The organism is Micromonospora sp. NPDC005291 (genome assembly GCF_040607415.1).
Lineage (GTDB): Bacteria > Actinomycetota > Actinomycetes > Mycobacteriales > Micromonosporaceae > Micromonospora.
In genome coordinates, this window is record NZ_JBEXGR010000001.1 from 344,983 (window position 1) to 401,082 (window position 56,100).

At 71.6% G+C, this 56,100-nt stretch carries 57 protein-coding genes (1 of these 57 only partly in view); 29 read left to right on the forward strand and 28 right to left on the reverse strand.

Translation table 11 applies throughout. The features are described 5' to 3' along the window. Positions 1–2: 2 nt before the first annotated feature. The gene (locus tag ABZT18_RS01510) at positions 3–665 is read right to left on the reverse strand and encodes a DUF3710 domain-containing protein (protein WP_354993320.1); all 663 of its coding nucleotides are present in this window, start codon (positions 663–665) and stop codon (positions 3–5) included. Between the two features lie 25 nt (positions 666–690). Then, the gene (gene dut / locus ABZT18_RS01515) at positions 691–1,227 is read right to left on the reverse strand and encodes a dUTP diphosphatase (protein WP_354993319.1); all 537 of its coding nucleotides are present in this window, start codon (positions 1,225–1,227) and stop codon (positions 691–693) included. A gap of 90 nt (positions 1,228–1,317) precedes the next feature. On the opposite strand from dut, the gene ABZT18_RS01520 reads away from it, so the two are divergent. Continuing rightward, entirely contained in the window at positions 1,318–1,848 is a 531-nt protein-coding gene (locus tag ABZT18_RS01520) for a DUF3093 domain-containing protein (RefSeq protein WP_354993597.1), read from the forward strand. 22 nt (positions 1,849–1,870) lie between these two features. Here ABZT18_RS01520 and ABZT18_RS01525 read toward each other — a convergent pair whose 3' ends face one another. Further along, positions 1,871–2,668: a hypothetical protein gene (locus tag ABZT18_RS01525; RefSeq protein ID WP_354993318.1), complete on the reverse strand. Its 798-nt coding sequence runs from the start codon at positions 2,666–2,668 to the stop codon at positions 1,871–1,873. A gap of 120 nt (positions 2,669–2,788) precedes the next feature. After that, on the reverse strand, positions 2,789–3,085 hold the full coding sequence (locus ABZT18_RS01530; protein ID WP_007075406.1) for a DUF4193 domain-containing protein: 297 nt from the start codon (positions 3,083–3,085) through the stop codon (positions 2,789–2,791). Between the two features lie 433 nt (positions 3,086–3,518). Here ABZT18_RS01530 and ABZT18_RS01535 point away from each other — a divergent pair, with 433 nt between their 5' ends. Continuing rightward, on the forward strand, positions 3,519–4,037 hold the full coding sequence (locus tag ABZT18_RS01535) for a LytR C-terminal domain-containing protein (protein ID WP_354993596.1): 519 nt from the start codon (positions 3,519–3,521) through the stop codon (positions 4,035–4,037). A 37-nt stretch (positions 4,038–4,074) separates the two neighbouring features. On the opposite strand, the gene ABZT18_RS01540 is transcribed toward ABZT18_RS01535, so the two are convergent. After that, positions 4,075–4,896 (reverse strand): inositol monophosphatase family protein, encoded by an 822-nt coding sequence (locus tag ABZT18_RS01540; protein ID WP_354993317.1) that lies wholly within the window; start codon positions 4,894–4,896, stop codon positions 4,075–4,077. 288 nt (positions 4,897–5,184) lie between these two features. On the opposite strand from ABZT18_RS01540, the gene ABZT18_RS01545 reads away from it, so the two are divergent. Beyond that, on the forward strand, positions 5,185–6,768 hold the full coding sequence (locus ABZT18_RS01545; RefSeq protein ID WP_354993316.1) for an RNA polymerase sigma factor: 1,584 nt from the start codon (positions 5,185–5,187) through the stop codon (positions 6,766–6,768). A 245-nt stretch (positions 6,769–7,013) separates the two neighbouring features. After that, complete coding sequence (locus ABZT18_RS01550; RefSeq protein ID WP_354993315.1) at positions 7,014–7,247, forward strand: hypothetical protein; 234 nt, start codon at positions 7,014–7,016, stop codon at positions 7,245–7,247. Positions 7,248–7,450: 203 nt separating this feature from the next. Here ABZT18_RS01550 and ABZT18_RS01555 read toward each other — a convergent pair whose 3' ends face one another. From ABZT18_RS01555 to ABZT18_RS01565, 3 genes are all read right to left on the reverse strand, one after another. Beyond that, a complete protein-coding gene (locus tag ABZT18_RS01555) occupies positions 7,451–9,184 on the reverse strand; it encodes a DEAD/DEAH box helicase (RefSeq protein WP_354993314.1) in 1,734 nt (577 codons plus the stop codon). Between the two features lie 178 nt (positions 9,185–9,362). Continuing rightward, entirely contained in the window at positions 9,363–10,025 is a 663-nt protein-coding gene (locus ABZT18_RS01560; protein ID WP_354993313.1) for a trimeric intracellular cation channel family protein, read from the reverse strand. A 40-nt stretch (positions 10,026–10,065) separates the two neighbouring features. Beyond that, the gene (locus ABZT18_RS01565) at positions 10,066–10,284 is read right to left on the reverse strand and encodes a DUF3039 domain-containing protein (protein ID WP_088946800.1); all 219 of its coding nucleotides are present in this window, start codon (positions 10,282–10,284) and stop codon (positions 10,066–10,068) included. Positions 10,285–10,374: 90 nt separating this feature from the next. On the opposite strand from ABZT18_RS01565, the gene ABZT18_RS01570 reads away from it, so the two are divergent. Both ABZT18_RS01570 and ABZT18_RS01575 read left to right on the forward strand, forming a co-directional pair. After that, entirely contained in the window at positions 10,375–11,310 is a 936-nt protein-coding gene (locus ABZT18_RS01570) for a pseudouridine-5'-phosphate glycosidase (RefSeq protein ID WP_354993312.1), read from the forward strand. Then, positions 11,307–12,206 (forward strand): PfkB family carbohydrate kinase, encoded by a 900-nt coding sequence (locus ABZT18_RS01575; protein ID WP_354993311.1) that lies wholly within the window; start codon positions 11,307–11,309, stop codon positions 12,204–12,206. The genes ABZT18_RS01570 and ABZT18_RS01575 overlap by 4 nt, the downstream gene beginning before the upstream one ends. A gap of 27 nt (positions 12,207–12,233) precedes the next feature. Here ABZT18_RS01575 and ABZT18_RS01580 read toward each other — a convergent pair whose 3' ends face one another. Further along, the gene (locus tag ABZT18_RS01580) at positions 12,234–12,593 is read right to left on the reverse strand and encodes a DUF3099 domain-containing protein (protein ID WP_354993310.1); all 360 of its coding nucleotides are present in this window, start codon (positions 12,591–12,593) and stop codon (positions 12,234–12,236) included. A 103-nt stretch (positions 12,594–12,696) separates the two neighbouring features. Between ABZT18_RS01580 and ABZT18_RS01585 the strand changes: the two genes are divergently transcribed. Both ABZT18_RS01585 and ABZT18_RS01590 read left to right on the forward strand, forming a co-directional pair. Beyond that, positions 12,697–12,984: a hypothetical protein gene (locus tag ABZT18_RS01585; protein WP_088946797.1), complete on the forward strand. Its 288-nt coding sequence runs from the start codon at positions 12,697–12,699 to the stop codon at positions 12,982–12,984. 13 nt (positions 12,985–12,997) lie between these two features. Further along, positions 12,998–13,309: a hypothetical protein gene (locus tag ABZT18_RS01590; protein WP_074318058.1), complete on the forward strand. Its 312-nt coding sequence runs from the start codon at positions 12,998–13,000 to the stop codon at positions 13,307–13,309. A 9-nt stretch (positions 13,310–13,318) separates the two neighbouring features. On the opposite strand, the gene ABZT18_RS01595 is transcribed toward ABZT18_RS01590, so the two are convergent. Further along, the gene (locus tag ABZT18_RS01595) at positions 13,319–13,909 is read right to left on the reverse strand and encodes an HhH-GPD-type base excision DNA repair protein (RefSeq protein WP_354993595.1); all 591 of its coding nucleotides are present in this window, start codon (positions 13,907–13,909) and stop codon (positions 13,319–13,321) included. Between the two features lie 95 nt (positions 13,910–14,004). Between ABZT18_RS01595 and ABZT18_RS01600 the strand changes: the two genes are divergently transcribed. Beyond that, positions 14,005–15,489: a methyltransferase gene (locus tag ABZT18_RS01600; RefSeq protein ID WP_354993309.1), complete on the forward strand. Its 1,485-nt coding sequence runs from the start codon at positions 14,005–14,007 to the stop codon at positions 15,487–15,489. Positions 15,490–15,570: 81 nt separating this feature from the next. Further along, on the forward strand, positions 15,571–15,993 hold the full coding sequence (gene dtd, locus ABZT18_RS01605; RefSeq protein WP_354993308.1) for a D-aminoacyl-tRNA deacylase: 423 nt from the start codon (positions 15,571–15,573) through the stop codon (positions 15,991–15,993). Positions 15,994–16,199: 206 nt separating this feature from the next. Here the strand turns inward: dtd and ABZT18_RS01610 are convergent, their stop codons facing one another. Further along, the gene (locus tag ABZT18_RS01610; protein ID WP_354993594.1) at positions 16,200–16,988 is read right to left on the reverse strand and encodes a sporulation protein; all 789 of its coding nucleotides are present in this window, start codon (positions 16,986–16,988) and stop codon (positions 16,200–16,202) included. A 243-nt stretch (positions 16,989–17,231) separates the two neighbouring features. Between ABZT18_RS01610 and sigB the strand changes: the two genes are divergently transcribed. From sigB to ABZT18_RS01630, 4 genes are all read left to right on the forward strand, one after another. Next, positions 17,232–18,236, forward strand: a complete 1,005-nt coding sequence (gene sigB, locus ABZT18_RS01615) for an RNA polymerase sigma factor SigB (RefSeq protein WP_354993307.1) — start codon at positions 17,232–17,234, stop codon at positions 18,234–18,236. Positions 18,237–18,358: 122 nt separating this feature from the next. Continuing rightward, on the forward strand, positions 18,359–18,736 hold the full coding sequence (locus ABZT18_RS01620) for a metalloregulator ArsR/SmtB family transcription factor (protein ID WP_354993306.1): 378 nt from the start codon (positions 18,359–18,361) through the stop codon (positions 18,734–18,736). Positions 18,737–18,741: 5 nt separating this feature from the next. Next, positions 18,742–19,239, forward strand: coding sequence for an SRPBCC family protein (locus ABZT18_RS01625; protein ID WP_354993593.1), 498 nt, complete (start codon positions 18,742–18,744; stop codon positions 19,237–19,239). Next, complete coding sequence (locus tag ABZT18_RS01630; RefSeq protein WP_354993305.1) at positions 19,236–19,643, forward strand: VOC family protein; 408 nt, start codon at positions 19,236–19,238, stop codon at positions 19,641–19,643. Before ABZT18_RS01625 ends, ABZT18_RS01630 begins: the two co-directional genes overlap by 4 nt. A 24-nt stretch (positions 19,644–19,667) precedes the next feature. On the opposite strand, the gene ABZT18_RS01635 is transcribed toward ABZT18_RS01630, so the two are convergent. Genes ABZT18_RS01635 through ABZT18_RS01645 form a run of 3 tightly spaced genes read right to left on the reverse strand, consistent with a single transcriptional unit; the run spans position 19,668 to position 24,338 of the window. Continuing rightward, positions 19,668–22,223 (reverse strand): GNAT family N-acetyltransferase, encoded by a 2,556-nt coding sequence (locus ABZT18_RS01635; RefSeq protein WP_354993304.1) that lies wholly within the window; start codon positions 22,221–22,223, stop codon positions 19,668–19,670. 24 nt (positions 22,224–22,247) lie between these two features. After that, the gene (locus tag ABZT18_RS01640) at positions 22,248–23,429 is read right to left on the reverse strand and encodes an acetoin utilization protein AcuC (RefSeq protein WP_354993303.1); all 1,182 of its coding nucleotides are present in this window, start codon (positions 23,427–23,429) and stop codon (positions 22,248–22,250) included. A gap of 48 nt (positions 23,430–23,477) precedes the next feature. Then, on the reverse strand, positions 23,478–24,338 hold the full coding sequence (locus ABZT18_RS01645; protein WP_354993302.1) for a sulfurtransferase: 861 nt from the start codon (positions 24,336–24,338) through the stop codon (positions 23,478–23,480). A gap of 101 nt (positions 24,339–24,439) precedes the next feature. Between ABZT18_RS01645 and ABZT18_RS01650 the strand changes: the two genes are divergently transcribed. Continuing rightward, complete coding sequence (locus ABZT18_RS01650; RefSeq protein WP_354993301.1) at positions 24,440–25,129, forward strand: metal-dependent transcriptional regulator; 690 nt, start codon at positions 24,440–24,442, stop codon at positions 25,127–25,129. 34 nt (positions 25,130–25,163) lie between these two features. On the opposite strand, the gene ABZT18_RS01655 is transcribed toward ABZT18_RS01650, so the two are convergent. From ABZT18_RS01655 to ABZT18_RS01665, 3 genes are all read right to left on the reverse strand, one after another. Further along, positions 25,164–25,712 (reverse strand): hypothetical protein, encoded by a 549-nt coding sequence (locus ABZT18_RS01655; protein WP_354993300.1) that lies wholly within the window; start codon positions 25,710–25,712, stop codon positions 25,164–25,166. A gap of 122 nt (positions 25,713–25,834) precedes the next feature. Then, on the reverse strand, positions 25,835–26,089 hold the full coding sequence (locus tag ABZT18_RS01660) for a DUF5522 domain-containing protein (protein WP_354993299.1): 255 nt from the start codon (positions 26,087–26,089) through the stop codon (positions 25,835–25,837). Between the two features lie 41 nt (positions 26,090–26,130). Then, positions 26,131–27,120, reverse strand: a complete 990-nt coding sequence (locus tag ABZT18_RS01665) for an asparaginase (protein WP_354993298.1) — start codon at positions 27,118–27,120, stop codon at positions 26,131–26,133. A 184-nt stretch (positions 27,121–27,304) separates the two neighbouring features. Between ABZT18_RS01665 and ABZT18_RS01670 the strand changes: the two genes are divergently transcribed. After that, entirely contained in the window at positions 27,305–28,237 is a 933-nt protein-coding gene (locus tag ABZT18_RS01670) for a MerR family transcriptional regulator (RefSeq protein ID WP_354993297.1), read from the forward strand. A 58-nt stretch (positions 28,238–28,295) separates the two neighbouring features. Here the strand turns inward: ABZT18_RS01670 and ABZT18_RS01675 are convergent, their stop codons facing one another. Then, positions 28,296–28,967: a DsbA family protein gene (locus ABZT18_RS01675; RefSeq protein ID WP_354993296.1), complete on the reverse strand. Its 672-nt coding sequence runs from the start codon at positions 28,965–28,967 to the stop codon at positions 28,296–28,298. Positions 28,968–29,194: 227 nt separating this feature from the next. Between ABZT18_RS01675 and ABZT18_RS01680 the strand changes: the two genes are divergently transcribed. Next, positions 29,195–29,437, forward strand: a complete 243-nt coding sequence (locus tag ABZT18_RS01680; RefSeq protein ID WP_354993295.1) for a helix-turn-helix domain-containing protein — start codon at positions 29,195–29,197, stop codon at positions 29,435–29,437. A gap of 34 nt (positions 29,438–29,471) precedes the next feature. Here ABZT18_RS01680 and ABZT18_RS01685 read toward each other — a convergent pair whose 3' ends face one another. Further along, on the reverse strand, positions 29,472–30,407 hold the full coding sequence (locus ABZT18_RS01685) for a DUF2332 domain-containing protein (RefSeq protein WP_354993294.1): 936 nt from the start codon (positions 30,405–30,407) through the stop codon (positions 29,472–29,474). A 191-nt stretch (positions 30,408–30,598) separates the two neighbouring features. On the opposite strand from ABZT18_RS01685, the gene ABZT18_RS01690 reads away from it, so the two are divergent. The 7 genes from ABZT18_RS01690 (at position 30,599) to ABZT18_RS01720 (ending at position 34,375) form a co-directional block, all read left to right on the forward strand. Further along, positions 30,599–31,141 carry a sigma-70 family RNA polymerase sigma factor gene (locus ABZT18_RS01690; protein WP_354993592.1) on the forward strand — a complete coding sequence of 181 codons (543 nt, stop codon included), beginning with the start codon at positions 30,599–30,601 and terminating at the stop codon, positions 31,139–31,141. After that, the gene (locus ABZT18_RS01695; RefSeq protein WP_354993293.1) at positions 31,138–32,139 is read left to right on the forward strand and encodes a hypothetical protein; all 1,002 of its coding nucleotides are present in this window, start codon (positions 31,138–31,140) and stop codon (positions 32,137–32,139) included. Before ABZT18_RS01690 ends, ABZT18_RS01695 begins: the two co-directional genes overlap by 4 nt. Positions 32,140–32,318: 179 nt before the next feature. After that, the gene (locus ABZT18_RS01700) at positions 32,319–32,660 is read left to right on the forward strand and encodes a helix-turn-helix domain-containing protein (protein WP_354993292.1); all 342 of its coding nucleotides are present in this window, start codon (positions 32,319–32,321) and stop codon (positions 32,658–32,660) included. Further along, the gene (locus ABZT18_RS01705) at positions 32,661–32,885 is read left to right on the forward strand and encodes a hypothetical protein (protein ID WP_354993291.1); all 225 of its coding nucleotides are present in this window, start codon (positions 32,661–32,663) and stop codon (positions 32,883–32,885) included. Continuing rightward, on the forward strand, positions 32,882–33,472 hold the full coding sequence (locus ABZT18_RS01710; RefSeq protein WP_354993290.1) for a CDP-alcohol phosphatidyltransferase family protein: 591 nt from the start codon (positions 32,882–32,884) through the stop codon (positions 33,470–33,472). Before ABZT18_RS01705 ends, ABZT18_RS01710 begins: the two co-directional genes overlap by 4 nt. Then, the gene (locus tag ABZT18_RS01715) at positions 33,469–33,969 is read left to right on the forward strand and encodes a hypothetical protein (RefSeq protein WP_354993289.1); all 501 of its coding nucleotides are present in this window, start codon (positions 33,469–33,471) and stop codon (positions 33,967–33,969) included. The genes ABZT18_RS01710 and ABZT18_RS01715 overlap by 4 nt, the downstream gene beginning before the upstream one ends. A gap of 82 nt (positions 33,970–34,051) precedes the next feature. Beyond that, entirely contained in the window at positions 34,052–34,375 is a 324-nt protein-coding gene (locus ABZT18_RS01720) for an NIPSNAP family protein (RefSeq protein WP_354993288.1), read from the forward strand. 240 nt (positions 34,376–34,615) lie between these two features. On the opposite strand, the gene ABZT18_RS01725 is transcribed toward ABZT18_RS01720, so the two are convergent. Together ABZT18_RS01725 and nrdR are read right to left on the reverse strand one after the other, a co-directional pair. Next, positions 34,616–37,510 carry a vitamin B12-dependent ribonucleotide reductase gene (locus tag ABZT18_RS01725; RefSeq protein WP_354993287.1) on the reverse strand — a complete coding sequence of 965 codons (2,895 nt, stop codon included), beginning with the start codon at positions 37,508–37,510 and terminating at the stop codon, positions 34,616–34,618. Between the two features lie 27 nt (positions 37,511–37,537). Further along, positions 37,538–38,041, reverse strand: coding sequence for a transcriptional regulator NrdR (gene nrdR, locus ABZT18_RS01730; RefSeq protein WP_354993286.1), 504 nt, complete (start codon positions 38,039–38,041; stop codon positions 37,538–37,540). 691 nt (positions 38,042–38,732) lie between these two features. Here nrdR and lexA point away from each other — a divergent pair. Next, on the forward strand, positions 38,733–39,518 hold the full coding sequence (lexA, locus tag ABZT18_RS01735; RefSeq protein WP_354993285.1) for a transcriptional repressor LexA: 786 nt from the start codon (positions 38,733–38,735) through the stop codon (positions 39,516–39,518). A gap of 88 nt (positions 39,519–39,606) precedes the next feature. Here the strand turns inward: lexA and ABZT18_RS01740 are convergent, their stop codons facing one another. Next, a complete protein-coding gene (locus ABZT18_RS01740; RefSeq protein WP_354993284.1) occupies positions 39,607–41,370 on the reverse strand; it encodes a hypothetical protein in 1,764 nt (587 codons plus the stop codon). Positions 41,371–41,420: 50 nt separating this feature from the next. Next, complete coding sequence (gene hflX / locus ABZT18_RS01745; RefSeq protein WP_354993283.1) at positions 41,421–42,872, reverse strand: GTPase HflX; 1,452 nt, start codon at positions 42,870–42,872, stop codon at positions 41,421–41,423. A 182-nt stretch (positions 42,873–43,054) separates the two neighbouring features. On the opposite strand from hflX, the gene ABZT18_RS01750 reads away from it, so the two are divergent. Further along, the gene (locus ABZT18_RS01750) at positions 43,055–44,521 is read left to right on the forward strand and encodes an NAD-dependent malic enzyme (protein WP_354993282.1); all 1,467 of its coding nucleotides are present in this window, start codon (positions 43,055–43,057) and stop codon (positions 44,519–44,521) included. A 101-nt stretch (positions 44,522–44,622) separates the two neighbouring features. Here ABZT18_RS01750 and dapF read toward each other — a convergent pair whose 3' ends face one another. The 3 genes from dapF to ABZT18_RS01765 are packed head-to-tail and all read right to left on the reverse strand — an operon-like array spanning position 44,623 to position 47,169. Continuing rightward, positions 44,623–45,474 carry a diaminopimelate epimerase gene (dapF, locus tag ABZT18_RS01755; RefSeq protein ID WP_354993281.1) on the reverse strand — a complete coding sequence of 284 codons (852 nt, stop codon included), beginning with the start codon at positions 45,472–45,474 and terminating at the stop codon, positions 44,623–44,625. A gap of 7 nt (positions 45,475–45,481) precedes the next feature. After that, positions 45,482–46,405, reverse strand: coding sequence for a tRNA (adenosine(37)-N6)-dimethylallyltransferase MiaA (miaA, locus tag ABZT18_RS01760; protein WP_354993280.1), 924 nt, complete (start codon positions 46,403–46,405; stop codon positions 45,482–45,484). Continuing rightward, entirely contained in the window at positions 46,402–47,169 is a 768-nt protein-coding gene (locus ABZT18_RS01765) for a class III extradiol dioxygenase subunit B-like domain-containing protein (RefSeq protein ID WP_354993279.1), read from the reverse strand. Before ABZT18_RS01765 ends, miaA begins: the two co-directional genes overlap by 4 nt. 150 nt (positions 47,170–47,319) lie before the next feature. Here ABZT18_RS01765 and ABZT18_RS01770 point away from each other — a divergent pair, with 150 nt between their 5' ends. Both ABZT18_RS01770 and ABZT18_RS01775 read left to right on the forward strand, forming a co-directional pair. After that, entirely contained in the window at positions 47,320–48,528 is a 1,209-nt protein-coding gene (locus ABZT18_RS01770) for a DUF349 domain-containing protein (RefSeq protein ID WP_354993278.1), read from the forward strand. Between the two features lie 599 nt (positions 48,529–49,127). Next, entirely contained in the window at positions 49,128–50,729 is a 1,602-nt protein-coding gene (locus ABZT18_RS01775; protein WP_354993277.1) for a cellulase family glycosylhydrolase, read from the forward strand. Positions 50,730–50,990: 261 nt separating this feature from the next. Here the strand turns inward: ABZT18_RS01775 and miaB are convergent, their stop codons facing one another. Beyond that, entirely contained in the window at positions 50,991–52,484 is a 1,494-nt protein-coding gene (miaB, locus tag ABZT18_RS01780; RefSeq protein WP_354993276.1) for a tRNA (N6-isopentenyl adenosine(37)-C2)-methylthiotransferase MiaB, read from the reverse strand. A 221-nt stretch (positions 52,485–52,705) separates the two neighbouring features. Here miaB and ABZT18_RS01785 point away from each other — a divergent pair, with 221 nt between their 5' ends. Next, positions 52,706–53,614: an alpha/beta hydrolase gene (locus ABZT18_RS01785; RefSeq protein ID WP_354993275.1), complete on the forward strand. Its 909-nt coding sequence runs from the start codon at positions 52,706–52,708 to the stop codon at positions 53,612–53,614. A gap of 70 nt (positions 53,615–53,684) precedes the next feature. Here the strand turns inward: ABZT18_RS01785 and fxsT are convergent, their stop codons facing one another. Next, positions 53,685–56,100: the 3' portion of an FxSxx-COOH system tetratricopeptide repeat protein gene (gene fxsT, locus ABZT18_RS01790; protein WP_354993274.1), read on the reverse strand. Its footprint extends 1,454 nt past the window's final position; only the last 2,416 of its 3,870 coding nucleotides appear in the window; its start codon lies off the right edge, out of view; its stop codon occupies positions 53,685–53,687.

Below are 56,100 nucleotides of genomic sequence, written 5' to 3' on the forward strand. Positions count from 1 at the left end.
GGTCAGACCTGGCGCGGCTCGGCGGCGGCGTCGCCCGCCTCGGCGTCGGTCTGGTCCGCGATTTCCCGGGGCAGCTGCAGCGGCAGCGGCTCGCGGACCGGCTTGGCCTCCTGGCCACGATCGACCACCAGGCCGTCCAGGCACTCCGCCAGCGGGCCGGCCGCGGCCGAGTCGATGGCGACCGGGCCCTGGAACACGCCGCGAACCATCCAGCGCGGCCCGTCGATGCCGACGAACCGCAGGTTCGTCGGGCCGTCCGGCGTGCGCACCTGGGCGTGCAGCTCCGGGCCGTACTCGCCCTCGACCTCCTGCGCGCTCGCGCCATCGCGAAGCAGCGACTCGCGGATCTCCTCGCGCACCTCGCCCCAGATCCCCTCGGACCGGGGGGCGGCGAAGACACCAAGCTGGAGCGCGTTGTCCCCGTGCACCAGCACCACCTGCTGGATCACGCCCTGCGGGTCAGCCTGCACCCGCACCTCCACGTCGGCGATCGCCGGGATGTGCAGGCTGCCCAGGTCGAGTCGCTGCACGTCGTCGTAGCTCTCGGAGATGTCGTACGGGCCGCGCACCAGCGCCGGCGCCGCATCGCCCTGGTCGGGGACCTCGGTGGCCCGCTCGTCACGGGTGTGCCGCTCGGCATCGGCCCGCTTTCGGGAGAAGATCACTGCGCCCACCCTCCGCTGTTCACACTCACCCTGCCACCTCTTCCGTCTGCCCGCGGCCCGGCTCATCTGGCCGCTGCTCGACCCGGTCCTGGCCCGCCGGCGACGGCACCAGCCCGGCGTGCCCACCGGTGGACCCGTGCCCACCGGTCCCGCGCCGGGACGCGGGCAGCTCGACCACCGGCTCGAACCGCGCCCGTGCGACCTGCTGGACCACGAGCTGCGCGATCCGGTCGCCGCGGGAGATCTTCGCCGGCACATCCCGATCATGGTTGATCAGGTTGACCAGGATCTCACCCCGGTAGCCGGCGTCGACCGTACCGGGCGCGTTGAGCACCGTCACGCCGAGCCTGGCCGCCAGACCGGAGCGGGGGTGGACCAGGCCCACGTACCCCTCCGGCAGGGCGATGGCCACGCCGGTGGGCACCAGGGCGCGGCCACCTGGTGGCAGCTCCACGTCCGCGGCCGCCACCAGGTCGGCCCCGGCGTCGCCGGGATGCGCGTACGTGGGCAGCGGCAGCTCGGAGTCGAGCAGTTGTACGGGCACGGGTACGTCGTCGGTCACGGGTCCCCTCTTCTGTCCGGTTCTCGGGGTGACCCTGCCATCCTGCCGGTTCGCCGAGCCGCCGTGCGCCGTACCCTCGCAGGAGTGAGCATGTCGCCCTCCCCGTCGGCCGATGAGCCGCCGGTTGCCGCCCGCACGACGTACGCCGAACGGCTGGATCTGCCCTGGTGGCTGTGGCTGGTCGGGCTGCTGGCCGCGGGGCTGCTGGCCGTCGAGATCTGGATGGGCGCCTCCGGCGTCCGCACCTGGCTGCCGTTCGCCGTGCTGCTGCCGCTCACCGCGGCCGGCATGTGGTGGCTGGGCCGGATCCGGGTCGGGGTCGCCGACTCCGAGCTGCGGGTGGACGACGCCCGCCTGCCGGTGCGCTTCGTGGCCGACGTGGTGCCGCTGGACGTGGCCGGTCGCCGTGAGGTGCTCGGGGTTGGCGCGGACCCGCTCGCCTTCGTGGTACAGCGACCGTGGATCAGCGGCGCCGTGCAGGTGGTGCTCGACGATCCGGCGGATCCGACCCCGTTCTGGGTGGTGAGCACGCGGCACCCGGTCGAGCTGGCCGACGCGGTGCTGACCGCGCGGGACGCCATCCGCCCGCGTGTCGACCGGCCGGCCGGCGAGACGGCCTGACAACCACGCCGTACGCGGCCCGTCAGGTGCCGGTCGGCGGGCCCGGCAGGGCCTGCGGCGGCGCGGGCCGGGCGATGCCATGCCTGCGCAGGTCCACCTGAAGCTGGTCGGCCATCTGCTGGGTGGCCCGGCGGTTGAGGAAGCCGGCCACCGCCGCGCCGGTCAGGAACGGGCCGAGCGTGGTGAGGTTGCGACCGAAACGCCGCAGCAGCATGTCCCGCAGCTCCTTGCGGGCGGCGGTGCCGAGCACCGCGCCCACTCCCACGCCGGGCACCATCGGGTTGACCCCGCGCTGGGTGGCCCAGGAGTGCACCAGGGCGACCGCCCGTTGGCTGCCCGCGCCCGGCAGCGCCACACCGTGGACCTCGTGCAGCTCACCGACCAGTTTCAGCTCCACGGCCACCACGGCGACGGTCTCGGCGGCGAGCAGCACCGGCGCGGAGAGCAGGGCCGGGGCAACCGCCCACTCGACGGCGGCGACTCCTCCGCCGGCCGCGCCGATCGCGGCGGTGGTCCGGGACGCGTTGCGGATGAGCCTGTCGGCCAGGGCGGCGTCGTCCAGGCCGGGAAAGTGCTGGCGCAGAGTGTCCAGGTCCCGCACAGGTACGTGCGGAGCGACGTCGGCGACCGCGTCGACCATCCAGCGCACGGCGGAACGGGGCTTGAACAGGTCGGAGATGCCCCGGGCACGGGCCTGCCCGACCATGCGGGTCAGCAGTTGACGGCGTCGGGCCGGCTCGATGTCGTCCGCGGTCAACGCCGCGACGGTGGCGCCGAGGTCGTCCGCGTCGCCATCGGTGGTGCCGCCTCGATCGCTCATGGGTCGGACCTCCCGGTGCTGTGGCTACCCGCTACGAGTCAAGCAGGTACCCACCACGGCCGCATGCCTACACCGGCGGCGGCGGCCCCGTTCAGGAGGCCGCCGCCGGTGTCGTGGATGTCAGACGCACTCGCGACAGATCAGCTCGCCATTACGCTCGACCGCCAGCTGGCTACGGTGGTGGACCAGGAAGCAGCGGGCGCATCGGAACTCGTCCTGCTGCATCGGAAGCACCTTGACCGTGAGCTCCTCGTCGGCCAGATCGGCACCGGGCAGCTCAAAGCTCTCGGCCACCTCGGCCTCGTCGACGTCCACCGCGCCCGACTGTGAGTCGACGCGCCGGGCCTTGAGCTCTTCCAGGCTGTCCTCGCCGAGGTCGACCTCGTCGCGACGCGGGGCGTCGTAGTCGGTGGCCATCGGTTTTCACTCTCCCATATCGATGTTGTCGCTTCCGGTTGTAACGCCGGACGACGCTGTTTCGGTTCCGTTGGCCGGCCACCACTTGTGTCGGGCACCCGACCCGAGGACCGAACGGGTCGAGCTCGCTGGGGCGACTCCCCTGCGAGCGCGGAACCTTACCCCCCCTTGGGCGAGGCATGTATACCGCCCTTGCGGCTGAGATGTACGCCCCCGCACGCGAAGTTGTTCCCAATGTGATTCAGGCGACACGAAGATAGGGGTAGTAGTACCCGGTTCGCGGTCGGCGCGCCGGCATGTCGGGCTGTTTCCACGCGACGGCCGGACAACCGTTAACCTCAGCGGCGTATTCGACGGCCGACGGCCAGTCCGATCGTTGTCGGCCGCCACCATCCACCTGAGGTCCCGGGAGTGCCAGATGAGTTTTGCGCGAGTGCGAGCACTCGTCGTCGTCGGCCTGCTGGGGGTGCTGGCCCTGGCATTCGTGGTCACCGCGATCGTTCGGGACAGTCAGGGGAAGGCAGGCACGGCCGCGGGCTGCCCGGACGGCTGGCCGCTGGCCGACCTCAACCTGCGCGAGCGCAAGGACGTGAAGATCAACGTGCTCAACGGCACGGACGACCAGCCGGGCCTCGCCCGCACCGTCGCCGACGAGTTCAGCAACCGGCAGTTCCAGGTCAAGAAAATTGCGAACGAGAAAAAGCAGGTCGACGGCGTCGCGGTGCTGCGGTACGGCCCGAAGGGCGTCGGTTCCGCTCACCTGCTGCAGGCGTACTTCCTCAACAACGCCGTGCCGGGCTATGACGAGAAACGCACCGACGACACCGTGGACGTGGTGCTGGGCAACGGCTTCCAGCAGCTCGCCACCACGACCGAGGTCAACCAGTCCCTCGGTGACTCGGGCGCGCCACAGGCGCCCAAGGGCTCCTGCCCGTCCCCTGCCGCCAGGTGACGGCGTAACCAACCTGCCTCGCCGCCGGATCGGCCGCTCAGGGACCGCCGGCGGCGTCCAGCTCGGCAAGCCGGTCGTGCAGCGGCGCGAACAGCGCGGGCGGGGCCGCGACCACCAGGTCCGGCCCCGGCGGCCGACCGGCCAGGCCGGCGACTCGGACACCCGCCTCGGCGGCCACCAGTCCGCCGGCCGCCAGGTCCCAGGCCGCGAGGCCCTTCTCGAAGTACGCGTCGAGCCGCCCCTCCGCGACGAGGCAGAGGTCCAGCGCGGCGGCGCCGAGCCGGCGGATGTCCCGGACGTGTGCGATCAGCCCGGCCACCACCTGGGCCTGGTGCGCGCGGCGGCCGGCGTCGTAGCCGAAACCGGTGCCGACCAGCGCCTGCCCCAGGTCGGCCTCGCCGGAGCAGCGCAGCCGGACACCGTCGCGCCAGGCCCCGCCGCCGGCCGTCGCCGTCCACTCCTCGCCGGTGCTCACATTGCGCACCACACCGGCGACCACCACCCCGTCCACCTCGGCGGCCAGCGACACCGCGCTGTACGGCAGCCCGTAGAGGTAGTTGACGGTGCCGTCGATCGGGTCGACGATCCAGCGCACGCGGCCCGGCGTGACCGGCCCGGCGTCCCTCGTGCCGTACTCCTCGCCGAGCACCGCGTCGTCCGGCCGCAACCGCTGCAGCGCGTCGAGCACCTGCCGCTCGACCGCCCGGTCCGCCGCGGTGACCACGTCGGTAACCGTGCTCTTGGTCGCCGCCACGGAGACACCCTCGACCCGCATCCGGTACGCGGTGGCGGCCGCATCCCGCGTAATGTCGAGACCGATCGCCAAAAGTTCCCGTGGTGACGGCGCTGAACGGTCCATCCCAACGTCCCCTTCCCGCACGACCGGGGTGTTCCGGGTCACGCGCGAGTATCATCCTTACAAAGTCCACATCAGCGCCGAATCGGCGGTCCCACCGCCGTTACCCAGTGCGGCGCAGGATGATCGCCACCGACGGCGTTACAATTCACCCCTACCCACGCGCCACGGACCGCCGACCACCGGCCGGTCCGCGACACGGGGGCCCTCAACCACATCGCCCGGCCCGGTTGACCCACACTGTGCCGGACGACCCGGCCGTGCCCGCTCTTCGCCTCCGGAAGGTCATTCGTGACAGAACCCCGCCAGATCGGCGCCGACGTTCGCTCGCTCACCGACACCCTGATCGCCCACGCGCAGAGCGCCGGTGGCCAGCTCACGTCGGCCCAGCTCGCGCGCACCGTCGAGTCCGCCGAGGTGACTCCGGCCCAGGCCAAGAAGATTCTGCGGGCGCTCTCCGAGGCGGGAGTGACCGTCGTGGTGGACGGCTCGGCGAGCACCCGCCGCCCCCGCGTCGCCGCGGCCCGCTCGACCACGCCGGCGTCCCGGGCCACCACCGCCAAGACCACCAAGAAGGCCGCCGCGCCGGCCCCGAAGCAGGCGCCCGCCGGTGACGATGCGCCGACGCCGGCCCCGCGCAAGGTGGCCGCACGCAAGGCCACGGGCACCTCCGCCGAGGCCAAGCCGACCCGGGCCACCAAGGCGACGGTGGCCGCGGCCGCCGGCGCCAAGCCGACCAAGGCCGGCGGCAAGGCGAAGGGCGAGGGCGCCGAGGGCGAGATCGACCCGGAGGAGCTTGCGGCCACGATCGAGGACGTGGTGGTCGAGGAGCCGGCCGAGCTGGCCCAGGCCGCCGAGACCGACGCCGCAGCCTCGGCCACCGACAACGACTTCGAGTGGGACGACGAGGAGTCCGAGGCCCTCAAGCAGGCCCGGCGGGACGCCGAGCTGACCGCCTCCGCCGACTCGGTCCGTGCGTACCTGAAGCAGATCGGCAAGGTTCCGCTGCTCAACGCCGAGCAGGAGGTGGAGCTGGCCAAGCGGATCGAGGCCGGGCTCTACGCCGCCGAGCAGCTGCGCGCGGCCGACGAGGGCGAGGAGAAGCTCGTCCGGGAGATGGTCCGTGACCTGGGCTGGATCTCCCGCGACGGCGAGCGGGCCAAGAACCACCTCCTGGAGGCGAACCTCCGACTGGTGGTGTCGCTGGCCAAGAGGTACACGGGGCGCGGCATGGCCTTCCTCGACCTGATCCAGGAGGGCAACCTCGGCCTGATCCGCGCGGTGGAGAAGTTCGACTACACCAAGGGCTACAAGTTCTCCACGTACGCCACCTGGTGGATCCGGCAGGCGATCACCCGCGCGATGGCCGACCAGGCCCGCACCATCCGCATCCCGGTGCACATGGTCGAGGTCATCAACAAGCTCGGCCGCATACAGCGCGAGCTGCTCCAGGACCTGGGCCGCGAGCCCACGCCGGAGGAGCTGGCCAAGGAGATGGACATCACACCGGAGAAGGTGCTGGAGATCCAGCAGTACGCCCGGGAGCCCATTTCTCTGGACCAGACCATCGGCGACGAGGGCGACAGCCAGCTCGGTGACTTCATCGAGGATTCCGAAGCCGTGGTCGCGGTCGACGCGGTCTCGTTCTCGCTCCTGCAGGACCAGCTCCAGCAGGTGCTACAGACGCTCTCCGAGCGTGAGGCGGGTGTGGTACGCCTGCGCTTCGGCCTGACCGACGGTCAGCCGCGGACGCTGGACGAGATCGGCCAGGTCTACGGGGTGACCCGGGAGCGGATCCGGCAGATCGAGTCCAAGACGATGTCCAAGCTGCGTCACCCTTCCCGGTCGCAGGTCCTCCGGGATTACCTGGACTGAGCGGGTTTCGTCAACCGAACGTGTCGTTTTGACCACCTGGTGTGCAACACCAGATGGTGATCGTCCGGATGCACGAATGTGATCGTTGACGTGGCACCCTGGGTGCACGGCACACTGTCCCTGCCATGTGTGACCTCGGTCCCCCGCGGGCACACAGGGAAGGCAGTGCCTAGCAAGGGTGTTGCACCATAGGTGAGCAACGACCGAAGAGATTGTTCATCGGTGACGACCAGAGGAGGAAGGCGATGAACTCGACCCTCACGCCGCCGCCCGAGACGGTGGCGCCCCCAGCCGCCGATGAACGGTGCGACCGCTGCAATGCTGCCGGGAAGCTCCGGATCACCCTGGTGGGTGGGAGCGAGCTGGTGTTCTGCGGGCACCACGCGAACAAGTACGCGGAGGATCTCGTGAAGATCACCGAGCGGTTCGTGACGGAGCCCGATTTCAGTTGGCGTGGCGCCGATCTGATGGCGAACTAAATCCGCAAACCGACATAGCCGGCCGGAGGCACCCCAAGGGTGTCTCCGGTCGGCTTTTTCTCTACCCCCCCGCGCCCCGCGCCCCGCGCCCATGATCGTGCTCGATCCAGGATGTAGTGGCCTGGAATCGGCCAGGAGGCCACTACATCCTGGTTGTGGCGTGATCATGGAGTGACGCGGCCAGCCGAGACCGGTGGGCGGCGTCAGAGGGTCTGCACGGTGGCGATGCGTTCCTCAAGCTGCTCGATGGTGGCCTGGGCGCTCGGAGGGCCGCCACAGAGTCGGCGCAACTCGGCATGAATCTTGCCGTGTGGCTGATTGGTCCGGTGGTGCCGGGCGGCCACCAGAGCGTTCAGTTGGCGCCGGAGCGCCACACGACGCTGGGCGGCGCTCATGGGTGCAGGCGGCGCCGCAATGGCCGCAGCGGCCGGCTGAGCGGCCCGCTCGGCGGTGCGGCGGCGCTGGGCGGCGATCTGATCGGCCTGCCGCTTGGTCAGCAGCAGGGAAACCTGGTCGGCGGTGAGCAGGCCGGGCAGGCCGAGGTACTCCTCTTCCTCGGGAGTGCCGGCCTGAGCCCCGGTGCCGAACGACGCCCCGTCGAAGATCACCTGATCCAGCTCGGCGGTGGCCGAGAGCGCGGCGAACCGCTTCTCCAACTCCCCGCTGGCCTGGTCGTCGCGCTGCGCCCGTTCCAGCAGGTCGTCGTCCAGACCGTCGGATTCCTTGGGTTTGCCGAGCACGTGGTCCCGCTCGTTCTCCATCTCGCTGGCCAGCCCGAGCAGGTGCGGCACGCTGGGCAGGAAGACCGACGCGGTCTCCCCAGGCCGGCGGGCCCGGACGAACCGGCCGATCGCCTGGGCGAAGTAGAGCGGCGTGCTGGCGCTGGTGGCGTAGACCCCGACCGCGAGTCGCGGGATGTCGACCCCCTCGGACACCATCCGCACCGCGACGAGCCACCGCTGGTCGGACGCCCCGAACGTCGCGATCCGGGCGGACGCGCCCAGGTCGTCGGAGAGCACCACCGTGGCCTTCTCGCCGCTCACCTGCTCGATCAGCTTGGCGTACGAGCGGGCGGTCTGCTGGTCGGTGGCGATGATCAAACCACCGGCGTCGGCCATACCCGCGTTCCGCAGCACGGTGAGTCGGGCGTCGGCGGCCCGCAACACCTGCGGCATCCAGTCTCCGGCCGGGTCCAGGGCGGTACGCCACGCCTGCGCCACCAGGTCCTGGGTCATCGGTTCGCCGAGGCGGGCGGCCAGCTCCTCCCCCGCGTTGGTCCGCCAGCGAGTCTCCCCGGAGTACGCCAGGAAGATCACCGGCCGGACCACCCCGTCGCGCAGCGCGTCGGAGTAGCCGTACACCGAGTCGGCGCGGGAGCGCAGCAGCCCGTCTCCGCCCCGCTCGTAGCTGACGAACGGGATCGGGTTGTCGTCGGAGCGGAACGGCGTCCCGGTGAGCATCAGCCGGCGTACGGCGGGCTCGAAGGCGGCCTTGACCCCGTCACCCCAGGACCGGGAGTCGCCGGCGTGGTGGATCTCGTCGAGGATGACCAGGGTCCGTCGCGTCATGGTGCGCCGCCGGTGCACCTGCGGGGCCATCCCCACCTGGGCGTAGGTGACCACCGCACCGTGGAAGTCGGCAGCGGAGTGCACGTCGGCGTTGCGGAACGCGGAGTCGAGCTGGACGCCCACCCGAGCCGCGGCGTCCGCCCACTGGTTCTTCAGATGCTCGGTCGGTGCGACCACGGTGACCGCCTCGACCGTGCCGTCACCGAGCAGTTCGGCGGCGATCCGCAGGGCGAAGGTGGTCTTGCCTGCGCCTGGCGTGGCGACCGCGGTGAAGTCCTCGGTGCGGCGGCGCAGGTACTCCACCAGCGCCTTGCGCTGCCAGGCGCGTAGCGCCGGGAACGTCTCGAGAACCGGCGTCCGGGCTGCCACGCGAAGCTCCTCTCCGACCGCACGACGGCGGATCCGGGGCGAGGGCCACGAAACCGCCGCCCATGAAAACGCCTCCGCGCAGAAGCTGCCGCGAAGGCCGACTCAGCATAACCAGCGCGGGTCCCACGGCCCAGGCGACGCCACGCTGGTCACATCCACCACCGGAACCTGCGCGGACTCACCACTCCCGGTCGGTGCGCGGATCCGCCCCACCGGTACGCGGCGGGCGCAGCGTCGCCACCGGGGCGGACCAGCGCCGACGCAGCGCGATCAGGCGCAGCCCGAAGACCAGAACGGCGGCGGCGGTGAGCGGCGCGGGCCCGGTCTGCCCGGTGGCGTACAGCAGCGCCACCATGACCGATCCGGCCAGCGCGGCCAGCGCGTAGATCTCCCGGCGCAGCACGACAGGGATCTCGGCGGTGAGCAGATCTCGGCCGAGGCCGCCGCCGATCGCGGTGAGCATGCCGATCAGGCAGGCACCGACCGCCGGCACCCGGGCGTCGAGCGCCTTGAGCGTGCCGGTCACGGTGAACAGTGCCAGGCCGGCCGCGTCCAGCACCAGGACGGTGGTGCGCAGTCGGGCCAGTTGTGGGTGCAGCCAGAAGACGGCGAGCGCGGTGATCGCGGCGGTGGCCACGTACCGCCAGTCGGCGAAGGCCAGCGGCGGCACCTCGTCGATGACCAGGTCCCGGAAGATCCCACCACCGAGTGCGGCCACGAAGCCGACGAACGCGACGCCGAACAGGTCCAGCCGCTTGGCGACCGCCGCCGACGCCCCGGATGCGGCGAACACCGCAACCCCGGTCAGGTCGGCGAGGAGCAGGGCGGTGGAGGTGGTCACCGCCGCAGGCTATGTCGCCGGCCGGGACGCCGGCCGAGGATCACTCGCGATACGAGTCGTAGATCTCCTTGCACTTGGGGCAGACCGGCGAACCCGGCTTGGCAGCCTTGGTGACCGGAAAAGTCTCGCCGCAGAGCGCGACGACGTAGGTGCCCATGACGGCACTCTCGGCGATCTTCTCCTTGCGGACGTAGTGGAACATCTCAGGACCGGTGTCGGCGTCCTTCAGCTCCGGACGCTCGAGAACCTCTGTGCTCACGTCTGCACCTCCAACAGTCAAGTTTGGCAGGTCATCACAGCCGGGTCCACTTGAGGCCTGCCGGAGGCCGACCCCGTACCGTTGCCCAATGTGACTGAATTTCGCATTCGCTACGGCACTGAGGTGGCCGACGCCCTCCGCGACGGCCAGCCCGTCGTCGCCCTGGAGAGCACCATCGTCTCGCACGGCCTGCCCCGGCCGGACAACCTTAGGGTGGCCCGGGAGATTGAGCAGGCGGTCCGGGACGCCGGGGCCGTCCCGGCCACGATCGGCATGATCCGCGGTGAGCTGGTGGTCGGCCTGGACGACGGGCAGCTGACCCGGCTGGCCACCGTCGACGGCGTGGCCAAGCTCTCCGTCCGCGACCTGGCGGTGGCGGCTGCGGCAGGCGCGGACGGCGCCACCACCGTGGCCGCGACCAGCGCGGCGGCCGCCGCAGCCGGGATCGGGGTGTTCGCCACCGGCGGACTGGGCGGGGTGCACCGGGAGGCCGCGCACACCTTCGACGAGTCGGCTGACCTGATCACCCTGGCCCGGACCCCGATCGCGGTGGTCTGCGCCGGGGTCAAGTCGATCCTCGACGTCGGCGCGACGCTGGAGCGGCTGGAAACCCTCGGGGTCGCCGTGGTCGGCTACCGCACCCGCCGGTTCCCCGGCTTCTACCTCACCGACGGCGGCTTCGACCTGGACTGGTCGATGGACACGCCGGAGCAGGTCGCCGCCGTGCTGGCCGCCCGTGACCGGCAGGCAGTACACGCCGGTGGCCTGATCGTCGCCAACCCGTTGCCGGTCGACGAGCAGCTCGACCCGGAGCTGCACGACCGGACCCTCGCCGAGGGCCTGGCCCGGCTGGACCGGGACGGGGTGACCGGCAAGGCCGTGACGCCGTACCTGCTGGCGCACTTCCACTCGGCCACCGAGGGCGCGAGCCTGGCGGTGAACGTCCGGATCATCCTGCGCAACGCCGACCTGGCCGCGCGGATCGCGGTGGCCGCGGCCACCCGCTCCAGCGCCGTCGCGGCATGACCCAACCGGCCCGGGTGGTCGTCGTCGGGGACGTGATCACCGATGTGGTCGCCGTGCTGTCCGGGCCGCTCGCGCCCGGCTCGGACACTGCGGCCGAGATCAGCCTCGGTGGCGGCGGGCAGGCGGCCAACACCGCCGCCTGGGTCGCCGCGCAGGGGGTGGGCGTCACGCTCGTCGCCGCGGTCGGCGATGACGACTCGGGGCGGGACCGGATGGCCGAGCTTGAGCGGGCAGGCGTCGACTGCGCGGTCGACCTGGTCGAGGGCGTCCCGACCGGCACGGTGATCGTGCTGGCCACCGACGGCGAGCGCACGATGGTCAGCCAGCGGGGTGCGAACCTGCGGCTGAGCGCCGCGCACGTCGAGCGGGCCCTCGCGGCGGTGCCCGACGCTGGGCATCTGCACCTGTCCGCGTACACCCTGTTGGACGTCGGGTCGCGCGACGCGGGGCTGCGGGCGTTGGCCGCCGCCCGCGAGCGCGGGCTCACCACCAGCGTCGACGCGGCCTCCGCGGCGCCCCTGCGGCGGGTGGGCGCGGCGGCGTTCCTGGGTTGGGTACGCGACGTCGACCTGCTGCTGGTCAACGCGGACGAGGCCACGGTGCTGGCCGGCGGTCTGGACCCGGCGGCGCAGGGGCGGGCGCTGTCGGCGACCGCCCGGCGGGTGGTGGTCAAGGGCGGCGCGGCCGGCGCGGTCTGGGTGGACCGCACGGCCGCGGTCAGCGTGGCCCCGGCCCGGCGGGTGACTGTGGTGGACGTCACCGGTGCGGGCGATGCCTTCGCGGCCGGTCTGCTCACCGCCTGGCTCGCCGGTGCCACCCCGACGGCGGCGCTGAACCGCGCCACCGATCTGGGCGGGCTGGCCGTCTCCACGATCGGCGCACGGCCGCAGCCGTGACCTGTCGAACCCTGGCCCGCTCGCGGGTCAGGGTTCGGCGTCGATGACCTTGTGCGGGCGCTCGTCGGCGGTGAGGCTCATCGGCGGGGTGTCGTCCACTTGGCGCGGATGGAACCGGTTGGCCAGCCGGTGCTCCTCCTTGGGCGGCCGGTCGTTGGCCAGCAGCACGGCCAGCCACGGGATGAGCACCATGCCGAGGGCGCACAGCGGCAGCCAGAGCCAGAGCAGCGGTGCTTTCACGCCGACCAGGATCGCGCCGGCGATGATGCACACCACCCGGATGCCCATCATCAGGACATAGCGGCGCTGACGGCTGTTGAGCTGATCGTCCTGGCTGCGCGAGGCGTCGGTGATCAGAATCGGCTGGTACGCCTGATGCTTCACCATGGACCTCCTCAAGGGATTACGCCTCATCCTGTCACCGCACGGCCGTGATCAGCGAACTTCGAGTCATCCTGTTTCGTGTTACGTGCGTGGTACGCTCGCCGGCGTGGGCAGCAGGTTCAGCTTCACCGACGAGGCGTTGGCCAACCTGAGGGTCTACGACGTCACGCCCGGGGAAGTCTGGGAGGCGCTGCACAGCGCCCGACGGGTCATCCGCCATCTGGGCGACGACGTGATGGTGGTCTACGCCGCCGCCCGTCGGGGCCGCCGACTGGCGGTGCTGCTCGCCGAGGCCGATGGCACCGACAACGACTGGGACATCCTCTCCGCTCGCGAACTGAGTGACGCCGAGTCCAAGCGCTACGACGAGGCCGTGCGGAGATCTCGCCGATGAGGAGGCCGTGACGATGCACCGTAACGACGCGACCAAGCAGTTCCACAGCGGCGACGACCGGATCGCCGAACTGATCGATGAGAGCCCGGCGGTGGATCTCCCCACCCCCGACACCGACGTGCCGATGGTGAGCCGATCAGTCCGGCTGCCGCTGGAGACCTACGAGCGGGTGCGAGCCGCCGCCGACGCCCGGGGCATCGGGGTCACCACGCTGATGCGCCAGTGGATCGAGGCCGGCCTGGCCGACCTGGACGACTCCGCGACCGTCTCGCTCGCCGACGTCCGACGCGCGCTGGCCTCGCTGGCCCACCCCACCGCCGCCTGAGCGACCGGGTCAGCCGTCGGCGCTCTTCGCCTTGGCTGCCGCCTTCATCTGCTGCTTGTACTCGCGCACCCGGCGCAGCGAATCGGCATCGGTGACGTCGGCCACCGACCGGTACGCGCCCGGGTCGCCGTACCCGCCAGCCGCCTCCCGCCAGTCCTGCGGGGTCACCCCGAACCGCTTGCCTAACAGGGCCACGAAGATCTGCGCCTTCTGCCTGCCGAAGCCGGGCAGCTCGGAAACTCGGCGCAGCAGCTCCGGCCCGTCGGCGACATCGGACCAGAGCAGCGCCGCGTCACCGCCGTAGCGCGCCACCAGGACCTGGCAGACCTCCTGCACCCGGGTCGCCATCGCCTTCGGGAATCGGTGCAGCGCCGGTGGCTGGGCGAAGAGCGCGATCAGTGCGTCCAGGTCGTACCCGGCCAGCTCCGTCGCGTCCAGCTCATGGCCGAGCCGCTGCGCCAGCACGTACGGCGAGGAGAACGCCTTCTCCATCGGCACCTGCTGATCAAGAACCATGCCGAGGAGTCTGGCCAGCGGGCTGCGCTCCAGCAGCCGGTTGGCCTCCGGGTCGATGGGCAGCACAAGCGTCATGCGCCCCATCCTGCCTGGCGCACCGACCTGGGCGGACACCGACGCTCCGACGTCTTCGGGCGGGTGGTGCCGCCCCGGGACGCAACGGGGGGCAGGATGACGGCGTGGACGAACACGACATGCTGCTCTCCCCCACCGGCGTCGACGCGCTGCGGACCGCGCTGACCCGGAGCGGGTTCACCAGCAACGGCATCGCCGGGAGGCTGGGCGCGCAGGCCACGACCGCGGTCGCCCGCAACGACTACCGGGCCGCGCTGCGCGCCACCGAGGACGGCGACCCGCTCGGCACCCTGATCCGGGTGTTCATCTGCGACCAGACCGAGCCGGAGGCGGTGGTGGCCGCCGCGCTGGCGCCGCTGAGCATCGAGGAGGCGCTGGCCGGCGGGCTGGTCGAGCGGTACGGCGACGGCCTGCGCGCCGGCGTCGACCTGGAGCCGTACGGCGACGACTGGTGGGTGCTCGCCGACGTGCCGGCCAGCGCCCGGCCGGGCCGACCGTTGCACGCCGAGCACGTCCTCGGCATCGGCGGGGCCACCCAGACCCTGATCGGCGCGACCATGCGCCGACCGGTCGACACCGCGCTGGACCTGGGCACCGGCTCCGGCGTCCAGGCCCTGCACCTGGCCACCCACGCCGCCGCGGTGACCGCCACCGACCTCTCGGAGCGGGCACTGCGCTTCGCCGCGACCACCGCCGCCCTCAACGGCCAGGACTGGGAGCTGCTGCGCGGCGACATGGTCGCGCCGGTGGCCGGCCGGCGGTTCGACCTGGTGGTGAGCAACCCGCCGTTCGTGGTAGGCCCGGGCACCACCACGCACGTCTACCGCGACTCCGGCAGGGTCGGTGACGCGATCGGCGCCGAGCTGGCAGCCGCCGCGCCCGGCCTGCTCACCGAGGACGGCACCATGCAGTACCTGGCGAACTGGGTGCACGTCGCCGGTGAGCAGTGGGACGAGCGGGTGGCCGGCTGGTTCTCCGGGACCGGCCTGGACGCCTGGGTGATCCAGCGCGAGGTGGCCGACCCGATGGCGTACGTCAACCTGTGGCTCACCGACGTCGGCGAGACCGCCGACCCACAGCGGATGGCCGCCTGGCTGGACTGGTTCGACGCGCACAAGGTGGAGGGGATCGGCTTCGGCATCGTGTCGCTGCGCCGGAGTGGGCACGCCGACCCGGTGGTCCGGGTGGAGGATCTGCGCCAGCGGGTGCGGCCGCCGCTGGGCGACCAGGTCGCCGCCTGGTTCAACCGTCAGGACTTCCTTCGGGTACGCGACACCGAGGCGCTGCTCGCCGAGCGCTACCGGGCTGCCGAGGGCCTCCAGCTGCAGCAGGAGGCCACCATGGGTGACGAGGGCTGGGCGGTGGACCGGCAGGTCCTCGCGATGCCGCACGGCCTGCGCTGGACCGAGGAGATCGACCCGCTGGTGCTGGCGCTGGTCGGTGGCGCCGACGGTCGGCTGCCGCTACGCGATCAGCTCGCCCTACTCGCCGCGGCGCACGACGTCGAGCCCGACGAGATGGCAGAGGCCGCGGGCCCGATCGTGGCGCACCTGGTGGAGCGTGGCTTCATCGAGCCGGTGACCGCCTGATGCGCGCGGCAGGCGCGGCCGACATCACGATGGTCCGCTGATGCGCGCGGCAGGCGCGGCCGGCATCACGATGGTCCGCTGATGCGCGCGGTGGTGCAGACCGTCGGGCGGGCCAGCGTGACCGTGGACGGCGAGGTGGTCGGCGCGATCGAGGACGGTCTGCTGGTGCTGCTCGGAGTGACCCACACCGACACCGCGGAGACCGCCCGGACGATGGCCCGCAAGGTGCACGAGCTGCGCATCCTGGACGACGAGCGGTCCGCCGCCGACACCGGCGCGCCAATCCTGGTGGTCAGCCAGTTCACTCTGTACGGCGACGCCCGCAAGGGCCGCCGTCCGAGCTGGACCGCAGCCGCCCCGGCCGAGGTCGCCGAACCACTGGTGACGGCGGTCGTCGAGGCCTTGCGCGAACGCGGCGCGCCGGTCGAGACCGGCCGCTTCCGCGCCCACATGCTGGTCGAGAGCACCAACATCGGCCCCCGCACCCTCCTCCTAGACCTCTAACCCAACCCCAACCCCCACCCCAACCCCCTCTCCCCGTTGATCATGAAGTTATTGCCCGCCGCGGCGGCGTGTCGGGGCAATAACTTCATGATCGCGCGGGAGAGCGTTCGGAAGGCGGGGGTGATCAAGAGGTTTGCGTCAGAATTTGCCCTCGATCTGACGCAAACCTCTTGATCACCCGCGAAGGGCACGTGGAGCTTGCCCCGTTAGGAGAAGAGGCCTCGGCGGGACAGGGACTGGCGAAGCCAGTTGTCGAGCTCGGCGGTCCAGTCGGTGCGGTCGGCGGTGGCGTGGTCGACCGTGAACCGACCGAAGGCGTCCCGACCCTCGGTGAAGACGCCGCCACGCTTGTCGACCTCCAGCACCACCTGCATCTGCTGCGCATCGGCGATGAAGGTGACCTCCAACTGGTTGATCGAGCGGGCGTACTGCGGCGCCGGGCTGAACTCGATCTCCTGGTAGAACGGCAACGTCTGCCGTACGCCATAGATGTGCCCACGCTCCACATCGGCGCGTGCGAACCGGAAACCCAGTCGCAGCAACGCGTCCAGCAATTTTTCCTGCGCCGGCAGCGGGTGCACCGACACGGCGTCCAGGTCACCCTTGTCGACCGCGCGGGCAACCTCCAGCTCGGTACGCAGACCCATCGTCATGCCGTGCAGGTGCTGCCCGTACAGCTCGGTGACCGGTGTCTCCCACGGCACGTCGAAGCGGAACGGGATGTCGTAACGCTGCCCTGGCTCCAGCCGGAACGCGCCGGTGACCTGCTGACGGTGGAACTCCTGAGTGGTGTCGTAGTCGTTGTCGCCACTCTCGACCTCGACCCGGGTGACCAGGCCGAGTGCCACGTGGTCGATGTCGACCTGGTGGTCACCCCCGACCACCTGGATGCGGCCCTCCAGTTGGCCGCCCGGGCGGCAGTTCGGGTTGGCCAGCACCGTCTCCACCGACGGGCCGCCGACCCCCATCGCCTTCATGAGCCGCTTGAAGACCACACCGTCCTCCATCTTCTGTCCCCGCCGACCGGGGTGGTCGACCGTCCGCAACGTAGCCGGGGCGGGCAACCACACATCCGGACGACACACCGCACCAGCGATCCGACCCAATTCCTGTCGGGTGCCCGATCGCCTCACTCCCGTTTTACGCCCCGCCCGCCAAGCTGTGTCTCACACCGGCACCACTGGGCCGGAGACACGGCACAGACGTGGACACGGGGAGAGACAGAGATGGTCCTGCAGATGACGGAACACCGGATGCGCCCGGCCACCACGACCGACACCGACGGGGCCTCCGAGGTCCTCGCCGACCTGGACGCCACCGACGAGCGTGGCATCTCCACCGACCTGGTCCGGGCGTACCTCAACGGGATCGGCCGCACCAAGTTGCTGACGGCCGCGCAGGAGGTCGACCTGGCCCGGCGGGTCGAGGCCGGCCTGTTCGCCGACGAGAAGCTGGCCACCTGCACCCCGGTCTCCCCGGAGCTGCGGACCGACCTGGAGCTGATCGTCGCGGAGGGCCGGGCGGCCAAGGACCACCTGTTGGAGGCGAACCTGCGGCTGGTGGTCAGCATCGCCAAGCGCTACACCGGCCGCGGGATGGCCTTTCTCGACCTGATCCAGGAGGGCAACCTCGGCCTGATCCGGGCGGTGGAGAAGTTCGACTATGCCAAGGGCTACAAGTTCTCCACGTACGCCACCTGGTGGATCCGGCAGGCGATCACCCGGGCCATGGCAGATCAGGCCCGCACCATCCGCATTCCGGTGCACATGGTCGAGCAGGTCAACCGGATGGTCCGGGCCCGCCGCGAACTGTCGGTGACGCTGGGCCGCGAACCCACGGTCGCCGAGGTCGCCCGCGCGCTGGAGATCCCCGAGATTCAGGTCATCGAACTGATCTCCTACGACCGGGAGCCGGTCAGCCTGGATCAGGCCGTCGGCGACGACGGCGAGAGCGCGCTCGGCGACTTCGTGGCCTCGGTGGACCCGCGCAACGAGCCGGGCGACGCGGCCGCGCAGGGCGAGCTACGCAACGAGGTCAGCATCGTGCTGGCCACCCTGTCCCAGCGGGAGCAGGCGGTCATTCGGCTCCGGTTCGGTCTGGACGACGGCCGGCAGCGCACTCTGGACGAGGTTGGCCGGGAGTTCGGCCTGTCCCGGGAGCGGATCCGCCAGATCGAGAAGGTGACGCTGCTGAAGCTGCGCGACCCGGAGCGGGCCCAGCGCCTGGAGGCGTACGCCTGCTGACGCACTCGGTTCCCATGGAAGGCCCTGGCGGTTCGCCGGGGCCTTCCATGCTGCGAGGTGCTTGACGGTGGCGCCGATCCGCGATAGAACCAACTGGTTATTTAACTGGGAGGTTATGAGCGGTGGGCACGAACCTGTTGGACGCGACCTTCGCGGCGCTGGCCGACCCGACCCGGCGGGCCATCCTCGCCCGGCTCGCGGTCGGTGAGGCGACCGTGACGGAGCTGGCAGAGCCCTTCGAGATGAGCCAGCCGGCGATCTCCAAGCACCTCAAGGTGCTGGAACGCGCTGGCCTGGTCAGCCGGGGGCGGGACGCCCAGCGCCGGCCGTGCCGCTTGGAGGCCCGCCCGCTGCGGGAGGCGACGGCGTGGCTCGCCGACTACCGCGACTACTGGGCGGAGAGCTACCAGCGCCTCGACAACCTGCTCGACGAACTCCAGACCATCGACCAGACCGACGCCGAGCGGCGGCGTGCCCGACCGGACGGAACGGGCGCGTGACCGGCATCGACGACCCACTCGTCGTGCACACCCAGGGCGACCGGGAGATCGTGTTGAGTCGGCTGTTCGACGCACCAGCACAGCTGGTGTTCGCCGCGTTCACCCAACCCGAGCTGCTGGTCCGGTGGTATGGCGCGCGCGGCTGGAGGTTGGCGCAGTGCGACGTCGACCTGCGGGTCGGCGGGCGGTGGCGGTTCGTGTCACTGGGCCCGGAGGGAGCCCGGATGGTCCAGGCCGGGGTCTACCGGCAGATCGACCCACCGAAGCGGCTGGTCTGCACCGAACTCTTCGACGACCAGTCCTACCCGGGCGAGACTCTGGTCAGCCACGAGTTCACCGAGTTGGCCGAGCGAACGACAGTCACCACCACGCTGCTCTACGCCACCGCGCAGGGGCGGGACACCGTTTTGCGCTACCCGATGGCCCGAGGTGTCGGGCAGAGCTACACGCGGCTCGCCGAGCTGCTGCGGTCGACAACGACGATACGAGGAGAGCAACCATGAACTGGACGTTGGAAGTCGTGATCGTGCCCGTCTCCGACCTGGACCGGGCGAAGAAGTTCTACGCCGACCAGCTCGGCTTCGCGGTGGATTACGACACGGTGATCAGCGACGAGGCACGCATCGTCCAGCTGACCCCGCCCGGCTCCGGCTGCTCGATCGTGATCGGCAAAGGCGTCGTCCCGGAGATGCCGCCGGGCTCGCTCAAGGGCCTGCAACTGGTGGTGCCCGACCTCAAGCGGGCCCACGCCGAGCTGGTCGAACGTGGTGTGGAGGTCAGCGAAATCCAGGTGGTGGGTCAGAACCCCCGGCCGGTGCCGGATCAGCTGGACAACGTCGGCTTCGTCTTCTTCGCCGACCCGGACGGGAACACCTGGGGCGTCCAGCAGATTTCCAGTCGCGCCTGAGCAGATGCTCCGAGAAGAGGGCATTTACAAGCGGCGGGGGCCGGTGTCCGGTCGGGCGACCACACCGCCGACCCGTACCTGGGCGTGCAGGACCGAGATGCCGTCCGGGCGGGCGAGCACCGGGTTGAGGGTCAGCGACCGCACCCGGGGCTGCTCGTCGGCGAGCTGACCCACCCGCAGCAGCAGGTCGGCCAGGGCCGCCCGATCGACCGGTGCGGCACCCCGGTGCCCCCGCAGCAGCGGCGCCGCCCGGGGCTCGTCGACCAGCTCGGCGGCGTCCCGGTCGGTCAGCGGCACCGCCCGCCAGGCCCGATCGCCGAGCAACTCGGTGGCGACCCCGCCGAGACTGAAGCCGACCACCGGCCCGAACGCCGGGTCTTCCACCAACTCCACCACGCAGGCCACCCCCGGCGGCACCATCGGCTGGACCAGCGCCTCCGCGCCGAAGGTCGCCGCCAGCTCGGCGTACGCCCGGCGAAGGGCGGGCTCGTCGGGCAGGTCGAGCCGGACCGCGCCGAGGTCGAGTCGGTGCCGCAGCCCGGGCGCGGCCGCCTTGAGCGCCACCGGGAAACCCAGCCGCGCCGCCGCTTCGACCGCCGCGCCGACCGAGTCGACGGGCACCGAAGCCACCACATCGATGCCGTACGCGGCCAGCAGCGCGCCCGGGTCGGTGGCGTCGCTGCGGAGCGCGGCCTGCGCGGCGGCCTGATTGATGCCGGGCAACTCGGGCGCCACCCCAGGCGGGCGGCGTAGCCACTCGGCGTACCGGTGCACCCGGGCGAGAGCCCGGACCGCCTCCTCCACGCCGCCGTACGCGGGCACCCCCGACGGCAACCGCCCGACCAGGAACGTCGCCACGGTCGGCTTGCCCAGCGCGAGAGCGGCCGGCAGCGCGGCGGTCACGTCGGCGTCCACAGCGGTCAACTGGCCGGGCAGAGGCGGGGCGAAGACCACCACCAGGGCGTCCACCCCGTCGTCGCCGGCCGTCTCCGCGAGGGCGGCGGCGAACTCGGCGGCCCCGGCGCTCGGCCCGACGTCGCGGGGATAGCCATCGGCCACGGTGAGGCCCTGCCCCGCGCAGGCGGTGGCGGCCAACCCGGTCAGGGCGGACGAGTTGCCGACCACACCGACCCGACCGCCGACCGGCAGCGGCTGGTTGGCCAACAGCACACCCACGTCGAGCAGCTCCGGCACGGTGTCCACCCGGATCACCCCGGACTGGGCGAAGAGCGCGGCCACCGCCACCTCGTCCGGCCCGGCGGTGTCGCCCACTCCGGGCGGGCGGGCGGGCGAGGCCAGTGCGACGACGGGCTTGGCGCGGCCGATCCGCCGGGCCAGCCGGGCGAACTTGCGCGGATTACCGAACGTCTCCAGGTACAACATGATCACGTCGGTGCCGGGGTCGTCCTGCCAGTACTGAAGGAGGTCGTTGCCGGAGACGTCGGCCCGGTTGCCGGCCGAGACGAAGCTGGACAGCCCGAGGCCACGCCGGTCCGCCTCGGCGAGCAGCGCCACCCCGAACGCACCGGACTGGCTGAAGATGCCGACCCGGCCGGCCGGCGGCAGCACCGGGGCGAGGGTCGCGTTGAGGCGTACCGTCGGATCGGTGTTGGCCACGCCCAGACAGTTCGGGCCGACCACCCGCATCCCGGCGGCGTGCGCCGCGCGGACCAGCGCCCGCTGTGTGGCCGCGCCCTCGGCGCCGGCCTCGGCGAAGCCGGCCGAGATGACGACGAGGCCGTGCACCCCCGCGGCGGCGGCGTCGGCGACCACCGCGGTCGCCGCCTCCGGCGGGACCGCCACCACCGCCAGGTCCACCGGCATCGCGGCCTCGACCGCCGACGGGTACGCGGGCAGGCCCGCCACGGTCGACGCGCTCGGATGCACAGGCACCACCGCACCGGTGAAACCGCCGTCGCGCAGGTGCCCGAGCACCGCCGCGCCGACGCCCTGGCCGGTGGCGCTGGCGCCGTAGACGACGATGCCCCGTGGGGCGAGCAGTCGGGCGATCGAGCGGGCCTCGGTGCGGTGTTCCCGGCCGAACTGCACCTCCAGCGTGGCCTCGGTGGGCGCGATCGGGAAGCTGAGGTGCACCACGCCGTCGGCGTACTCGCGCTGGACCTGGTAGCCGAAGTCGGAGAAGACCCGCAGCATCGTCCCGTTCGTCGGCAACACCTCGGCGACGAAGCTCATGATGTCGTTGCGACGGGCGGCGTCGGCCAGGTGCTCCATCAGCACCGAGCCGATGCCCCGACCCTGGTAGGCGTCCTCCACCACGAAGGCCACCTCCGCCTCCGGGGCCTGCGGGCCGAGCCGCTCGTAACGGCCGACCGCGACGATCTGGTCGGCGGCCAGCACCACGAACGCCTCCCGGTCGTGGTGGTCGACCGTGACGAAACGGACCAGGTCCCGTTCCGGGATGCGCGGGTACGGCGAGAAGTACCGCAGGTAGCGGGTGCGCTCGGAGAACCGGCTGTGCATCGCCACGATGCCCGGCGCGTCAGCCGGTCTGATCGGTCGCAACTGGACGGTGCTGCCGTCGCTGAGCAGCACGTCCACCGACTGGTCCACGGTCGTCACCGGCCCGGCCCTCCCCGGCCCGACTCAGTCCCGCGGATCGTGCGGATCGAGCCCGAGCAGCGGGAAGACCGTCTTTCGGGTGGCCGCGATCGCCCGGTCCACCGCGTTCGGCTCGCCGGTCGGCTGCCACGGCTCGTACGACGGGTCCGCGTCGTCGGTCATCCGCAGCGGCACCTCCCGGCCCAGACGACGGGAGGCGACCAGGTTCCGCCATGCCGGCGGGGTGGGCGTTGCCGGGTCGATCGGGTCACCGGTGGCCACGGCCAGCAGGTGACTCCAGGCCCGGGGCACCACCTCGACCAGCGCGTACCCGCCGCCGCCGGTGGCCACCCAACGGCCGTCGCACAGCTCGTCGGCGAGTGCCCGCAACGCCAGGTAGGTGGCCCGCTGCCCGTCCACCGTCAGGTTCAGGTCGGCGAGCGGATCCAGTCGGTGCCCGTCGGCACCGCACTGGCTGACCAGCACCTGCGGCCGGAACGCGCGCAGCACCGACGGCACGATGGCGTGGAAGGCCCGCTGCCAGGCGGTGTCGTCGACACCCGGAGGCAGTGGCATGTTGACAGCGGTGCCCTGCGCGCCCGGCCCGCCCGTCTCGTCCGGGAAACCGGTGCCCGGGAAGAGCGCCAGCGGGGTCTCGTGCAGGCTGACCGTGAGCACCCGGGGGTCGTCCCAGAAGATGTCCTGCACCCCGTCGCCGTGGTGCACGTCGACGTCCACGTACGCGATTCGCTCAGCGCCCAGGTCGAGCAGGCGGGCGATGGCCACCGCGGGGTCGTTGTAGACACAGAAACCGGAAGCCCGGGCTGCCATCGCGTGGTGCAGACCGCCGGCCACGTTCACCGCCCGCCGGGCATCGCCGCGCCAGACCGCCTCGGCTGCGGCCACCGTCGCGCCCGCGATCAGCGCACTGGACTCGTGCATCCCCTCGAAGACCGGGTTGTCGGACGTGCCCAGCCCGTACCCGGCGAAGAGCGGGTCGCGCGGCGCGGCGCGCACCGCGGCCAGGTAGGCCGGGTCGTGCACCCGGGTGAGCAGGGCATCGTCGGCGGGCTCCGGCTTGACCATGCGCACCCCTGGACGATCCAGGATGCCCAGCTCGCGGGCGAGCGCGATGGTCAGCTCCACCCGGATCGGGTCGAGCGGATGGTCACCCATGTCGTAGGCGAGCAGCGACTCGTCCCACACCACCACCGTGTCGTCGGACATGAGCCCATCGTTGCACGAGGACCGCCGCCGGCCCACCGCACGCGCTGGTCAGCGGCCAGGTGTCTGCCCGGAGGCGACCGGGCGCGCCGGGTCGGCCACCCAGTTGCTCCACGATCCAACGTAGAGCGCCGCGTCCGCGCGGCCGGCCAGGTGCAGCGCGAGCACCGCCTGCGCGGCGGTCACCCCGGAGCCGCAGTACGCCCCGACGGCCTGCGCCCCGGTCACCCCGACGGCGGCGAAGCGCTCGCTCAACACGTCGGCGGCCGGGAAGCGCCCGTCCGGGCCGACGTACTCCCCGGCGGGCAGGTTCGCGGCTCCCGGCACGTGCCCGGCGACCGGGTCGATCGGCTCCACCTCGCCCCGGTAGCGGGGCGCCGCCCGTACGTCGAGCAGCACGGCGTCGTCCGCGGCGGCCAGCGCGGCGGCCTGGCCCGCGTCGAGCACCGGGAGATGGCCGGGGCGCACCTCGACATCGCCAGGGGTGGGGGCGGGTGCGTCGGTGGAAACAGGCCGTCCAGCGGCGACCCAGGCCGGGTAGCCGCCGTGCAGCAGCCGCACCGGGCGGTGCCCGGCCCAGCGCAGTGTCCACCAGGCCCGCGCGGCGGCCAGGCCGTCGCCGCCGTCGTACACCACCACGGAGTGACCGGCGCGGACGCCGGCGGCCCGCAGCGCGGCCTGCAACGCGGCCGGGTCGGGCAGTGGATGCCGGCCGCCGACGCCCGGCGGCCCGCAGAGCGCCGTGTCCAGGTCGATGAAGACCGCGCCGGGCAGATGGCCGGCGAGGTAATCGTCGTGGCCGGGCGGGCCGATGAGCCGCCATCGGACGTCGAGCAGGGTGGGCGGATCGGCGCGGTCGAGCTCGGCGGCGAGCCGATCGACCTCGACCAGCGGCTCCTGGGTACCGGACATGGCGACCATCCAACACCATCCGTGTCGACGGCACGCGGTTCGGCGGCGGCCGCTGGCCGAACACCCGAGGTAGCATCGTGCACCGGAGGGCCGCTGACGTTATGAAGTCTCACGACCTGGTCGACACGACCGAAATGTACCTGCGCACCATCCTTGAGTTGGAAGAGGAGGGGGTGCCGCCACTGCGTGCCCGGATCGCCGAACGGCTGCAGCAGAGCGGCCCCACCGTGAGCCAGACCGTCGCCCGGATGGAGCGCGACGGCCTCCTCACCGTCGAAGGCGACCGGCACCTGACGCTCACCGCGCAGGGACGTGGCAGCGCCGTGTCCGTGATGCGCAAGCACCGCCTCGCCGAACTGCTGCTGGTCAACGTCATCGGGATGCCCTACGAGGAGGCCCACGAAGAGGCCTGCCGCTGGGAGCACGTGATGAGCGACGCGGTGGAGAAGCGGGTGTACGACCTGCTCAACCGGCCGACCCGCTCCCCCTACGGCAACCCGATCCCGGGTCTGCAGGAGCTGGGCTCGCCAGCGGTGGAGACCACCGAGGCCGTTGAGGGCGAGCGCAACCTGGCCTTCCCCGGCCTCTCCGGGCCGGTCGTGGTGCGCCGGATCTGCGAGAGCGTGCAGAAGGATGCCGAGGTGCTGCGCCAACTGCACGCCGCCGGTGTCGACCCGGGGGCCACGGTGACCGTGGCGCAGGAGCGCGACGGGGTGTCGATCGACCGCTCCGGGGACCGGGTGCGCCTGCCCCGCGAGGTCGCCTCCCGCGTCTTCGTCGCCGCCAACTGAGTCGCCGCCAACTGGCCAACCGGACACCCGGGAATCACAGCGCCCGGGTGTCCACCTTCTTGGCAAGCGCGGCCAGGCCGCCGGTCAACTTCTCGGCCTCCGCGCGCTTACTGCCGCGAACACCTGTCCAGCTCAACGTGGCCAACCGTCCGTCGGCGGCCAGCCAGCCCACCTCGGCGACCGGTCCGTGCCCGCTCGCCGCGGCGATGGTCCGCCTGTACGCCTGCTGACCCAGACCGGTGACCTTCGCCGCCTTGTCGGGTGTCACGTCCGCGCCGAAGGTGGTCTTGTCGATCGTGGTCTCGGTCACGCTCAACATCAGCTCCGGCAGGGTCGCGCCTCCGGCGCGGACCACACAGGTGTGTGTGTCGCCGTCTTCGCTGGCCGCCGCCACGTCGAAGCGCGCCTTGACCAACTGCTCGATCACCGCGAAGTCCAGCAGCCGACAGGCGCCGCCCGAGGAGGCCGCTGCCACGTCCACCGCGATCGGCACCGGCGGCGGCACCGCCACCGGCTCTGCCTCGGCAGCGCAGCCGCTCACCAGCAGCCCCGCCAGCCCGGCGACCACGATCCGCCCGCGCACGTTCCACCCTCTCGCCGACCGACGGCGGAAGCCGCCCGCCTGATGTCCGTCGGAAACCGTACGGGGTGTCCGGGTCGGGCGGAAGCCCTCGTTCGGAGGGCCCGCCGGGACCCGGTCGGCGTTCATCCGGACGGTGGGTCGTCGACGTACGGGCAGTGCCGGCAACCGCGTCCGCAGCACGTGCCGCGCCGGGCCAGGAAGCCAGCGCTGAGCACGAACAGCCCGGTCGCCGGGTCGAGGTAGCCGGCCTCCCCGGCGGCCAGCGCGGCTGCGTGCACGGCGAGGACGTGGGCCCGGTCGGGGTGCTCGGGCGGGAGCCGGGACGGGTGCGGTTCGGTGAGCGGCCGATCGGCCAGGGGTCGTCGCTCTCCGGTCACCGCAGCAGTCTAGGGACGCCGTCGGAGCGCCCGGCCCGTGGTCAGCCGTGCCGTGCCAGGGCGGCGGCCACCTCGTCCGAACCGGCGCCAGCGGCCAGTAGCAGCCGCAGCAGCACCCGGGCCTTGTACGGGTCGAGCAGCCCGCCGTTGAGCAGCCCGCGCCGTTGCAGGTCGGTCTCCGAGCCGACCGCCCCGTAGGTGTGCCGCAGCACCGACCCGGCCCCGGAACGGGAGGTGAGCACGACCGGCATCTGGCCGGCGAGGTCCCCGAGCACCGGGGCCAGCGGGGCAGGCACGTGCCCCACCCCGAAGCCGGCCACCACCAGACCCTGGTGGGTGCTGGCCAGGCCGTTCAGCAGGAGCCCGTCGTCGTCCATGGTCACCACGTACAGGGCCACCCGGGTCCCGTCGAGCCGGGCGGGGTCGATCGGCGGCAGCGGCTCGTGCCGCTCCGGCCGGGTGAGCATCCGCACCTCCCCCTCGATCACCTGACCGATCGGGCCGGCGTTGGGTGCGGCGAAGGTGGCGGTGCTGGTGCTGTGCGTCTTGCGCAGCCAGCGAACGGCGTGCACCTCGTCGTTGACGGCGACCAGCACGCCCAGGTCACGGGCGGCCTGCGCTGCGGCCACCCGGATGGCCGCGAGCAGGTTCGCCGGCCCGTCCGCGCCGGCCAGGGTGGGGTTGCGCATCGCGCCGGTGAACACCAGCGGGGCGGCGTGCGGCCAGACCAGGTCGGCCAGGAACGCTGTCTCCTCCAGCGTGTCGGTGCCCTGGGTGACCACCACGCCGGTCGCGCCGCCGGCCACCGCCCGGGAGGCCTCCTCGACCATGTCGAACAGGTGGCGGCCGGTGAGGTTGGCGCTGGGCACCGCGTGGGGGTCCCGCACGTCCACGGGTACGCCCAGCTCGGCGAGGCCGGGCACGGCGGCGGTGAGGTCCGCGCCGGTGAGACGGGTGACCACGCCGGGACGGCTGGCGTCGACGCCGGCCATCGCGATCGTGCCGCCGAGGGTGATCAGGGCGATGGACACCGGTGGAGCCTCCGTTCCGCCATCCGGGTGTCGGCGGCCCTGGGACCGTACCCGCCCTGCCGACCGGCTCGACGCTCCGACCGGCCCTGGCCGCACGGGGATCCACCGCCGAGCTGGTGGTGCAGCCGCACGCCGACAGTGCCGGGCTTGAGTCTCCAGCGGGGGGAGACGGCAGGGTGGGGGCATGAGCGGTGAAACGCGGTACACGATCGGCGAGCTGGCCCGGCGGATCGGCCTGAGCGTCAAGACCATCCGCTACTACGCCGACCAGGGCGTCGTGCCGCCGACCGACCGCAGCGCGGCCGGCTACCGCCGCTACGGGCCGGAGGCCGTCGCCCGGCTGGAGCTGGTCCGGACGCTGCGCGACCTTGGCGTGGACCTCGCCACCATCCGCCGGGTGGTGGATCGGGAGGTGCCGCTGCACGAGGCGACGGCCGCACACGCAGAGGCCCTCGCGGTGCAGATCAAGGTTCTCCGGCTGCGCCAGGCGGTGCTCACCGAGGCGAGCCGGCGCGGTGCTGGCCCGGAGCAGGTGGAGCTGCTGCACCGGCTGGCCCGACTCTCCGACCAGGAGCGGCACCGGCTGGTCACCGATTTCCTCGACGCCGTCTTCGACGGCGTGGCCACCGGGCCGGCGTACCCCGGGATCATGCGGTCGCTGACGCCGGAACTGCCCGACGAGCCCAGCACCGAGCAGGTGCGGGCGTGGATGGAGCTGGCCGAGCTGGCGCAGGACCCGGACTTCCGCGCCAGCCTGCGGCGGTTGGTGCGGCAGTACGACGCCGATCACGACGTCCCGGCGCTGCCCCGCCCGGATGCCGTTGCGGTGGCCCGAGACGCGGCGGCCCCCGCCCTCGCTGCCGGCATCGACCCGTCCACACCCGCCGCCGACTCCGTCGTGGCCGCCGTCACCGGCCGGTACGCGCAGCTCACCGACCGCCCCGACGACGCCGACCTGCGGCGCCGGCTGCTGACCCGGCTGGAGACGGCGAACGACCCGCGCCGGGACCGCTACCTCGACCTGCTCGCGGTGGTGAACGGCTGGCCGGCGGGCGGGCATACGGCGCCGGCGCTGGACTGGTTCGTCCGGGCCCTGCGCGCCAGAACGCCCCGCTAGGTCACGTCCATTCCTTCCGGCAGTGGGCAGGACGGTGTCTGGCCGGCCACGGGCGGGATCAGATGCTGCGCTCGGGCACCGCGCATCCGTCCGGGGCGCACATGCCCTCGGCGCCGTCGACGACCGGCAGCGGCTGCGGCGTGGTATGGCTGTCGTCCCACGCCTTGCTGATCACCGCCAGCAGCTCATCGGTGCCGATAGCCCCGGGGACGGCGAAGCGACCGTCGAACACGAGGAACGGCGCGCCTCGGGCGCCGAGTCGCTCGGCCTCGTGCTGGTCGGCTGTCACCCGGGCCCGGTAGCGGCGGCTGCGCAGGGCTTCGGCGGCCTCGGCGCGGTCCAGGCCCACCTCAGCGGCGAAGTCGAGGACTTCCCCGGCCGTCCACAGCTTGCGTGCCTGCCCGAAGTGCGCCCGGAACATCGCCGACCAGATCTCGTTGCCCCGGCCCTGGTCAGCGGCGTAGGCCAGCAGCTCGTGGGCCAGGTCGGTCGGGCCCAACGTGCGATCGACCGCGCGGTAGGGCGTCAGGCCCTCCGCCGCGGCGGCCCGCTCGATCGGCCGTAGGACCCGGTCCACGGTCGTTGCGGGAGCGCCAGCCATCTCGATCAGTTTCACCTGGCTGACACCCGCACGCGGCAGGTCAGGGTGTAGCTGGAACGACCGGTGGATCACCCGCACCTGGTCGCCGTACGCGAAACGGTCCAGCGCCCGGTGCAGGCGGTGGTCCATCTGTGTGTAGCGACCAAGCGACGGATGGGCAATGACGATGAGCGCAGAGGATCTTCGACGGAGACGCACCAACGTGCGGGCGAACGTCCGGAAGACGCCAGGGCCCTGCGCGCACTGGGAGGATGAGGACGCCGACTTCATCCGTGAAGTCCTGGACCTCGTCGGCGACAAGTGGAGCGTGCTGATCATCGGCACCCTCGCCGACGGCCCCACCCGCTACTCGGATCTTGGCTGCCGCGATCCCCGGCATCTCGCAGCGGATGCTCACGCTGACCCTGAAGCACCTACAGCGCACCGGGCTCGTCAGCCGGACCTCCTACCCCGAAGTCCCACCCCGCGTCGAGTACGCCCTCACTGAACTCGGCACGTCATTGCTGTCCACCGTCCTGGCCCTGGCGGCCTGGTCCGCCGACCACCATGCCGAGATCCGCCGCCACCAGAGAGCATTCGACAACGGCACCGCGACGTAGGACCGCTTCGATCCTCGACGCAGGCCCCGACCCGTCAGCCGAACCAGGTCATCGCCTGGCCGTGCCCCCGGGTCCAGGCCACCGGTGTGCCATCCAGCGCGAGGACGTTGTGCAGCGCATCGCTCGGCGGGTCGGGCAACCCGTCGTACCGCAGCACCTCCGGACCCTCGTTCGCGACCCAGTGCCCGGGCAGCTCACCGACCAGCTGGACGAACGCCTCCCGGCGCGCGGCGGGCACCTGATAGAGCACGGACGTGTGGAACACCACCAGCGTCGCGCCGGCCGGCGCCCGCGCGGCCAGTGCCGGCAGGTCGTCCACCAGATCGCCACGTAGCAGCAGCGGCGGATCGGCAGCGGCGACCGCCGCCGCGGCGCGCAGCCGGGTTCGCCGGTGCGCGTGCTCCGGCCAGATCAGCGCGTCCAACCAGGACACGTCGTCGGGGTCGGTCACGTCGAGCGGGTTGAGGTCCAGGCCGGCCCGCCACACCACCTGGGGTACGCGTGCCGGCGGCACCAACCCGCTTGCCGCGCACTCCAGGACCGGCTCGCCGGAGCCGACCTGGTGCTCGCCGTAGCGGTACGCGTACCGGTCGGGGTAGAGGCCGAGCCCGGCGGACGCGCCGACCTCCAGCAGGGCGAGCGGCTGCGGCAGCGCGGCGAGCACCGGCAGCAGCACCGCGCACCGGCCGGTCTCGTTCGTCTGGGTGGCCCGGGTGCGGAGCTGCGCCTCGATGGCGGGCCAGTGCGTCACCGCGTAGTCGTGGAAGGCGGCCGGATCATCGACCGGGCCGCCGAGCCAGCGGACGACGCTGAACAGCAGATTCGGCTGCCGCTTGGCTGGCGGAAGCCCGTCGAGCAGGGCGAGCAGTTCGGCGTCCCGGGACACGGCGAGCGCCAGACGCTCGTAGACGGGCGACACCCCACGCGCCTCCCGGACGGCGAAGTCGACATAGTTCCCCGCGCTCGTCATGGCCCGATGGTCGCAGACCGCGAGCAGCATCCGGGGGGCGGACACTGGTCGAGCACCATGAACCCAGTCACGTGGATCGGGCATGAACAGGTATGACGACAACACCCAGGCCGTACCCGCCGGACGTGGGGTCAGCCGACGCAAACGACCAGGGGTCGGAACCGCCCGACGACGGGGATGCCGACCATGCCCTGATAGCGCAGTCCGTTCTGGTCGCGGAGCGGTTCGCGCCACTGTTCGACCGGCACGCGGGGGCGGTGCACCGGTATCTGGCCCGACGCATCGGGCCGGAGGCTGACGACCTGCTGGCCGAGACGTTCCTGATCGCGTTCCGCCGTCGGGCGGCGTACCGGCCGGCACAGGTCGACGTTCGCCCGTGGCTGTTCGGCATCGCGACCAACCTTCTGCGCAGGCACGTACGGCAGGAGGAGCGGCGGTACCGGGCGCTGGCCCGTGCCACGGCAGACCGGCCCGCGCAGCCTTCGCCGGCCGATGACGCGGAGGGCCGGGTGGACGCCCGGTCGCTCCGGCGTGACCTGTCCGCCGCGCTGGCCACCCTGCACCGTCGAGACCGCGATGTCCTGTTGCTCACCGCGTGGGCTGACCTGTCGTACGCCGAGATCGCGGTCGTCCTGGACATCCCGGTCGGCACGGTCCGCTCCCGGCTCAACCGCGCCCGGCGGGTCACCCGCGAAGCTCTTCCCGCCCTCTGGACCAGCGAGGAGCCGTCATGAACGAGATCGCCCTGCTTCGTGAGCACGGCCCCGACCCCGTACCCCCCTCCGAGCCGGCCCTGGCCGCGGCCAGGTCTCGGCTGATGGCCGAAATCGCGGGCACCGCCGCACGACGGCCCGGGCGGTGGGCCAGGCCGGGGCGCCCCGCCTGGACGCCGCGGACACGGCTGCTGAGTCTCGCCGCCGTCGCCGCGATCGCGGCGGCAGCCGTGGCGGTCATCGGTGCGCCGCCCGATCCGCCACCACCTGCGGTCCGACCGCCTGCTGGAGTGTCGCTCGTCTCCTTCACTGCTCCGGTCTTCCCGCTTGCTCTGGACCCGCGGCCCGCCGGGCTGACGGACCCGGTGTTCAGCGGTGAACCGGACCACTTCATCGCCGTGTACCTCGCGGGTGACGGCGGGAACGACGACGTCTACCTGGGGGTCTGGTCGCAGGACGATCCACGCGCCCATGACGCGCGGGCCCGTGCGATCACGATCGACGGTCGACCCGGAGAGCTCACGGAGACCCCGCAGGAAACCGGCTCGCCATCGGTGACGGTGCGGTGGCAGCGGAAGCCGGGTCAGTGGGTGTCGGTTACCGGCAACGGCCGCCTCGCCACCGAGGCCACCGTCCGGGCCCTCGCCGCCGCCCTGGTGGACCGGCCGCAGGAGGTCCCATTGCGGGTCGGCCTGGCACCAGCTGGCTGGGAGCTGCGCTTCTTCAAGGACAACACGATCCTGACTCTGGGCGACGCTGGCTCGGACGACTCCACGAGGACCATGTCGGTCCAACTGGTAGCCGGTCTCGAGTCGGATCTCATGGGCTGGGTTCAGGGTGCCGTCGAAGAACAGCCGGTACGGGTCAATGGTCGGGCGGCACGGCTCGTTCGGACCGAGGAGATCTGGTTCCTGCAGGCGCCGTTGCCGGACGGTACGGCCTTCAACCTCCAAGCACCGCTCTCCTTCACCCCGGATCAGGTGATCGCGATCGGTGCGCAGGTCACCGTACGACGCTGACTGTGCAAGCGAGCGGGCCTCGGGCATGAGTCATCACGCCCGGGGCCCGTCCAGCGGGTCGGGTCAGCACGTTGCCTGGTCGGGGTCGGGCGGAATCCACGTGGCAGGCAACTCGGTGCGTCGGGTTGACAGCTGTTCTAGCGCATGCCAATAATAGTTGGCATGAGCCAAGGTGAGCTATGGGAGAGCTGAGCGGCGACCGGCTGGTCGAGGTCCTTGCCACCCTGGCCAGTCCGCACAGACTGCGTGTGCTCGCCGCACTGACCGGCGGACGCGCCTACGTGTCACAGCTCGCCCGCGACCTGGGCATCAGCCGCGCACTGCTGCAGGTGCACCTCAAAAAGTTGGAGAAGGCCGGGCTGGTCACCGCGCATCTGGAGTTGTCCGCGGACGGCAAGGCACTCAAGTTCTACGAGGCCACGCCGTTCTCGCTGCACCTCACGCCCGACATGGTGGCGGCCGCCGTCACGACCCTGAGCAACGCCGGTGACGGCGAAGCCGTACCGAAAGGAAACAGTTAGATGGACGTCGCCTCGGTCTTCCTCATCGTCGTCGCCGCCCTGCTCATCGCAGGCGTCTGGTATGCGGCCGTCCGCAAGCGGGTCACCGTGTCGGGCGAACTGCAGCGGCAGTACGTCGAGCAGGCCACCGAAACACAGCGCCTGCTCACCGACATGAGCACGCAGCTGGCCGATCTGAACCGGCGCACCGCGGACATACAACGGATCCTCAAGGACGCGGAATGACCGCCGTCGGCCTCAGTCCGCCGGTCACGCTGCTCAACATCCCCAACGCCATCACCGCCGTACGGACGGCCGCCTCCGTCGGGCTCGCCGTGGCGGCGCTGACCCACCGCAGCGCCCATCTGCTCGTCGCCGCGTACCTGATCTACTGGATCGGCGACATCCTCGACGGTTTCACGGCCCGAGCCCTGGGACAGGAGACGCGTACCGGCGCGGTCTTCGACATCGTCGCGGACCGTGCCTGCACGTCGGCCTGCGCCGCCGCACTGGTCGTGCTGCGGCCCGCCACGGCCCTGCCGGTCGCGGTGTTCCTCGTCCAGTTCATGGTCATCGACCAGTTGCTGAGCCTGATGTTCCTGCGCTGGCCGCTGCTGAGCCCGAACTACTTCGCCCGCGTCGATCGGCGCATCTACCGGTGGAACTGGTCTCCGCCGGCGAAGGCGCTGAACACCGCCGCGGTGGTAATCCTCGCGATCTACACACCGACAGCCGTGGCCGTCGCATTCGCCCTCGGGGTCGCCGCGGTGAAGGTCGTCTCGTTGGTCTGCGCCGCCAAGTTGCCGGTGGGCCTGCCGCACACCCAGCCATGATCGCCGTCCTGACGGCTGCGGCCGTCGGGCTCCTGTCGGCGTTCCTGCCGTTCACCCCCGCCGAGCCGTACCTGATCGCCGCCGGGGCGACGACCGGCGCGCCGGCGGTGGCGCTCGGCGTGGCCGCCGCCGCCGGTCAGACTGCCGGCAAGGTCCTGATCTTCCTCGGTGCGCGCGGCGCCATCCGCTCGACCTGGCTGCAACGCCGGCTCACCAGACGCCCGCCCGCCGCGCCGCAGCCACCAGGCCGACTGGGCACGATGCTCGCGCGTTCGAAGGCGGCCGGCACCCGACTCGTCGAGGTGATGGAACGTCCCCGCCAGGCGACCGGGGTGCTGCTGGTCAGCGCCGTCACCGGATTTCCACCGCTGCTGGCCGCCAGCGTCTACCTGGGCCGCACGCCCATGCGCCCGGCCGCCTTCGCGGCGACGTGCCTGCTGGGCCGAACGATCCGCTTCGTAGTGATCGCGCTGGCCCCGCAGCTCGCCGGCTACTGAACGATGGCTACCAACCCGGCATCCACGTCGGCGCCGCGCGGTCGTGCCGAGCTACGAGAGCACCGGCCCGTATGGTGACGCCATGATCACCTGCGTCGTGCACTACACCATCGACCCCGCGCAGATCGAGGCGTTTGAAGACTTCGCCCGCGCGTGGATGCGGCTGGTGGCCAAGCACGGTGGTGTGCACCACGGCTACTTCCTACCCGCCGAGGGAGCCAGCGACCAGGCCGAGGCGCTGTTCAGCTTCGAGAGCCTGGCAGCCTACGAGCGTTACCGCGCACGGTTCGGCAATGACCCGGAGTTCGTCGCGGCTGACAGCATCCGCGACGACTCGGGATGTGTCGTGCGGTACGAGCGGACGTTCATGCGCCCGCTCCTGCCGCAATCGACCTCGGCCGGATGACCGCTTACTCAAAGACGAAGATCTCTGTGAAAATTCGGACCCGACGCAGCATGGTCTGCCGGCTCGGCTCCATTGAGGGCACTAACGACGATGAGCGCTATACCTCAGAGTCATAGTTATGCCTCTGAGGTATAGCGATCTCACGGCACATGCGCCCTCGGCGAGGACCTGCGAGAGCTGGAAACGGCGCTGCCCCGACCTCCGAGCAGGAGGCCTGGGCAGCGCCGCGTTGCGCGTACGTCAGCTGCAGCCGCTGGTGGAGCCGCAGCCCTCGCAGACGTAGCAGCTACCGGCCGGGCGCATCTTCGTACCGCAGGTGAAGCAGAGCGGCGCGTCGGCGGCCTTGCCGATCACGGCCTCCAGCAGTTCGGTGCTGGAACCCACGCTCGGGGCCGGCTTGGCAGCGGCCACCTCGGCCATCTCCTGGGCCGGCTGCGCGATGGCCTCCGGCTTGGGCGGGCTCTCCACCGGCGCCGAGGACGCCATCGCGGTGAGCTCCGCTCCGGTGACCCCGGCGGCTTCCGCGTCGGCCTCGGCCCGCAGTTGGGCGGCCCGCTCGGATGCGGTGAAGATGCCCAGCTCGGCGCGGCGCTCGTAGGGCAGGAAGTCCAGCGCCAGGCGACGGAAGATGTAGTCCATCACCGAGGCCGCCATCCGCACGTCCGGGTCATCGGTCATGCCGGCCGGCTCGAAGCGCATGTTGGTGAACTTGCTGACGAACGTCTCCAGTGGCACGCCGTACTGCAGGCCGATGCTGATGGCCACCGAGAAGGCGTCCATCACCCCGGCCAGGGTCGAGCCCTGCTTGGACATCTTGAGGAAGACCTCACCGAGGCCGTCGTCCGGGTAGGACGACGCGGTGAGGTAGCCCTCGGCACCACCGACGGAGAAGCTGACCGTCTCGGACGGGCGCTTCTTCGGCAGGCGCTTACGCACCGGCCGGTACTCGATGACCTTCTCCACCGCGCTCGGCGCGGCCGACACGGTCTCGACGGCGGCCGGCTCGGTGGCCTTGTTGGACTTCGCCACCGAGAGCGGCTGGCCGACCTTGCAGTTGTCCCGGTAGATCGCCAGCGCCTTGAGGCCGAGCTTCCAGCCCTCGAAGTAGATCTTCTCGACGTCCTCGACGGTGGCCGCCTCCGGCATGTTGACCGTCTTGGAGATGGCGCCGGAGACGAACGGCTGGATGGCCGCCATCATCCGCACGTGACCCATCGGGGCGATCGTCCGCTCCCCCATCGCGCAGTCGAAGACCGGGTAGTGCTCCGGCTTGAGGCCGGGAGCGTCCACCACGTGGCCGTTGTCGGCGATGTATTCGACGATCGCCTCGACCTGCTCCTCGGGGTAGCCGAGGCTGCGCAGGGCGCGCGGAACCGTCTGGTTGACGATCTGCATCGAGCCGCCGCCGACCAGCTTCTTGAACTTGACCAGCGCCAGGTCCGGCTCCACGCCGGTCGTGTCGCAGTCCATCATGAACCCGATCGTGCCGGTCGGGGCGAGCACGCTCGCCTGCGCGTTGCGCCAGCCGAACTTGTCGCCGATCTTGTTGCCCTGGGTCCACTGCTTGGTCGCCTCGCGGACGATCGCGGTGGCCACCGGGCTGGTCGGCTTGATCTCGTCGTTGGCCGCGGCGTGCTTGCGCATGACCCGCTTGTGCGGCTCGGCGTTGCGGGCGTAGCCGTCGTACGGGCCGACGACGCCGGCCAGCTCGGCCGAACGGCGGTAGGCGGTGCCGGTCATCAGGGACGTGATCGACGCGGCGACCGAGCGGCCCTGCTCCGAGTCGTACGGCAGGCCGGTGGCCATCAGCAGAGCACCCAGGTTGGCGTAGCCGATGCCGAGCTGCCGGTAGGCGCGGGAGGTCTCACCGATCTTCTCGGTCGGGAAGTCCGCGAAGCAGATCGAGATGTCCATCGCGGTGATGACGAACTCGACGGACTTGACGAACTTCTCCACCTCGAAGCCACCGTCGGCACGGAGGAACTTCATCAGGTTGAGCGAGGCCAGGTTGCACGAGGAGTTGTCCAGGTGCAGGTACTCCGAGCACGGGTTCGACGCGGTGATCCGCCCGGTCTCCGGGCAGGTGTGCCAGTCGTTGATCGTGTCGTCGTACTGCAGACCCGGGTCGGCGCACTCCCAGGCGGCCTGCGAGATCGTACGGAACAGCTTCTTGGCGTCGACGGTGTCGATCACCGAGCCGTCGAGCCGGCCACGCAGGTCGAAGCCGCCGCCGTTCTGCACCGCCGACATGAACTCGTCGGAGACCCGGACCGAGTTGTTGGCGTTCTGGTACTGCACGCTGACGATGTCGGAGCCACCGAGGTCCATGTCGAACCCGGCGTCACGCAGGGCGCGGATCTTGTCCTCCTCGCGCGCCTTCGTGACCACGAACTCCTCGATGTCCGGGTGGTCCACGTCGATGATGACCATCTTGGCGGCCCGGCGGGTCGCGCCGCCGGACTTGATGGTGCCGGCGGAGGCGTCCGCGCCGCGCATGAAGCTGACCGGGCCGGAGGCGGTGCCGCCGGAGGAGAGCAGCTCACGGGACGAGCGGATCCGCGACAGGTTGACCCCGGAGCCGGAGCCCCCCTTGAAGATCAGCCCCTCCTCCTTGTACCAGTCGAGGATCGAGTCCATCGAGTCGTCGACAGCCAGAATGAAGCAGGCGCTGACCTGCTGCGGCGACGGCGTACCGACGTTGAACCAGACCGGCGAGTTGAAGCTGAACACCTGGTTCAACAACATCCAGGTCAGCTCGTGCGCGAAGATCTCGGCGTCGGCCGGGCTGGCGAAGTAGCCGTACTCCTCACCCGCGGTGCGGTAGGTGGTGACCACCCGGTCGATCAGCTGCTTGAGCGACCACTCCCGCTCCGGGGTCCCCACCGCGCCCCGGAAGTACTTCGTGGTGACGATGTTCGCCGCGTTGACGCTCCACGACGCCGGGAACTCGACGCCACGCTGCTCGAAGTTGATCGAGCCGTCCCGCCAGTTCGTCATCACGACGTCGCGGCGCTCCCAGGTGACCTCGTCGTACGGGTGGACCCCCTCAGTCGTCCACACCCGCTCGATCTTCAGCCCAGCGCTCGCGTTGGCCTTGCCACGTGACCTGCTTGTCGTCACACCATCCCCCGACATCTCATCCGCCCCCTCGTCAAACAAAACTCAATTGGTACGGCCGGCGGGTCCCGCCGCCCCGGCCTCCGCCGCGCCCGCCCGGGCGCGGGCGGCGACCCGCAATGTCTCAATCTCCTGCTCGAAGTCGGCGAGCGAGTCGAAGGACCGGTAGACGCTGGCGAACCGCAGGTACGCCACCTCGTCCAGGCCCTGCAGAGGGCCCAGGATCGCCAGCCCCACGTCGTGGCTGGGAATCTCGGCCGCGCCCTTGGCCCGCACGGTCTCCTCGACCTTCTGAGCCAGCAACGCGATCGAGTCCTCGTCGACCGGCCGGCCCTGGCACGCCTTGCGCACCCCGCCGATGATCTTCGTACGGCTGAACGGCTCGGTCACCCCGCTGCGCTTGACGACCGCGAGGACCGCCTCCTCGACCGTGGTGAACCGCTTGCCGCACTCCGGGCAGGACCGCCGCCGTCGGATGAGCTGGCCGTCGTCGGCCTCCCGCGAGTCGACCACCCGGGAGTCAGCGTGCCGGCAGTACGGACACCGCATCGCCCACCTCCTAAAAATGATCAACTACGCGTACACCGGACACCCCCGGGCACGACTCACCACGACGGTGCCATCCTCGGATGACGCCCGCCGTGATCGACGTTACGGGAGTGCGGTCGGTAGTCGGACCCAACCTGTAGGCAACTTACGCCCATGTCACTACTACATCTAGGGGTTGACCGTATGTCGCAGGCGAACCCGGGTCAAGTTGGCGCGCCTGTCCGGCGCGTCACGGACCATCCGGTCATCCACCCCCACCACCACGCCCAAAAACCCAACGCCGAGACCGCCGCCGAGTTACCGCCACCCCACCACCCGCACCAACCCCGCCTCACCGACCCCTGCCTCGCCGACCCCTGCCTCGCCGACCCCTGCCTCGTCGATCTAGGGCACATCACCACTAGTGGATCTCCAATCACGGCGATATGACCTAGATCAACGAGGGCGGGGGGCGGGGGCGGGCGGGCGGGGCGGGCGGGGCGGGCGGGGCGATCGAACGTGCGTGCTATTTGGCGTACCATTTATCAGAACATCCGTACGACCGGAGCGGTTTTTCGCACCGACACGCCGACAAGAGGTCGTACAGATGTTTGAAAATGACCGATCTCACCTATACGGTCATGAACAACGTGGCACCACCGCACGCACCACGAGCCGACGAGGCACCCAGCGCCGACCAGGGAGGACGGACGTGACCGAGGACCGGGCCAGCCGGCCGAAGAGCCCGCAGCAGATTACCGATGCGGGCCCGCCAGCCACCCGACGCCGCAGTGCCGCGCGCAGCCGGACGGGTCAGCCCACCGTGCGCCCGGTCACGCCGGTGGTCAGCGCCTTTCCCGACCCGGCGACGGTCGACCTGACCGCCCGCCAGCGCCGCATCCTGGAGTTCATTCGCACCTGGGTGGACCGGCACGGCTACCCGCCGAGCGTCCGGGAGATCGGCGAAGCCGTCGGCCTGGTGTCGCCGTCCAGCGTCGCTTACCAGCTCAAAGAGCTGGAGAAGAAGGGCTTCCTGCGCCGCGACCCCAACCGGCCGCGCGCGGTGGACGTCCGCGCCCCCAGCGAGGCCATCGACGACGAAATGTCCCGCGCACAACGGCCGACCCCGGCGTACGTGCCGATGCTCGGCCGGATCGCCGCCGGTGGGCCGATCCTCGCCGAGCAGGCCGTGGAGGACATCTTCCCGCTCCCCCGCGAGTTGGTGGGCGAGGGCGAGGTCTTCATGCTCCAGGTCAAGGGCGACTCGATGCTCGACGCGGCGATCTGCGACGGCGACTGGGTGGTCGTCCGGCAGCAGCCGACCGCCGACTCGGGCGAGATCGTCGCCGCCATGCTCGACGGCGAGGCGACCGTGAAGACCTACCGGCGGCGTGACGGGCACGTCTGGCTGATGCCACAGAACCCGGCCTTCGACCCGATCCCCGGTGACGACGCCACCATCATGGGCCGCGTCGTGGCGGTGCTGCGCCGGATCTGACCGGTCTGCGGGTGAGTGCCACGGCGCTCACCCGCGCTGGTTCACGGTCCGTCAGAGCGACCGATCCCCGTTCCCCGCTTAACGACCCTCAGTAACGGTCGCCCCGGTGGCCGCGACCACCGCCGGGATACTGCCCGTACGGGTCGACGGGCGAGTCGTCGTCACGCCGACGGCCGGGCCGCTGGCCCCGCGGGTCTGGCTCCTGCCCCCCGCGCCGGGGCGGCTCCGCACGACCCGCGCCGGGCTGGCCACCGTCGACGCCGTACACGCCACCGCCGGAACGACCATCCCCGCCCTGTGGACGACCGCCGCCACTGGCCGGGGGGCGTCCACCGCCACCGGCCGGAGGACGACCACCGCCGCCACCCTGGGGACGACCCCCGCCACCGGCCGGAGGACGACCACCGCCGCCACCCTGGGGACGACCGCCGCCACTCGCCGGAGGACGACCACCGCCACCGTAAACGCCGCCACCGGCAACGCCTGGCCGGGCCGGCCCGTTGCCACCGTCGGCGGCCGCCGGACGGCCACCGCCGCCGTACACCGCACCGCCCGCCGGGGCCGGACCGCCACGACCGGCACCACCGCCGCCGCCGTAGACCGCACCTCCCACCGGCGCGCCGCCACCGTAGACACCACCCGAACGGTCACCATCTGCCGGGAACCCCTCGGCGGCACGGCCTGCGCGCGGGCCCAACGGCTCGCCATCCGGGTCGGACGCGGCGGCGGCCGGTGGGCGGCGGCGAGCCCGGACGATGCCGAAGATGCCGGCGCCGACCAGCAGCAGGCCGATCAACCCGACCGCACCGACCAGGTATGTGATGTCGTCGAGGCTCAGCCCGGCGGTCCAGGATTTTGAAGCGGCCGGCTTGGCGGCCCCTTCCGGAGCCAGTGGCACCGCGGTCGAGTTGGACGGCGTGTAGCTGAGGATGTCGAGAGGTTCGTCTTCGGTGAACCGGCCCGCGTCGGAGACGGTGAGGAACGATTTCCCGTCCGGGGTGTAGCTGATGGCCTCGCCGAACGGGTCGGCCAGCGCCGTCACCCGCGGCGTGCCGGTGGTGAGCGCGCCGACGATGTCACCGCCGGTCACGTCGAACTCGAAGGCGTCCGCGTAGGTGCGCAGGACCACCCGGGAGCCGTCCGGTGACCGGGACGCGCCGGTGATCGCGATCCGGCCGAACGTGTTGAGCGTGTTCTCCGTCTGCGTCTGGGGCAGCGCGATGTCGCCGACCTTGCGCATCGGCACCGGGGCGGTGTCGCCGCCCTTCTTCAGGGCCGCCGTCGGGGTGTAGATCTCGGCCTTGCCGCTGGTCACCTTGGTGATGATCAACGGTTTCCCGTCATCGCCGATGAGCAACGCCTCGGCGTCGTGCGGTTTGTTCTCGGGGTAGGAGAGCCGGTGCAGCGTCGGCGGCGTGGCACCGGTGACCGGCATCGACCAGAGCGCGACGCGCGTGCGGCGCTCCTTCGAGGTGGTGTTGTCACCGGTGTCGGCGATCCAGAGGGTGCCGCCGTCCTTGGAGAGGGCGAGATCCTCGGTGTCGAACGGGCCCTGCCCCGAGTACCGGACCGGCTCCTTCGAGATCTTGCACTTGCTGTCGAGGAAGAAGACCCGCTTGCGTGCCGCGACCTCGGTGCCGTCGTTGATGACGATGAAGCCGGTCCTGGTCGCGACCAGGCCGGACAGCTCCCGCAGTCGCTCGTCGGCGATCGTGCACCGCTTCTGACCGGGAGTGACGGCGGGCGGCTCGGACGACCCGGGCGCGGGAGCCGCCGCGGCGACTCCGGCGAGCGCCACGGTTGCCCCGAGCAGGCCGAGGGCAACCGTGACCGAGGAAACAACGCGGCGCATTCGGCCAGTGTTGCATGCCACGCGTTTCCGGTGGATGACGCCGTGACCGCTCAGGGTCGGCTGCTGGCTGCCTGCCCCTGCCGCTCGACGTCGAACGGTGCCAGCTCCGCAGCCAGTTCCGCACCGACGCGGACGTGCAGCAGAGTGCCCTCCGGCAGGTGCGCCGTGCTGAGCACCTCGCCCGTGCGGTGCACCCGAGCCACCAGGTCACCCCGGTCGTACGGCAGCACGGCCCGGACCTCCACGGCCGGGCGTGGCAGCCGCTCCTCGATCGCCGCGCGCAGCCCGTCGATGCCCCACCCGGAGTGCGCGGACACGAAGATCGCGTCCGGCCAGAGCCGCTTGAGCCGCAGCAGAGTGTCCTCGTCGGCCGCGTCGGTCTTGTTGACCACCAGCAACTCGGGGAGTCGGTCCGCACTCACCTCGGCGAGCACCGCGTGGACCGCCCGGACCTGCTCCTCCGGATCCGGGTGGGTGCCGTCGACGACGTGCACCACCAGATCCGCCGCGCCGACCTCCTCCAGTGTCGAGCGGAACGCCTCGACGATCTGGTGTGGCAGGTGCCGGACGAAACCGACCGTGTCGGAGAGGGTGTAGAGCCGCCCGTCCGAGGCGGTGGCCTTACGGGTGGTGGGGTCCAATGTTGCGAACAGCGCGTTCTCCACGAGCACACCCGCGCCGGTCAGACGGTTGAGCAGGCTCGACTTGCCGGCGTTCGTGTAGCCGGCGATGGCCACCGCGGGGACGGCGTTGCGGGAGCGTCGGGCGCGCTTGGTCACGCGGACCGTCTTCATGTTCTTGATCTCGCGCCGCAGCCGGGAGATGCGGTGGCGGATGCGCCGCCGGTCGGTCTCCAGCTTGGTCTCACCGGGACCACGAACGCCCACGCCGCCGCCGGCGCCGCCACCCCGGCCGGAACCACCGGTCTGCCGGGAGAGCGTCTCACCCCAACCGCGCAGTCGGGGCAGCAGGTATTCGAGCTGGGCCAGCTCGACCTGCGCCTTGCCTTCCCTGCTCTTGGCGTGCTGGGCGAAGATGTCGAGGATCAGTGCCGTCCGGTCGACAACCTTGACCTTGGTGCGCTGCTCCAGGTTGCGCAGCTGCGACGGGGACAGCTCCCCGTCGCAGATGACCGTGTCGGCACCCGTGGAGAGCACCACCGCGCCGAGGTCGTCGACCTTGCCACGGCCGATGTACGTGGCCGGGTCGGGTCGGGTACGGCGCTGGATGAGCCCTTCGAGCACCTGCGAGCCGGCGGTCTCGGCCAGCGCGGCAAGCTCGGCCAGCGAATTCTCGGCGTCGGTCACCGTGCCCTCGGTCCAGACGCCGACCAGGACGACCCGCTCCAGCCGCAGCTGGCGGTATTCCACCTCGGTGACGTCGGTGAGCTCGGTCGACAGGCCCGGGACGCGTCGGAGGGACTGCCGCTCCGACAGCTCCATCTCGCCGGTGGTGACGTCGTCGAGCTCGTCCTGGGGGACAAAGCTCTCCTGGTCTCGCAAGCGGTTCTCCTGTCCGTTTTGATAAGTAGAACGTAATCCTGACATGAGACAACAGCGAACGCACCAGCTATATGCCCATGCTGAAGGTCGCCAAAAGTGGGGGCGAATGCTGGTCGGACTCGACAACCCGGTAGAAATGCGGGCGGCGGCCGAGTGGCCGCCAGCCGTGACGGAGGGATCCCGTGGCCATCACCCGACTGCCGAGCGCCGGATTTTCGATCACCATCCGGATTGCCGTGACCGCGGACGCCTCCTCGATCGGCCGGCTCACCACCTCCGTCGGTGAGGCCGGGGCGATCGTCACGGCGCTGGACGTGGTGGACTCGGACCCGACCCACGTGATCGTCGACCTCACCTGCGACACCGCCGACGCCGGCCACGCCGACCAGGTGGTCGACGCGCTGACCGCGCTGGACGGCGTGGACGTGCGGAAGGTGTCGGACCGGACGTTCCTCCTGCACCTGGGTGGCAAGATCGAGGTGACCTCGAAGGTCGCGCTGCGCAACCGTGACGAGCTGTCCCGGGCGTACACCCCGGGGGTGGCCCGGGTCTGCATGGCGATCGCCGAGAACCCGGCGGACGCCCGGCGACTGACCATCAAGCGCAACACCGTCGCGGTGGTCAGCGACGGTTCGGCGGTGCTCGGCCTGGGCAACCTGGGCCCGGCCGCATCCCTGCCGGTGATGGAGGGCAAGGCGGCGCTGTTCAAGCGCTTCGGCGGGGTGGACGCCTGGCCGGTGGTGCTGGACACCCAGGACACCGACGAGATCGTGGCCATCGTCAAGGCGATCGCGCCGGCGTACGGCGGGATCAACCTGGAGGACATCGCCGCGCCGCGCTGCTTCGAGATCGAGGCCCGGCTGCGTGAGCTGCTGGACATCCCGGTCTTCCACGACGACCAGCACGGCACCGCGATCTGCGTACTGGCCGCGCTGACCAACGCGCTGCGGGTGGTGGGCAAGCAGCTCGCGGACGTCCGGGTGGTGGTCTCCGGGGCCGGCGCGGCCGGCACCGCGATCATGAAGCTGCTGCTGCGCCAGGGCGTCGGCGACATCATCGCGTACGACCGGGAGGGCGCCCTGCACCGCGGGCAGACCGGGCTCAACTCGGCCTGGCAGTGGCTGGCGGACAACACCAACAAGGAGAACTACTCCGGCGACCTGCCGGGTGCGATCCGGGGCGCCGACGTGTTCATCGGCGTGAGCGCGCCGAACCTGCTGACCGGCGACGACATCGCCGGAATGGCCAAGGACGCGATCGTCTTCGCGCTCGCCAACCCGGACCCGGAGGTCGACCCGCGGGAGGCACGCAAGTACGCCGCGGTGGTCGCCACCGGCCGGTCGGACCAGCCGAACCAGATCAACAACGTGCTCGCCTTCCCGGGGGTGTTCCGCGGCATGCTCGACGCGCACGCCGAGGAGTTCACCGAGGAGATGGCGCTCGCGGCCGCCCAGGCCATCGCCGACGTGGTCGGCGAGGACAAGATCAACCCGACGGTGATCGTGCCGAGCGTCTTCGACTCCCGGGTCGCCCCGGCGGTCGCCGCCGCCGTCCGCGCCGCCGCGAACAACCCCAGCCCGCTGCCGGCCGCCGACCCCGGCCCCGCCGACCTCCCGGAGATCGCCGCCAACGCAAGCGCAACCCCCTGACGGACCCTCCCCCTGCCCCCTAACGACACCTGTTGATCAAGAGGTTTCGGTCATCCGCGAGGCGCGGAATGACGCAAACCTCTTGATCAACAGGGAAGGGGTCAGGCGGGCAGCGGGAGCGCGGCGAGAGTGATCTCTCCGGTGACTACCAGGACAGCTGGGCCGGAGAGCCAGCAGGAATCGTCGGTCACGGTGACCGTTAGGCGGCCGCCGGGGACGTCTACGGCGATCACTCCGGTGTCCAGGCCCGCGTCGCGCAGGGCCACAGCGGCCACCGCGCAGGCACCCGTGCCGCAGGACAGGGTCTCGGCGCTGCCGCGCTCGTACACCCGCATGAGGGTGTGCCCGTCGGTGTCGTCGACCGGGTCGCCCGCCACGATGAACTCCACGTTCACCCCGGCCGGGAAGACCGTCGGATCGAACCCGGGCGCGCTGGTCAGGTCCAGCGCGGACAGCTCCACGCCGGTCGGCAGGACGCAGACCAGGTGCGGGTTGCCGACGTCCACGGCGGTGCCGCGCAGAGTCAACTCGCCGAGGGTGGCCACGGAGTCGTCGTACAGCCGGGGGTGGCGCATCTCGACGGACACGGTGCCGCCCTCGACGAGCGCGCGCACGACGCCGGTCCGGGTGGCCACCGGCAGGGCCGCGCCGGCGAGCGTCGCCAACCCGGTGTCGACCAGGTAGCGCACGAAGACCCGAGCGCCGTTGCCACACATCTCGGCGAACGAGCCGTCAGCATTCCAGTAGTCCATGAACCACTCGGCCTCGCCGGCCTGGGCGGCGCCCTCGGGGTGCCTGGCCGCGCGGACCACCCGCAGTACGCCGTCCGCGCCGATGCCTCGCCGTCGGTCGCAGAGCGCCGCGACCAGCTCCGGGGTCAGGTCGAGCTGACCGTCCGGGTCGGGCAGGAGGACGAAGTCGTTGCCGGTGCCGTGGCCCTTGGTGAACTTCACGCCCTCATCATCGCGCGGCCGCGGGCACCAGGCGCAGGGCGGCCTCGATCAGGCCCGGCGTCGCCGAATCCAGCCAGTGGATCCGTGGATCACGCCGGAACCAGGACCGCTGCCGACGGACGAACCGCCGAGTGGCCCGGACCGTCTCCTCGTGCGCCTGTGAGTCGGTCAACTCACCGGCGAGCAGGCGCAGCACCTGCTGGTAGCCGAGCGCCCGGCTCGCCGTCCGCCCCTCGGGCAGCCCGCGCCCGACCAGCTCACGCGTCTCGTCCACGAGGCCGTCGGCCCACATGCGGTCGACCCGCAGCGCGATCCGCTCGTCGAGCAGCCCGGTGTCCAGGTCGACTCCGAGCTGCACCGACGGGTAGAACGGTGTGGGCTGCGGCAGCGAGGCGGTGAACGGCGCGCCGGTGAGCTCGATCACCTCCAGGGCCCGGACGATCCGCCGACCGTTGCCGGGGAGGATTCCCTCGGCGGCGACCGGGTCGGCGGCACGCAGCCGCGCGTACAGCGGCGCAGGGCCGCCCTCGGCCAACTCCTGTTCCAGCCGCTCCCGCAGCGCCGCGTCGGTGCCGGGGAACTCGAAACGCTCCAGCACCGCCCGCACGTACAAGCCGGACCCACCGACGAGCAGCGGCACCCGCCCCCGGAACAGGATGTCGTCCACCGCCGCGCGGGCCAGCCGCTGGTACTCCGCGACGCTCGCCGGCTCGGTGACCTCCCAGATGTCCAGCAGGTGGTGGGGCACCCCGTCCCGCTCGGCGAGGGTCAGCTTGGCGGTGCCGATGTCCATGCCCCGGTAGAGCTGCATCGAGTCGACGTTGACCACCTCCCCGTCGAGGGCATGCGCCAACGCGATGCTCAGCGCCGACTTACCCGCCGCGGTCGGGCCGACCACCGCGACGACCGTGCCGGGTCCGTCGCTGGTCACACCCGCTCCCAGGACGCCACGAAGTAGGCGACGCCGTAGGGGGCCGCGTCGTACCGCAGCTCGCCGCGCCACCCACCGCCGGCCGAGCGGGCCGCGTTGGCGAGCACCTGCCAGGGGCCACGGCCGGCGGCCTTCAGCTCCGTCGACACCACCGGGTCGAGGTCGAGCAGGGCGTCCAGGTCCGCCTCGGCCAGCGCTGCGGCAACCCGCTGGTCGTACGGGCGGGCACGCGGATCGTCATACCCGGGGGCCTTCTCACCCCGGCAGGCCGACCCGTCCCCGAGCACCAGCAACGCCACCCGGTCACCCGCGGCGTCGACCTCGTCGGCGAGCGCGGCCAGCTCGGCCGGGCCAGCGTCGGAGGCCACCTGCACGGCGGTCACCGGCGGACGCGCGTCGTGCCGGGCCAGCAACCACGCGCCGATGGTCAGACTCAACGGCAGCACCGCCCCCCGATCGGGCTGGCCGGAGATCAACGGCACATCCAGGTCGACGCCCCAGGGCTGGAGAGAGCCGGTGGCCGGGGTGCGGATCGGGCCGGTCACCGGGCCGGTGCCCAACAGCACCACCGCGGCCGGATCGGCGGCCAGCAGCCCGCGTACGGCGGTGTCGCAGGCCGCCCGTAGGTCGTCCAGCTCCGGGGCCGCGGAGCCGGCCACCTCGGGCACTAGCAGGGGCGGATGCGGGCAGACGGCAGCGGAAACCAGTGGCACCCGTTCACCGTAGCGGGAATCCCCGGTGCGTCTCCGCGCCGATCCGGTCATTCGGCCCCTAGGACACCGTATGGTCACGGTCGGCGATAGGCGCTCGACGCGGACCGGGTCGGACCTGTGACAATGCCGGGAGCAACTTGGCTGCGCCGTGGCGGCGGCGGGGGACGATTTCCTCGACGCCGGGAGAACGAGGATGGGCACATGAGCGACTGGACTGCCTTCGGACGGGTGGACGCGGACGGCACCGTATACGTCAAGACCACCGAGGGCGAGCGGGTGGTCGGATCCTGGCAGGCGGGAGCACCGGAGGAGGGCCTGGCACACTTCGCACGCCGCTTCGCCGATCTGGTGACCGAGGTGGACCTGACCGAGGCTCGGCTCAAGTCGGGTGCGGCGGATGCCGGGCACTCGTTGAGCACGATCCGGCGAATCCGCGCCACGCTGCCCGAGGCCCACGTGGTCGGCGACATCGACGCCCTGGCCACGCGGCTGGACAAGCTGGCCACCCTCGCCGAGGAGAAGGCCGCCGAGGCTCGCGCTGCCCGGGACGCCGCTCGCGGCGAGGCCCTGGCCCGCAAGACCGCGCTGGTCGAGGAGGCCGAGAAGCTGGCCGCCGAGTCCACCGGTTGGAAAACCGCCGGGGATCGGCTCAAGGAGATCCTGGACGAGTGGAAGACCATCCGTGGGGTCGACAAGAAGGCCGACGGTGAGCTGTGGAAGCGGTTCGCCGCCGCCCGGGACGGTTTCACCCGGCGCCGGGGCGCCCACTTCGCCTCCCTGGACTCCCAGCGCAAGCAGGCGCAGACGGCCAAGGAGGAGCTGGTCGCCGAGGCGGAGAAGCTCACCGACTCCACCGACTGGGCCGCCACCGCCAACCAGCTCAAGGATCTGATGACCCAGTGGAAGGCCGCGCCGCGCGCCTCCAAGGAGGCCGAGCAGAAGCTCTGGGAACGATTCCGGGCCGCGCAGGACGCCTTCTTCAGCCGGCGCAGTGAGGTCTTCTCCGCACGGGACAACGAACAGCGCGGCAACCTGGAGCGCAAGCAGGCCCTGCTCGCCGAGGCCGAGGCGTTGGACATCGACGCCGACCCGAAGGGCGCCCAGGCCAAGCTGCGGGAGATCCAGGCACAGTGGCACGAGGCCGGCAGGGTGCCCCGCGAGGCGGCCACCGGGCTGGAGCGCCGACTGCGCGTCATCGACGACAAGGTCCGCGACGTGATGGACTCGGCGTGGCGCCGCACCACCAAGGAGGACAACCCGCTGCTCGCCCAGATGCGGACGCAGGTGGCGGAGGCCGAGGACCGGCTGACCCGGGCGCAGACCGCCGGGGACACGCGCCGGATCAAGGAGGCCGAGCAGGCGCTCGCCGCCAAGCGGCAGTTCCTCCAGCTGGCCGAGCAGGCCGGCTGACCTGACGCGTTCCGGGAGCCCCCGGTCCCTGATGGGACCGGGGGCTCCCGCGCGTCCAGGCCGCGCCGCATGCCGCATGCCGCATGCCGCATGCCGCACGCCGCACGCCGCACGCCGCACGCCGCACGCCGCACGCCCATGATCGTGCTCGATCCAGGAAGTAGTGGCATCAGGAGCGGAGCGAGACCACTACAACCAGGATCGAGCACGATCATGCGGGTACGCACGCCGCGGGCAGGGCTGCCCGGCGCGCGGCCCGGACGGGGCTGCCCGGCGCCCGGCGCGGACGGGCGGCCCGGCAAGCGAGACGGCCCGGCAAGCGGGACGGACGGGGCGGACAGCGGGCCGTCGGGTTGTTGACGCATTGGGATGGGCTGATGAGAATGGGCGACGGAGCCAGGTAGGGCCACCGGCACGAGGGCAACGACGGCGGGGACACCGCTGTCGGGAGTCGGCCGGTGAGCTTCCGCGAGTGACCACGTCCCCGTGACATGGACCGTCGCGCACTGTCCGCGTACCCCTGAGGGATCGTGACGTGCGGACGGCCACCCGCCCGGCGCCGCCCACGGACGGCGCAGGGCTTCCGAAGTGGAGCTCGCATGTTCCGTCCCACCGCTTTCGGCGGCGCGCTGACCGCGCTCGCCACCCTCGCGGCTGGCGTGTTCCTCGCCGCCGCCGTCAGCACCAGCCCGGCCGTCGCCGCTGGCACCGGTACCGGCTACCTGCACACCAACGGCAACCAGATCGTGGACAGCACCGGGGCCACGGTCCGGCTGACCGGCATCAACTGGTTCGGCATGGAGACCGACAACAAGACCTTCCACGGGCTGTGGTCGAACAACCCGTGGCGGGGGCAGCTCGACACGATGGCCCGGCTGGGTTACAACACGCTGCGGGTGCCGTACTCGAACGACGCGCTGAAGGCGGGCGCCACGGCCAGTGGGGTCAACGACTTCGTCAACCCGGACCTGGTCGGGCTCTCCCCGTTGCAGATCCTGGACAAGGTGATCGGCTACGCCGGCAGCAAGGGGATGCGGATCATCCTGGACCGGCACCGGCCGACGGCGGCCGGGCAGTCGCCGCTCTGGTACACGTCGACGGTCTCCGAGGCGACCTGGATCAACGACTGGAAGATGCTCGCCCAACGGTACGCGGGCAATCCCACGGTGATCGGCGCTGACCTGCACAACGAGCCGCACGCCGAGGGCACCAACCCGGCGGCCACCGGCGCGTGCTGGGGCTGCGGCGACACCACCCGGGACTGGCGGCTCGCCGCCGAGCGGGCCGGAAACGCCATCCTCGGTGTCCAGCCCAACTGGTTGATCTTCGTCGAGGGGGTGAGCTGCCCCAGTGGCGGCCTCTCCAACGTCTGGGACAACGACCCGAGCAACGACGAGGACTGCGGCTGGTGGGGTGGCAACCTGTCGAAGGCCGGCCAGTTCCCGGTACGGCTGAGCGTGGCCAACCGGCTGGTCTACTCGCCGCACGAGTACGCCACCTCGGTCTACCGGCAGACCTGGTTCGACGCCCCGGACTACCCGGCGAACATGCCGGCCATCTGGGACAAGTACTGGGGTTACCTCTACAAGCAGAACATCGCCCCGATCATGATGGGTGAGTTCGGCAGCACGCTCGCCGACCCGAAGGACCGGGTGTGGCTGGAGAAGCTGATGGCGTACACCGGCACCGGGGTCACCGGGATGTCCTTCACCTACTGGTCGTGGAACCCCAACTCCGGTGACACCGGCGGTATCGCGTTGGACGACTGGACCAGCATCAACACCACCAAGCAGGCGATCCTCCAGCCGTACCTGATCGCGCCGTCCGGCGGTGGCACCAGCCCGACGCCAACGCCGACGGCTTCGCCCACCGGAGGACCGAGCAACCCGCCGACCGGTGCCTGCTCGGCCACCTACCGGCAGGTCAACGCCTGGCAGGGCGGCTTCCAGGGTGAGTTGACCGTGAAGAACACCGGCTCCGCGGCGGTGAACCCGTGGTCGGCGACCTGGAGTTGGCCGGCCGGGGTGACGCTGGGCAGTGGTTGGAACGCCACCGTCACCCAGTCCGGCACGACGGTCACCGCCGCCGCCCCCAGTCACGCACCGTCCCTGCCTGCGGGCGGGTCGGTCACCGTGGGCTTCACCGCCAACGGCACCGCCAGTGCCCCGGGCGCGGTGAAGCTCAACGGCACCAGCTGCTAACCCACCCCCGCCCCTAACCGCCGCGCGTCGCCACCCGCCCTCCGCGCCCGCCCTCCGCGCCCGCCCTCCGCGCCCGCCCTCCGCGTCCGCCCTCCGCGTCCGCCCTCCGCGCCCGCCCTCCGCGCCCGCCCTCCGCGTCGATCTAGGGGAAATCGTCACTAATGGATCTCCATCCACAACGATTCGCCCTAGATCGACGCGGAGGGGCTAGGCACGGGGGGGTGGCGCACTCGGGAGCAGCGGCGGGCGGGGCGGGGCGGGTTAGTGCGCGGCGCAGCCGGCGGTGGGTGCGGGCGCGACCGGCGGTGCGCCGATCGTCGGCAGACCGAGCAACACCCCGGGGGTACGCGGGGAGCGACCCGCCTCGGCAGCGTCGCCAGCCCGGGTCCGCCGGTGCGCGACCGGCGCTCCGTCGGCGTTGAGGTGATGCGGGGCGGCGTACGTGATCGTGGTGTGCACGATGTCCCCCGGCCGGATCTGGCCGGCCTGCGACTCCGCGCCGGGGGCCTCGGTCGCGAAGTGCACCAGCCGACCGTCGCGCGCCCGACCGGACATCCGGCCGGTCCGCTCGTCCTTGCGACCCTCGCCGACCGCGACGAGCACCTCGACGGTCTCCCCCAGCAGGCGCTTGTTCTCCGTCCAGGTGATCTCCTCGACGGTGGTGATCAGCCGCTCGTAGCGCTCCTGAACGACCTGCTTGGGCAGCTGGTCGTCCATCGTGGCGGCGGGGGTGCCGGGGCGCTTCGAGTACTGGAAGGTGAACGCCGAGGAGAACCGTGCCTCGCGGACCACGTCCAGGGTGCGCTGGAAGTCGGCCTCGGTCTCGCCGGGGAAGCCGACGATGATGTCGGTGGTGATCGCCGCATCCGGCATCGCCGCCCGGACCTTCTCGATGATCCCCAGGTACCGCTCGGAGCGGTAGGACCGGCGCATCGCCCGGAGGACGTCGTCGGAGCCGGACTGCAACGGCATGTGCAGCGAGTGGCAGACGTTCGGCGTCTCGGCCATCGCGGCGATCACGTCGTCGGTGAAGTCCTTCGGGTGCGGGCTGGTGAACCGGACCCGCTCCAACCCGTCGATGTCACCACACGCGCGCAGCAGCTTGCCGAAGGCGTACCGATCGCCGAACTCGACACCGTAGGAGTTGACGTTCTGCCCGAGCAGGGTCACCTCCAGCACGCCCTCGTCGACCAGGGCGCGCACCTCGGAGAGAATGTCGCCGGGGCGGCGGTCCTTCTCCTTGCCGCGCAGCGCGGGCACGATGCAGAACGTGCAGGTGTTGTTGCAACCCACCGAGATCGACACCCAACCGGCGTACGTGGACTCGCGGCGGGTGGGCAGCGTGGAGGGGAAGACGTCGAGGGACTCCAGGATCTCCACCTCGGCGGCGGCGTTGTGCCGGGCCCGCTCCAGGAGCACCGGCAGCGCGCCGATGTTGTGGGTCCCGAAGACCACGTCCACCCAGGGCGCCTTGCGGACGATCTCTCCCCGGTCCTTCTGGGCCAGGCAGCCACCGACGGCGATCTGCATCCCGGGGTGCTTGTCCTTCACCGGGCGCAGACGACCGAGGTTGCCGTAGAGCCGGTTGTCCGCATTTTCCCGCACCGCGCAGGTGTTGAAGACGACGATGTCCGGGGTGTCGTCGGCCGGCACCGCGCGCACATAGCCAGCCTGTTCGAGCAGGCCGGAGATGCGCTCAGAGTCGTGCACGTTCATCTGGCAGCCGTACGTCACGACGTTGTAGGTCCTAGCCACCCTCTTGGTGCCCCTTCCCCTCGGGCTACCAGGGTAGCGGCCCCGTTCGGCGGCCCCAACCGACCGGCATTGACCCGGCGGCCCATAGCGGGCATCCACGACGGGCAGTACGCTGCACAGCAAGAATGTGTTCTGGGCGATTTCGGGGGCTTTGCACTCGGCGCCGACGATGCGCGGCTCCATTCACGGGGGAGCACATGACGACCCGCGGGAGGCCAACCGTGACGCGACAAGATGCGGCACAGCGCACCGTCACCACCCCGGACGGGCGACACCTCGCGGTGGAGACCTCCGGCGCGTCGGACGGGCCCGCGGTCTTCCTGCTGCACGGCACCCCCGGCAGCCGCAGCGGCCCCCGACCGCGCGGCATCGTCGTCTACCGCCTCGGCGTGCACCTCGTCTGCTACGACCGGCCCGGTTACGGCGACTCCGGACGGCACGAGGGTCGGCGGGTGGCCGACGCGGCGGCCGACGTGGCGGCGATCGCCGACGACCTCGGCATCGAGCGATTCGCGGTGGTGGGCCGATCCGGTGGCGGGCCACACGCCCTGGCCTGCGCGGCGCTGCTGCCGGATCGGGTCACGCGGGCCGCCGTGCTGGTGGGGCTCGCCCCGGCCGGCGCACCCGACCTGGACTGGTACGCCGGGATGGCCGAGACGAACGTGGAGGACTTCGGGCAGGCCGACGAGGATCTGGCCGAGCTCACGCTCAACCTGAAGCTCCGCACGGAGGAGGCCCGGCGAGACCCGATGACGCTGCTGGATTTCCTCCGCCCCCAGTTGCCCGAGGCGGACATCCGGGTCGTCGACGACATCGCGATCCGCCGACTGCTGACCGACATGTACTCCGAAGCGCTGCGGCACGGCCCCGAGGGTTGGATCGACGACGTGCTGGCGATCCGGCGGGGCTGGGGGTTCGACCTGGGCGCCATCCAGGCGGAGGTCCGCCTCTGGCACGGCGAGCAGGACCGTTTCTCCCCGGTGGAGCACTCCCGGTGGCTCGCCTCGCAAATCTCACGCGCCGAGGTCCAGGTGCAGCCCGGCGCCGCGCACTTCGGAGCGGTGGAGATCCTGCCGCAGACCCTGACCTGGCTGGCCACGCCGGATCTCGCGACCAGCCCGCGCCTCTGAGCCACCGAGGCGGCACGGCCCGACCGGCGGGCGGGTCAGACGCCCGACCCGCCCGCCGAACCGACCCCGATCAGAACGGGTGCGGGTCGATCACCCGGACGACGAACCGCCGCTCGCGCAGGGTCTGCACGGTGGGATGCTCCTGGCCGATCACCTCGGCCAGCCGGTCCGCCACGGCGCCGACGTCCTCGGCGGAAGCGCCGTCGCCGGCCCGCCTCGACACCAGGGCGAGGTCCCCGAGGCAGCGCAGCGTGTCGGGGTGGCCCGCGCCAATCACCGCGGACAACCGGCCGGCGGTCTCCCGCAGCCGGTCCCGCGCCGAATCCCAGTCACCCTCCTCGGCGAGGCACACCGCCTGGTTGACCTCCGCCGCGAGGGTGTGCGGATGATCGGCGCCGAGCGCCTTGCGCAACTCACCGGCCGCCCGCGCAGCCGATGCGCGGGCTTCCGATTTGCGGCCGACCGCACGTTCGGCGGCGGAGATGTTGCTCAGCGTCGCCAGGGTGTGCGGGTGCTCCGCGCCGAGCCGGAGATCCTCCTCGTACGCCTGGGTCACGGCGATCATCTCGGTCAGCGCCCGGGCCGCGTCGCCGACGGCCAGCAGGTTCGCCGCGCGGCTCGACCGGCACGCCACCGTGTCCGGGTTGTCCGGTCCGAAGAGTTCGTCGAGCTTCCGGTAGGCCGTCTCGAACAGCGGTGCGGCCTCGCCCGCCCGGCCGGCGCTGCGCAGTGACACCGCCAGGTTGACCTGGGCTCCGAGGCTTCTGCCGTCGTCGGTCCCGAGCACCTCGCAGTACGAGTCGTACACGGTTCGCAGCAGGGTGGCCGACCGCTCGTACTCGCCGGCCTCCCGTAGGTCGCTGCCGAGACGGAGAGCGGAGACGAGGGTGTACGGGTTGGTGGGACCGAGCACCAGCCGCCGCCGCTGGTGCACCTCGTCGTCCCACCGGCGGGCCGACCGGTAGTCGCCGACCAGCCGGTACGAGACGGCGAGGTTGTTCGCCGCGCTCAACGTCCGCGGGTGGTCCTCGCCGAACACCTGGAGCCAGGAGGCGTAGGTGGACCGGTCCCGTTCCAGCGCCTCGGAGTAGCGGCCGAGGGCTCGCAGGTCACCGGCGAGGCTGCCGGCGGTCATCAGGCTGTGCGGGTGCAGCGGGCCCAGCAGCCGCCGCTGCTCGGCCAGCACCGCCTCGTCCAGGTCCCGGGCCTCGTCGAACCTGCCCAGGCTGCGCAGAATGTTCGCCCGGTTGAACCGGAGGTGCAGCAACTGGCGACCCAGCGCTGTCGCCTCGGTCTCATCCTGCGTAGCGCCGAGTCGGGCGGTCCAGGTGTCGTCCACCTCCTGGCTGAACCCGTCGGCCTGGTCCAGGCCGCCGCGCTGCCACAGATAGCGGACCCGGTCGATCAGCAGTTGGCACACCGGCTCGTCCGGGCAGTTGAGCGCCTCGGACACCTCCAGGTGCGGCCAGAGCATGCGCAGCCGGGGCCAGGTGGTCGGGTCGTCCACGTCGCCGCGCGGCCGGGACGCGGCCAGCACCAGGTGCACCTGGTGTCGGGCGGCGGTGATCTCGTCCTCGGTCATCCGGTCGCGTACGACCGCCTGCAACAGCCGGTGCACCTGGACCCGGCCGCCCTGGACGTCGAGTTTCAACAGCGCCAGCCGGTTGATCTGCTGGACCAGGGCACCACGCACGAGCCGCTCCGACACCGACGGGTCGAACGGCACGAGCGCCGCCGCCATCTCGTCGCTGTAGATGAGTTCGAGGGCGATCTCCGGGGCCAGCACCGAGCAGAGCTGCAACAGCCGGTACGCGGCGGGCGCCTGGTCGAGCAGCCGGTTCAACGACAGGTCCCAGGTGGCCTCCACGGAGAGCGCGCTGGGGCCGTGCCGCTCGATCTGCCGCAGGTAGTCGGCGACCGACGTGCCGGTGTCAGCGAGCCAGGCGCCCGCCGCGGCCACCGCGATCGGCAGGTCGCCGAGCGCCTCGGCCACCCGGTCGGCCTCCTCGGCGCTGATCGTGGGCACCCGCTGGGCGAGGTGCGCGACACTCTCGGTGCGGTCGAAGACGTCCACCGGGATCGGGTTCGCCCGGTCACCCCAGGCGCGGTTGCGGGAGGTCAGCAGGACGTGCCCGGGCCCCTGCGGCAGGAAGGGCTCGATCTGTTCGAGCTCTTCGGCGTTGTCGAGCACGACGAGCCACCGCTCGTACGGCTCGCCCCGGCTCAGCACCTGCAGCACCGACCGGACCGTGTCGGGCAGGGTGGGCCCGGCGAGGATGCCGAGGCGACCGGCGAGGTCGGCCAGGGCGGTGTCGACGAACTGCGGCGGGTCCGCGACGATCCACCAGACCACGTCGTACGCGGCCTTGAACCGGTGCACGTATTCCAGAGCCACCTGCGTCTTGCCGACGCCGCCCATGCCCTGCAGGGCGACCGGCAGCACCACCGCGCTGCCCCCGCTCTGCAACTGCGCGCGCAGCCGCGCC

Excerpts from the sequence above, each read along its gene's own strand:
- ABZT18_RS01580 (WP_354993310.1), bottom strand. The coding sequence starts at position 12,593 with ATGGTGAAGCATCAGGCGTACCAGCCGATTCTGATCACCGACGCCTCG.
- ABZT18_RS01770 (WP_354993278.1), top strand. The coding sequence starts at position 47,320 with ATGAGCGACTGGACTGCCTTCGGACGGGTGGACGCGGACGGCACCGTA.
- ABZT18_RS01740 (WP_354993284.1), bottom strand. The coding sequence starts at position 41,370 with ATGCGCCGCGTTGTTTCCTCGGTCACGGTTGCCCTCGGCCTGCTCGGG.
- ABZT18_RS01705 (WP_354993291.1), top strand. The coding sequence starts at position 32,661 with ATGGACGTCGCCTCGGTCTTCCTCATCGTCGTCGCCGCCCTGCTCATC.
- ABZT18_RS01725 (WP_354993287.1), bottom strand. The coding sequence starts at position 37,510 with ATGTCGGGGGATGGTGTGACGACAAGCAGGTCACGTGGCAAGGCCAAC.
- ABZT18_RS01595 (WP_354993595.1), bottom strand. The coding sequence starts at position 13,909 with ATGGGGCGCATGACGCTTGTGCTGCCCATCGACCCGGAGGCCAACCGG.
- ABZT18_RS01630 (WP_354993305.1), top strand. The coding sequence starts at position 19,236 with ATGAACTGGACGTTGGAAGTCGTGATCGTGCCCGTCTCCGACCTGGAC.
- ABZT18_RS01775 (WP_354993277.1), top strand. The coding sequence starts at position 49,128 with ATGTTCCGTCCCACCGCTTTCGGCGGCGCGCTGACCGCGCTCGCCACC.
- ABZT18_RS01645 (WP_354993302.1), bottom strand. The coding sequence starts at position 24,338 with ATGTCCGGTACCCAGGAGCCGCTGGTCGAGGTCGATCGGCTCGCCGCC.
- ABZT18_RS01710 (WP_354993290.1), top strand. The coding sequence starts at position 32,882 with ATGACCGCCGTCGGCCTCAGTCCGCCGGTCACGCTGCTCAACATCCCC.
- ABZT18_RS01765 (WP_354993279.1), bottom strand. The coding sequence starts at position 47,169 with ATGACCGGATCGGCGCGGAGACGCACCGGGGATTCCCGCTACGGTGAA.
- ABZT18_RS01700 (WP_354993292.1), top strand. The coding sequence starts at position 32,319 with ATGGGAGAGCTGAGCGGCGACCGGCTGGTCGAGGTCCTTGCCACCCTG.
- ABZT18_RS01650 (WP_354993301.1), top strand. The coding sequence starts at position 24,440 with ATGAAGTCTCACGACCTGGTCGACACGACCGAAATGTACCTGCGCACC.
- ABZT18_RS01670 (WP_354993297.1), top strand. The coding sequence starts at position 27,305 with ATGAGCGGTGAAACGCGGTACACGATCGGCGAGCTGGCCCGGCGGATC.
- ABZT18_RS01640 (WP_354993303.1), bottom strand. The coding sequence starts at position 23,429 with ATGTCCGACGACACGGTGGTGGTGTGGGACGAGTCGCTGCTCGCCTAC.
- ABZT18_RS01720 (WP_354993288.1), top strand. The coding sequence starts at position 34,052 with ATGATCACCTGCGTCGTGCACTACACCATCGACCCCGCGCAGATCGAG.
- ABZT18_RS01675 (WP_354993296.1), bottom strand. The coding sequence starts at position 28,967 with ATGGACCACCGCCTGCACCGGGCGCTGGACCGTTTCGCGTACGGCGAC.
- ABZT18_RS01540 (WP_354993317.1), bottom strand. The coding sequence starts at position 4,896 with ATGGACCGTTCAGCGCCGTCACCACGGGAACTTTTGGCGATCGGTCTC.
- nrdR (WP_354993286.1), bottom strand. The coding sequence starts at position 38,041 with ATGCGGTGTCCGTACTGCCGGCACGCTGACTCCCGGGTGGTCGACTCG.
- ABZT18_RS01530 (WP_007075406.1), bottom strand. The coding sequence starts at position 3,085 with ATGGCCACCGACTACGACGCCCCGCGTCGCGACGAGGTCGACCTCGGC.
- dtd (WP_354993308.1), top strand. The coding sequence starts at position 15,571 with ATGCGCGCGGTGGTGCAGACCGTCGGGCGGGCCAGCGTGACCGTGGAC.
- ABZT18_RS01685 (WP_354993294.1), bottom strand. The coding sequence starts at position 30,407 with ATGACGAGCGCGGGGAACTATGTCGACTTCGCCGTCCGGGAGGCGCGT.
- ABZT18_RS01590 (WP_074318058.1), top strand. The coding sequence starts at position 12,998 with ATGCACCGTAACGACGCGACCAAGCAGTTCCACAGCGGCGACGACCGG.
- ABZT18_RS01520 (WP_354993597.1), top strand. The coding sequence starts at position 1,318 with ATGTCGCCCTCCCCGTCGGCCGATGAGCCGCCGGTTGCCGCCCGCACG.
- ABZT18_RS01525 (WP_354993318.1), bottom strand. The coding sequence starts at position 2,668 with ATGAGCGATCGAGGCGGCACCACCGATGGCGACGCGGACGACCTCGGC.
- ABZT18_RS01550 (WP_354993315.1), top strand. The coding sequence starts at position 7,014 with ATGAACTCGACCCTCACGCCGCCGCCCGAGACGGTGGCGCCCCCAGCC.
- ABZT18_RS01695 (WP_354993293.1), top strand. The coding sequence starts at position 31,138 with ATGAACGAGATCGCCCTGCTTCGTGAGCACGGCCCCGACCCCGTACCC.
- ABZT18_RS01715 (WP_354993289.1), top strand. The coding sequence starts at position 33,469 with ATGATCGCCGTCCTGACGGCTGCGGCCGTCGGGCTCCTGTCGGCGTTC.
- ABZT18_RS01575 (WP_354993311.1), top strand. The coding sequence starts at position 11,307 with ATGACCCAACCGGCCCGGGTGGTCGTCGTCGGGGACGTGATCACCGAT.
- sigB (WP_354993307.1), top strand. The coding sequence starts at position 17,232 with ATGACGGAACACCGGATGCGCCCGGCCACCACGACCGACACCGACGGG.